We start from the raw sequence: 56,282 nt of genomic DNA, 5'->3' as shown, positions 1-56,282 counted from the left end.
CCCTGTTCGCTCAGGTGCTGATGTATCCGGGCGTCGACAAGGATCTCGACGTCCCGTCGATCCGGGCCATGCCCGAGGCGCCGATGCTCACCCTCGTCGACATCGAGTACATGCACGAGCTGGCCGACGGCCCCGACCATCCGTACACGGTTCCCGCACGCGCACAGGATCTATCGGGCCTGCCACAGGCCGTCGTCGTGACGGCCGAAGCCGATCCGATCCGCGACTGGGGCGAGCGGTATGCGCTTCGGCTGCGCGACGCCGGAGTCCAGACGACGCTGACCCGCTACCCCGGCATCTACCACGGGTTCCTGATGCGCTCGGAGGCGACGGCCCGCGGGCGCCTGGCGGTGGCCGAGATCGGCGCGCTGCTGCGCGCGAAGTTCGCCAATCCGCTGCCCTTCTGAACGAGCGGAAACAGATGTCCCGATGACCGGACAGGCACGCGGCCACTTGCGGGCCGCAGCACCAGAATTGGCCAAGCGACCGGCATGAGATGCCGACCTCGAGAGTAGGAGAGAACATGCTCACCCAAGAGCAGCGGATGGAGTTGTCCGACATCCTGCGGCCCGCCTCACCGCCCCGCGAGATCGACAACCTCTACACCGACGACCAGCGGGAGCGACTCCTCGACGTGGTGCGCACCCAGGGGCCGTGGAAGCTGATCATCGCCCAGCACTTCGCGTCGGCCGAAGAACTGATGGCCACCATGAGCGGGTTGTTCCCCGATGGCTTCACCCCCTCGCTGGATCTGTTCCTCACCGCGACGTTCCGCGGCTATCTAGCCAACTACGGCACGGTGCTCTACCCCGAGTTGCACGACTGCTTCTACAACCAGCGCTTCGTCGAGTACGCGAAGAGCTACTGGAACGCCGAGTACGCCAAGCCCGAGATGATGCTGTTCAACATCAACGGCCCCTGCGCCAACCGCGATCCCGGCCACCTGGACTCCCCCAGCTTCCGCGGCGTGCGCCACGAGAACGCTCCGACCTGGCTGACCAGCGTCATGGGCAAGTCCGGGCTCTTCCGCGACTACCTCATCAAGATGGCTCAGGTCATCACGTGGTTCTCGCTCGACGAGGGCAGCGGCTTCACCTACTGGCCCGACGGACCCCTCAAGCCGCCGAAACGCCTGCTGCCGCCGGTCTACAACCGCGGTGTGCTTGTGCAGAACGAGATGATGGTGCACCGCGGCGAGGCCAACGGGCCGCTCGATCAACAGACCCCGGCCGGGCTGGCGTTCGACACGGTGTTCACCGGAGATCCGTCGGACCGCGACTTCTGGCTGCTCAAGAACGGCGACGAGGTGATCGCCCGCCACCACACCGACGAACTGCGGTTCCTGGTGCACTGGTCGGCAGAGGTCTTCACCGACTTCGACGAGCTCAAGAAGAACATGGACGGCAGCGACGATCTGACCATCGACAAGGCGATTGACATGCTCGTCGACGATGTGCACTCCAAGGGCATCAAGCTCGACGTGCCGAGCGAGCCTCTGCACGATCCGGAGTTCATCGCGGCGCTGAACGCGGTTTACGACCTCGGCGGGCCGGCGGAGTACCCGAAGGAAGCTCCCCTGTCGGAATTCCAGCTGACCTAGTTGCGATTTCGGTGCGCTATCAGTCGCTAGTCGCTCGGCGATCGGTAGCGCACCGAAGTCACGCCGTTTCGTCGACGATCGGCAGCGCCCCGCGACGCGCCGCCTCCTCGATCGAATCCCGAAGCTCGAAGCAGACCAGAAACGGCCTGCCGTCGTGTGCGTGGATGGCTTCGGCGTCGCGGCGCTGGTGACACTTCCCGGCGGACTCGGCGTCCCATTGCACGCTGGTCTGCTGCCAGGTGCTCTTGCGCACCAGAACGGTTGCAGCGCAGAGCCGGCACGCCACCGAGGTCATCGGCGCGTCGGCGAGTCGGTTGTCCTGGCGGACGGTCATCCCGCGCTCGTGACGGCGTCCCGCGCGGCGATATTGGCCTCGACGACCTTCATCCACTCCTCGCGCGGCCGGGTGGTGTCGATCTCGTATTCGAAGCGGTCCACCATGTCCGGCGACACGTCGGCGACGTCGACGTAGAACTGCTCGTACCACCGACGCAGTTGGTAGACCGGCCCGTCCTCCTCGCACAGCAGCGGATTGTCGATACGGGCCTTGTTCTTCCAGATCGCGACGTCCTGCTCGAAACCCATCTTCACGAAGTCGCCGAGACCGATCGCCGTCTGCATCGCGAGGTCCTCAGGCAGGTTCTCGGACTTCTTGACGATGATCCCGTACTGCAGCACGAAGGAGTTCTGGTCGATCGGATAGTGGCAGTTGATCAACACCGTCTTGTGGTCGATGTCGGTGTAGTGGTATGTGAGGTCGTCGATCATGAACGATGGCCCGAAATACGATGCGACCGAGGTGGTTCCGAGCATCTGCGTCGGACCGGGCTCGCCGAGGTCGGCCCTCCCCGCGCTGTTCATGTACTGGGTCGCGACATGGCCTTCGAAGATGTTCTTGAAATGCGTTGGCAGCGAACCGTGAATGTAGAAGAAGTGCGCCATGTCGACGACGTTGTCGATGATCTCGCGGCAGTTGGTGTTGACCACAGTGGTGTACCAGTGCCAGTGGGTCCACTCATCGCTCGTCGCGCCCTCGATGCGCGGAATGGTGACCTCCGGCGGAGGGGCGTTGCCCTCCGGGTCGTTCCAGACGAACAGCATGCCGTCCTGTTCGAGCGTGGTCCACGTGGCGGTGCGGGCCAGCCGGGGCACGCGCTTGCTGTAGGGCACCTTCTTGCATCGCCCGTCGCCGCCCCAGCGCCAGTCGTGGAACGGGCACGCGATCTCGTCGCCCTTCACCTCGCCCTGGCTCAGGTCGCCGCCCATGTGCCGGCAGTACGCGTCCAGGACGTTGATGCGGCCGTCACCGCCGCGGAACACCACGAGCTTCTTGCCGAACGCGTGCACTTGGTGTGGTTTCCCGTCACCGAAATCTCTGACCAGGCCCAAGCAGTGCCATCCCCGAGCGAACCGCGACGGCGCGGCCTCCGCCTCGATCTGGCGGACCTCGATATCGGTGTCCATCGTCATACCGCTGTTCTAGCAGCGATCGCCGACCGTGTTCACGGTTCTGTTCCGCTCATCAGGACATGGGTTCCGGCCCGGCTCGAACCGCTCTAATTTGACCGGTTGTGAGTAGCGCATACGGGGCGACGATCCCCGACGGCTTGCCGATGACCGACATGAACGTCGATCTGGTGGTGGTCGGGTCCGGCACCGGCATGGCCGCCGCCCTCGCCGCTCACGAGCGCGGCCTGTCCGTGCTGATCGTCGAGAAGTCGGCCTATGTCGGAGGTTCGACCGCACGTTCCGGCGGCGCGCTGTGGCTCCCGGCCAGCACGGTCATCAAAGGCGACGGCGGCGCCGACACCGCGGAGCGGGCCAAGACGTACCTCGACGCGGTGGTGGACGGCACCGCGCCCGCGCAGCGGTCGGACGCGTTCCTGGCGAACGTCGGCGCGACGATCGAGCTGCTACGGCGGGCGACGCCGATGCGGCTCTTCTGGGCCAAGGAGTACTCGGACTACCACCCCGAAGCGCCCGGCGGCACCGCCGTGGGTCGAACGTGCGAATGTCGTCCGCTCGATTCGGCGATCCTCGGCCGGTACCGCACGCGCCTGCGGCCCGGCGTGATGGAGGCCAAGGTCCCGATACCGACCACCGGCGCGGACTACCGCTGGATGAACCTGATGTCGCGGGTGCCGCGCAAAGGGCTGCCGGTCATCGCCAAACGCCTCGGCCAGGGAATCGGCGGATTGGCCCTCAAGCGGCGGTATGTCGCCGGCGGTCAGGCGCTGGCTGCCGGGCTCTTCGCCGGTGTGCTGCGCGCGGGCATCCCCGTGTGGACCGGCACCACCTTGCGTCGGCTCGTCACCGACGGCGACCGCGTGAGCGGCGTGGTGCTCGAGCACAACGGCGCGGATATCACGGTGTCGGCGCGCCGCGGTGTCGTGCTCGCGGCGGGCGGTTTCGACCACGACATGGACATGCGCTGGAAGTTCCAGTCGGAAACCCTGGACGAGCATGCCAGCCTCGGCGCGGAGACGAACACCGGCGACGCAATACGCATCGCCCAAGACGCCGGCGCCGCAACCGATCTGATGGATCAGGCGTGGTGGTTCCCCGCCGTCGCGGCGCTGCCGGACGCGGACCCCAAGGTCATGCTGGCCGAACGGTCACTTCCCGGATCGCTCATCGTCGACCAGACCGGGAGCCGGTTCGTCAACGAGGCGACAGACTACATGACGTTCGGGCAGCGGCTGCTCGAACGTGAACGTGCGGGGAATCCGGTGGAATCGATGTGGATCGTGTTCGACCAGGGGTATCGCAACAACTACGTCTTCGCCGCCGAACTGTTCCCGCGCATGGCGATTCCCCAGAGGTGGTACGACGCCGGCATCGCGCACCGCGCCGACTCCATCGCCGGACTCGCCCCCAAGATCGGCGTCGACGAGTCGACGCTGACCGCGACCGTCGAGCGCTTCAACGAAAACGCTGCCGCCGGAGTCGATCCCGACTTCCTGCGCGGTGCCAGCGCGTACGACCGCTATTACGGCGATCCGACCGTCACGCCGAACCCGAACCTGCGCCCGTTGAACCGGGGGCCGTTCTACGCCGTGAAGATGGTGCTGAGCGATCTCGGCACGTGCGGCGGCCTGCGGGTCGACGACCACGCCCGCGTGCTGCGGGAGGACGGCCGCGCGATCGACGGGCTGTACGCGATCGGCAACACGGCCGCCAATGCGTTCGGCACCACCTATCCCGGGGCGGGCGCAACGATCGCGCAAGGTCTGGTGTACGGCTACATCGCCGCCTCGGACGCCGCAGACGGGTGACCGATCAGTCCTCGGCGTCGGCCTTCTTCTCGATCTCGTACCAGTATTCCGGTGCGGGCCAAGGGATTTGCGTACCGCGTTCGATGCCCGCATCGGCGAAGGTGGCCTCGGCCTCGTCGAGCTCCTTGAGCATCTTCATGGCGAGCTCGCGTTCGGACGCGTAATACCGCTCGGCCCACTGCAATGCGACCTTCGCGTAAGCCCACGACGGGTCCACTCCCGCCCACTTGGCGTCCTTGGCGGCCTGGCGCTGCATGTCGTCGGCGTAGGCGATGTGCTCCTGCAGGATTTCCTTGAGGCGCTCCGGATCGGTCAGATGCCCGAAGGTCACGCGCAGCAACGGGTTGTGCTTGAGCACCGGCGGATCGACGGGTGCCTCGTTGGCCCACCGCCGCACCGCGTCGAGACCCGCGGGGGTGATCTTGTAGAGCCGACGGTTGCGGGTGCCGCCGGTGTTCTCGACGCGTGACGACAGCAGCCCCAGCTTCTCCAGCTTCTTCAGCTCCGAGTAGATCTGGCTGTAGGCGGGGCTCCCGTAGAAGAACCGCATGCTCCATTCGATCCACTTACGAATGTCGTAGCCCGACAATTCGTGTTCGTAGGTCAGCATGCCGAGCAGCGCCCAACTGGTCGCGGCCAGATTCGGCTTCGCGTCGGACGTGCTTTTCGCCATTTGCCTAGCCTAACAACGGTTGAGCACACCGCACGTCCAACGCACCACTGGCCGGGAGGCCGCCTTGCGGAGCCGCCGAGGCGTGCGCACGCTGAAGCCATGGCCGGTTCCGAACTCGACGACCTGCGCGCGGTGTACGAACCGTTGACGCAGTCGGTGCGCCGACTCATCGACGTCACGATCCGCACCCATGCGGACGCAGCGACCGTCGCGGCCGTGAAGGACCGAATCGATTGCGCCAGTGACGAACTCAGTGAATCAATGCGCGACGGCTCGTTCGGACTGGAGCACACCCGCGGCGGCGAGCCCATGGTGTGGGGCAATGTCGTCATCGGTGTGCGCAACCCGGCCGCCCCACCGCTGGTGGTGCATCACGAGCCCGACGGCCGAGTCTGGGCGGAGTTCACGCTCGGCGCCGCGTTCGAGGGCCCACCAGGGCATGTCCACGGCGGAGTCTGCGCGATGCTGCTCGACCACGTGCTCGGCGCGACGGCGCACAAGCCGGGCAAGCCCGCCGTCACCGGAACGCTCACCACGCGGTACCGGCGCGGAACCCGGCTCAGCCGCCCGCTGCGCGCGGAGGCCTGGATCGACCGCATTGAGGGTGCCAAGACGTTCGCGGTCGGTCATATCGCGGACGCCGACGGCGTCACCGTCGAGGCCGACGGCGTATTCATCCACCCGCGTAACCCCTGAGCCGGGCGTCAGCCGCCGTCGAGTTTTGCGCCAAGGCTGTGATTTCGCCGCCGAAACCACGACCGTGGTGCAGAAATGGAGTCGCCCGTCAGGCGGCCCGGCGCCTTCGGTGACGCGTATCGGTCGACCACAGGTGCCCGCAGGTCGGGCACTGCAGGTAGATCACGGTGGCCTGGTTGCTCAGGAGGTACTGCCAGTGGTCGGCGCAGTTGCGCCGGCGTGAGCACTCGGCGCAGCCGGCGCCGTGAACACAACCGGGGCATTCGAGCCACGCCCGCCGGGAGCGGTCCGCGGTGGGATCAATCGGCAGCACGCGTCACCGTCCGATCCGGCAGGACACCCACGCGCACGAGCTCGTCGTAGATCCGCTGCTGATCGGCGTCCAGATCGCTGTACAGCATGTCGTAGGCCTGCCGCTCCTGCTCCAGCGCGGCGATCGGATCCCAGTCGTCGCCGATGGCCTCGAGGACGGCCGCGCGACGCCTCCCCTCATCGAGCGTCAGGTCGTACGCGAATTCGAAATCAGGCATGTTAGTGAGGCACCCTCGAGTAATCGGTCGATATGAAACGGCCAGAGTGCACGGCCGGCAGCCCGATGACAATGAATTAAGTCACATCGATGTGTTGAAATTCGTCACTGTCGTTCCGCGAGCCACCGGCGCTGCCGCCGGATGAACCCTGCATCGACGGCCACGCCGTGACCGGGCACGTAGATCGCGTCGTCGCCGCCGGCCGCCAGCACGCGATCGAGCGTCGAGGGCCATGCGTCGAGGTCGGAGCCGTCCTCGACAGACGGATCGCCGGACTCTTCGACGAGGTCACCGCAGAACACCACGCGCGTGTCGGCCCCGGACACCACCGCGATCAGATCGTGGTCGGTGTGGCCGCGGCCGGGATGGCTGACCGACACCGTCCGCCCTCCAAGGTGGAAATCGGCCTCCCATACCTGACGGTCCGGCTCGCGCAACGCGCCGATGGCCGCGTTCACTTCGTCGGGGTCGGCACCGTGGCGCACCGCGTCGTCGCGCAGGTGCCGCTTGCGGTGGATCACCGTCTCGGCCACCGGCGGCGCGCAGCACACCAGGGCCCCCTCGAAGACGGAGAAACCGAGAACGTGATCGAAGTGGTGGTGCGTCAGCAGCACGTGCCTCACGGGCGCCGCGACGAGCTCGGCGACGTCGGTGCCGATGGCGCGCGCCTCGGTCAACGTGCTCCCGGTGTCGATCAGCAGGCAGGCGCATCGCCGGCCACCAACCCCACGGTGACGTCACAGAATGGCAGCCGGGTGCGAAACACCCCGTCTGCCAACCGATCCCACTGGTAGTTCACTGTCCCAGCGTGAGCGGTTGCGCGGACCGATACTGCTCGAGCACCGATGGTGTGGGATCCGCGTGGTAGGTCGCCGTTTCGCCGAGCGTCCACGACGGCGGGGCGTCGGCGTTGGTCAGCGTCCAGGCGGCCTGCCTGGCGGCACCCAGCGCCACGTACTCGGCCGGTTCGGGCACCTGCACCGTCGTTCCCAGGACCGCCGGCGCGATTCGCCGAACCGCCTCCGAACGCGCCCCTCCACCCGTCAGCATGACCCGCCGCACGTCGACACCGTGCGCCCTGATCTTGTCGATGCAGTACGCCATCGAGCACAACAACCCCTCAACAGCAGCCCGGGCGACATTGGCGGGCAGGAGGTTTCGCGTGGTCACGCCGTGCAGGGCCCCGGCGGCGGCGGGCAGGTTCGGTGACCGCTCCCCCTCCAGGTACGGCACCAGCGTGAGCCCGTCGGCGCCGGCCCGCGCCGACAGCGCCAGGCCGTCGAGTTCGTCGAACTCTACGGCCAACATCCTGGCAACGGCCGCCAGCACGGGAGCACCGTTGAGGGTGCACACCAACGGCAACTGATTTCCGGTGGCGTCCGCGAAACCGGCGACGATGCCCTCCGGATCCCGAGGTGCGACCGTTCCGACGGCGCTGACCACCCCGGAGGTTCCCAACGACACGACGCAATCGCTTTGCCCGGCGCTCAGCCCGAGCGCCGCTGCCGCGTTGTCGCCCGCGCCCGGGCCCAACAGCGCGCCCGTCGTCGAGTACCCGGCCGGTGCGGACGGTCCGAGCACCGGCGGGACGAGTGGTCTCCTCCCGCGCATGGCCATCTCGAGTAGGTCGATGTCGTAGTGGCCGGTCGCCGACGAGAAGTACCCCGTACCACTGGCGTCACTGCGGTCCGTGCGGAGGTCGCCAAGGTCGGAAGACCCGCTGAGCCGCCAGGTGAGCCAATCGTGTGGAAGACACACCGCCGCGGTCGCCTCCGCGTGGGTGGGTTCATCATCGGCAAGCCAGCGCAGCTTCGTCGCGGTGATCGACGCGACCGGCACCACGCCCACACGCGCGGCCCACTCGTGCGGGCCGCCCAGCTCATCGACCAGGTCGACGGCGGCCGCGCTCGACCGAACGTCGTTCCACAGCAGCGCATCTCGCACTATCCGCCCGTCGTCGTCCAGGCAGATCATTCCGTGCTGCTGCGCCCCCACCGAGATCGCCGCCACGTCGTCCAACCCGCCCGCCGCCGAGACGGCGGCCTGCAAAGCCGACCACCACGACTGGGGATCGACCTCGGTGCCGTCCGGGTGCGGGGCCGAACCCGACCGGACCACCGACCCGGTCTCGGCATCACAGACGATCACCTTGCAGGACTGAGTGGATGAATCTATTCCCGCGACGAGCGCCACCTTCGCCAACCTACTCCGGCAGCGCCCGCCACAAACCGCGGTTCGATCGACCAACCGCGGCGCCGGCTGCCAGAATCAGGTGTGCACTCGGAGCGCCCCGACCTGGCAGGGCCTGACGGCTACCACCGCGACGAGACGGAAGCTCAACGGCTGGACCGTAATTGGTCCAGCTTGCTGCAGGAGCTACGGGTGGCTCAGACGGGTGTCCAGCTGCTCACGGGCTTCCTGCTGATCTTGCCGTTCACCGACCACTTCTCCGATCTCGACGGTGTCATGCGGACCGTCTACCTGGTGACGGTGGCCTGCTCGATAGGGGCGACGGTCCTGCTCATCGCTCCGGTGAGCATGCACCGGCTGTTGTTCCGTCGGCACCGCATGCGCACGTTGGTGTCGATGGCGCACTCCTTCGCCATCACCGGCACGCTGCTCCTCGGCGTCGCGCTCGCCGGCGTGGCGACGATCATCTTCGACGCCGTCGCCGACCGGGTGGCGGCATGGATTGCCGGGGGCGGCGTGCTGGGCGCGCTCACTGTGTTCTGGTATCTCGTGCCGCTGCGACACCGCACTGCCCGCGATGCCTCGTAACGACGTTTGCGTCCCCGTTCGCCTGGGAACACCTCGCGCATGTTGATTCGACGTATCGCGCGCCCGATGCTGTCAGCAGCCTTCATCGCCAGAGGCGTCGAGGCCCTACGCAGCCCGAAACCCGCGGCCGATGCCGCACGCCCGACGCTCGAGGGTCTGAGCAAACTGCCGGACCCGGTCGGTACCAACGTTCCCACCAACGCCGAGACCGTCGCCCGTGCCACCGCCGCCGTCCAGATCGGAGGTGGCCTGCTGCTGGCCACCGGCAAACTCCCCCGGCTCGCATCCGCCGCGCTCGCGCTGAGCGTGGTGCCGGGCAGCCTTGGCGGACATACGTTCTGGAGCGAGACAGACCCCGAGCGCAAGGCCGAAGAACGGCGTGCATTCTTCACCGACGTGAGCCTGATCGGTGGGCTGATCATCGCCGCGGTCGACACCGAGGGCAAACCCTCAATCGGTTGGCGCGGTCGACGCGCGGCGCACAAGGTGTCCGAAGCGGTCAGCACGGCGCTGCCTGTCGGGGCGGCGGCCGGTGGCACTCTCGCTGACAGCGCGTTGGCCGACAAGGTCGGTCACGGTCTGCAGGTCGGTGCCGAACGAGGCCGCGAGTTCGCCCACGTCGCCCGCGAGCGCGGCGCCGAACTGGCCGAGGTCGCCCGCGAACGCGGACCCGAACTCGCCGAACGGGCGCGCAAGCGTAGCGCCGAACTGGCCGACGTCGCCCGCGAACGCGGACCGGAGCTGGCCGAGGTGGCGCGCAAACGCGGTTCGGTGCTCGCCGACGTCGCGCGCGAGCGGGGCTCGGAGTGGGCCGACGTCGCCCGCGACCGTGCGCCCGAACTGGCCGAGACGGCGCGCGGGCGCGCGACGGAGCTTGCCGAGACGGCGCGCAAGCAAGCCGACACGGCACGCAAACAGGCCGAGACGGCCCGCAAGCAGGCACGCAAAGAGGCCAAACGCCAGCAACGAAAGCTTCGCTGAGCTCCTCACCCAGCGATCTAAAGCGCCCCTGATCCGTCGGGGTCGCCGGTACATTGACTCGGATGACTAGCGGAAATCCCGGACCCCAGCCTGAACAGTACGGCGGCTATCCCGTGGGCGGCGGTCAGCCGGGCGGCGTGCTTCTTCGTTGGCTCGCGCGGTTCATCGACGGCATCCTCGTCGGAATCGTGAGTTGGCTGTTGGCCTTCGCCACCGATTCCGCCTCCAACATCATGGTCACCGGTTTCTTCACCGGCGGCCTGATGTTCGTCTACTTCCTCGCGTTCGAAGCCGGTACGGGTTCGACACCGGGCAAGAAGTTGCTCGGCCTGACCGTTCGCGGCCCTGGCGGGGCAGCCAAGCCGACCGCCGCGCAGGCGGCCATTCGCAACTCGTGGACGCTGCTCCCGATCATCCCGTTCGTCGGCGGACTGCTCGGCGTCATCGCGATCATCGTCATCGCCGTGACCATCAGCGGCAGCCCCACCAAGCAGGGCAAGCACGACGAACTCGCGGGCGGTACGCAAGTCGTCAAAGGTTGATCGTCAGAGCGGTCGACGCCGTTGGCACAACTTGTTCGGGGTCAGATCACCAGCCACACAACGAGGCTGAAACCGAATGCGGTGAGGCCGAGCGCGGTCTCCATGACCGTCCAGGTCTTCAGCGTGGTCTTCACGTCCATCCCGAAGAAGCGGCTGACCAACCAGAAGCCCGAGTCGTTGACGTGTGAGAGCACGGTCGCTCCAGCGGCGATGGCGATGACCAGCAGGGTGAGGTGAACACTACTCAAGGACGCCTCGCCCGCCGCGGCGCTGAGCAGACCCGCCGTCGTCGTGATGGCGACCGTCGCCGAACCCTGGGCCACGCGCAACAGCGTCGCGATGATGAAGGCCTGAACGATCAGCGACATTCCGAGTCCCGACAGCGAGTCGCTCAAGGCGCTTCCGATGCCGCTCAACCGCAGCACCCCGCCGAACATGCCGCCGGCGCCGGTGATCAGGATGACCGAGCAGATGGGCCCGAGGGCCTTGTCGTAGAGGGCGCTGACGTCGTCCATCGACCGGCCCCGCCGCAGCCCAAGCACCACGGCCGCAACGATCACCGTGATCAGCAAAGCGACGCTGGTGTTGCCGAGCAACATGAGGTAGCGGGCCCAGGTGGCGTCCTCTTCCAGCACGCCGGCGGAGACCAAGGTGTCGAGAACGGTGTTGAACGAGATCAACACGAACGGCAGGAGCAGCACGCCGAGCACGGTGATGAACGACGGTGCGGTTCGGGCCGCGGTGGCGACCGCTGAATTGCCGGTGCCGGCGGTGGCCTCAGGCTCGGCATTAGTTGCTCCGCCGTTCACCTCGCCGAACAACGCCGTCGGGACGTCGACGTGGACGCGGCGCCCGATCACCCGGGAGACCAGCAGCACGCCGATGTACCAGGACAGAATGGCGACCGGGGCGCCGATCAGAAGCGTCACGCCGATGCTCGCGCCGAGCGCTTCGGCCGCTGCGACTGGACCGGGATGGGGTGGGACCAGGGCGTGCATCGCGGCGAAGGCTCCGGCGGCCGGCAGACCGTAGAGCAGCAGCGAACCCCCGAAGCGGCGGGCGACGGTCATGACAATCGGCAGGAAGACGACGAGGCCCGCGTCGAAGAAGATCGGGAAACCGAACAGCAGAGCGGCGACGCCGAGGGCGAGTGGGGCCCGTTTCTCACCGAAGCGGGCAATGAGCGTATCGGCGAGAACCTGGGCGCCGCCGGTGACTTCGAGCAGCCGGCCGAGCATGACGCCGAAGCCGACGAGCAGGGCCACCGAGCCGAGGGTGTTCGAGAAGCCGTAGCTGATGGCGTCGGGAACGTCGCCCACCGGGATGCCCGCGGCCAGCGCCGTGAGCACGCTGACGAGCACCAGCGCTACGAAGGCGTGCAGCTTGACCTTCATGATCAAAAACAGCAGCAGCGCCACCGCGCCCGCAGCGATCAACAGGAGCGTCGTGGCTCCGTAGGCGGGATCGATTGCTTCCATCAGGCCTCCGAACTGTCAGTGCCATGCGATTTCACTTATCGGTGAATAATCAAAGTGCTTTACTGGCAATGTCTTTGGCTCATCCGGTGTGTCGGTCACGCGCTTACCGGTCGGTCGAACCCGTTGTCGAAACGTAGCTGTCGATGATGGCATCGATGCTTTGGTCGACGTCGATGTCAACACCGTGCTCATCGGATCCCAGCGGTTCGAGAGTCTCGAATTGCGAAACCAGCAGCGATGCCGGCATGAAGTGACCGGGACGGCTGGCCTGCCGCCTGCCGATGACCTCGGGGGTTCCGACCAGATGCAGCAGTGCCATCTCAGGGCAGTGAAGCCGCAATTGATCGCGGTACTTGCGCTTGAGCGCAGAGCAGCTCATCACCCCGCCCGTTTCGCACCGTTCGGCCAACCACTCCCCGATCGCTTCGAGCCACGGATAGCGGTCGTCGTCGTTGAGCGCCTCACCGGCCGTCATCTTCGCGATGTTGGCAGGCGGATGAAAGTCGTCCGCGTCGGCGAACGGTACGCGCAGACGCTGCGCAAGCGCGGCACCCACCGTCGACTTGCCCGAGCCCGAGACGCCCATGACAACGATCGGAGATGCCATTCCCTCCACCTACCCAGTTGTGTTTGGCATCACACAGCATGCCGTAATAGGCATACGATTGCAATAGCGTCACTTATTGATATGTCTTTAATCGGGTTTGGTGATCTTATGAAAAGATGTATGCGTGGCGTCTCAACCAATCGTCGGCGCGCTGCATGGCAATCTTCTCAAGGCGCTGGGCACCGCGATCGTCTCCGGTGAGTATCCCCCCGGGCAGGTGTTGACCCTCGATGGGGTCAGCGCGCGTCACGGGGTGTCGCGCAGCGTGGCGCGCGAGGCGATCCGGGTGCTCGAATCGATGGGCATGGTGGAGTCGCGGCGACGGGTGGGCATCACGGTCCAGCCCGCAGAGAAGTGGAACGTCTTCGACCCCAGGCTGATTCGCTGGCGCGTGGAGGCCGGCGACCGGGCCGCCCAACTCCTCTCGCTTTCCGAGCTACGCCGCGGGTTCGAGCCGGCGGCGGCGGCGCTGGCCGCGCGGCGGGCCGGCCCCGATCAATGCCGCATCATGGCGGCCGCCGTTTCGGACATGGTCGTACACGGTCGCGCAGGTGATCTCGAGGCTTATTTGGAGGCCGACAAGCTGTTTCACCGGACCATGTTGGAAGCCAGCGGCAACGAGATGTTCCGCGCGCTCGACGGCGTGGTCGCCGAGGTGCTCGCCGGGCGGACGCACCACGGGATGATGCCCTCGACACCGAACCCGGCCGCGATCAACCTGCACGACGAGGTGGCACGCGCGATCAGGATGCGCGACGAAGTGGCGGCCGAACAGGCCATGCGCGCGATCATCGACGAAGCCAGTTCGGCGGTGTCCGGGGATGACTCAGGCCTTTGACCCGTCTTGATCGGGCCGCGGCTAACCGGGATCAAGCGCAGTGGTTAACTGCGGACGTGGACAGGCAACCATCGTTGGCACGCCGTTTCTTCGACCGACTCGAACCCGTGCACGCCGTCACCTACTTCGCCCCGGAAGCTCGCGCCGCCCTCGACGGCCTTGGCTACAAGGGATTTTGGATGGGCTACTTCGCGGCCAGATCGGCACCGCTGGGCGAGGTGGCGCCCGACGTGGTGACGGCGGCGTTCTACAACTTCGCCCCGCAGCGGGTGGCCAAGGCCCTTCCGGCGGCGTGGGAGGTCGCTGCCCCGGCCGACGCGCTGCGGGTGCGACTGGAGTCCGCGGTGGCCGCGCTCGAGCGCTACGGCGTCGGACAGGGCGACGAGCTGGCGACCGCGGCCGACTTGTTGGCGAAGGCCGCCCGCAACGCCCCGCTCGACGGCCGATGCCTGTTCGCCGCGAACGCGGCACTGCCATGGCCGGACGAACCCCTGAGCAAGCTCTGGCACGCCACGACATTGCTGCGGGAACAGCGCGGCGACGGTCACATCGCGCTGCTCATCAGTCACGGGATCTCCGGTCGCGAGAGCAACATCTTGCACGCCGCCGCGGGCCGTGTGCCCAAGGAGATGATCATGCGCAGCCGTGACTACGACGACGAACAGTGGGCCCTGTACCGGGACCGGCTCGCCGAGCGGGGGCTGATCGACGGTGACGAGCTCACCGACGCCGGCCGCGATCTCAAGCTACAGATCGAGGACGGCACCGACCGGTTGGCGTTGCCGGTGCTCGACGCGTTGAGTGACGACGAGGTCGAGACGCTGTTCCGCACGCTGACCCCGATCACCCGCAAAGTCGTCGCAGGCGGTGATGTCCCCGCCGCGACGCCGATGGGTCTGAACCGCGAGGACCTCGACGACGACAGCGCCCACCTCGCATAGCCCTCCCTCTGTGCCGCGAGCGTGCGAGTCTGCACACGACACGCCGCAGTGCGCCAGCATTTTGCGCACGCTCACGGCACGCTGAGTGTCGTGATGGTGCTGAAATCGGTGATGCTGTTCCTCCTCGCCGCGCTGCTCGAAATCGGCGGCGCGTGGCTGGTGTGGCAGGGCGTGCGCGAGCATCGCGGTTGGTGGTGGATCGGGGCGGGCGTGATGGCGCTCGGCGCTTACGGTTTCGTCGCCGCGTTTCAGCCCGACGCCCATTTCGGTCGAGTTCTGGCGGCGTACGGCGGAGTCTTCATCGCCGGTTCACTCGCGTGGGGCATGATCGCCGACGGTTTCCGGCCCGACCGGTGGGATGTCACCGGTGCGCTGATTTGCTTGGCCGGGGTCGGTTTGATCATGTACGCGCCGCGGTAGCGCACGCTCGCCGCGGTGCGAGCGTGCACGACACGCTGAATTTTCGCGGCGTGTCGTATGCAGACCCGCACGCTCGCGCAACAAAGGCGATTTGCTAGCCCTGGTTGCGGTTCCACTCCAGCCAGCCAACGCCCTTGCGGCCGTCGGCGGTCGTGACCGTCGCCCATGCGCGCGGGAAGTGGCTGATCCGGCCGTCGGGTGAGGTCAGCAGCACGGGAGCGTGGGCGCGCACCTCGGCCGTGACCGTGACATCACCGGGTCTGAGGGCCAGCGTCGTCTCCACCGGTAAAGCGTTGTCGGCGAACGTCTCTCGTGCGGTGACAGTTTGCAGCTCGATCAGCGGTTCACCGGGCGGTTGCACATAACCGATACCGAGCGGCGGGGCGCCGGGGATGCGGATGTCGACGCCGTGCAGGTGGGTGCCGTCGTCGAGGTGCAGTGCGCTCCACACCCAGTCCATCGCCCACCAGTCGCGCACACCCCAGGAGTGGTCACGCTGCCCCGGCACACCGGTGAACGTGAACTCGCGACCGTCGACGGACACCGTGCCCGACACCGAGCACGGGATCTCGTACCGCGGGGTCACCCGGTACATATACGGCGTGCCGGTGGTGGTCCACTCGAATTCCATCGACACGTCGACCGGGCGGCCGGATTCGTTGCGGAGCAGTCCCGCCGGATCGTCGTACGCCTGGCCGCGGCCACGCATCGTGACGCGGAAGGTCTTGAGCGGTTCGGTCGGGGTCAGCGTCAGTTCGATCGCATCGGTGCCCTCGAAGTCGAGCAGCGCGTAGGTCGGGATGTCCGGACCACACACCAGGCCGTTGATCCAGGACGTCTCGATGTTCGGGTACAACCCCAAACGCACCCACCCGCCGATCTCCTGCTGCGGGTCGACGAAGTCGAAGTACCAGCTCTCGTTCCACAGCGGCTCGTCACCGGGCGGGTGTTCGCCATCGTCCTCGGCGGTGGGCGTAAGCGGTTCTGGCACAGTCGGTTCTGGCAGCGCGCTCAGCGCGTCGACGTCGAGCACATGCTCGCAATGGCGCTGCAGCATCGTCATGAACATCTCGTCGCCGCGCTCGGTCCGCTCAACGAGCATCGAGGAAATGATCGCCATCATCACGCCGAAGAAAGTCTGCCTGCGCACCCCGTCGCGCACGTCGTGGAGGGTGATCGGAGGGTTCGGGCCGAGCGCGGAGTGGTATGCGGAAAGCAGCGCGTCGTAGTGCTCGCGGCGCACCTCGACAGGAAGCGCACAGCCCATGAAGTACGCGACGTCCGTCATCGCCGGCCCCCACGTGACCGTCTGCCAATCCACCACCGTCAAAGGACGATCCGCGCCCGGCTGTCCGAACAGCATGTTGTCGAGGCGGTAATCGCCGTGCACGAGCCCCATGACCTGATCGGGCGGGGATTCCGCGGCAATATAGGGGTCGAAGCTTGCGATCAGTCGCTCGCACACGTCACGGTGCGCGGGCGCGATCTGGTCGGCGTACCGCTCGGCGAAGCCTGCGTACAAGCCGGCGATCAGCGCCTGGTTGACCGGCGCCTCTCGGTTGAGCCACTCGGCGTTCGCGACAGCGGGGTCGCAGAGCAGCGGCCCGTGCAACCGGCCGAGCTCGGACAGCGCCAGCATGGCCTGTTCAGCTGAAGCACCGCGGATCTCGTCGCCGACGGTCGCGGGTCCCGCGTCGCCGAGCAGCAGATGGAAGGCGCCGGTTTCGGCGTTGAACGCCGAGGAGAAGCACGGCGCCACCGGCCCCCCGATCCGCGGCGCGATGTCGGTGTAGAACCGCACCTCGCGTTCGTACAGGCCTAGCGCCAAACCGGTCTGCCTGCTGACCGGGTCAGTGGCGGCCACCTTGAGCACCACGGTCGCGGGGCCGGTGTCCTCGCCCGCATACGTCAGCGCGACGCGGTAGCACTCGCTCATCTGGCCGGTCCCGATGCGCTCGTAGGAGAAGTCCGCGACCGGTGATCCGATCGCCGACGTCAGCCACTCGGCGTTCAATTCTGCGGGCCGCTCGACGATGTTGATGGTGGGCACGTGTCACCTCCGTGGGACATTCCGTGGTGGCTGGGGGCCACCGTCAACGCGAGACCAGCGAGAAGTTCTCCCATGCCTCCCTGCGGGCGGCGTGCGGGTCGAACTCGGTGCGCGGGCGCTGATCGAACACCCGCACAGCGCGGTTCGCGCTGGTGTAGGTGGGCCAGTCGGGGCCGGGCACACCGGTGCGGGCGAACTCGCGCCAGCGGCGTTGGACGTCATCGCTGACGCGCAACGCAGTTCGGCGGTCACCGACCGCGGTGAGCAGACGACCGAACCCGGTGCGGTACACGTCGAACACCGCCAACAGCTCGGTGGCGTGCGTTGCGCCGAGTCCCGACCAGCGCAACGGCCTCGGAGCGTAGTCGTAGCGGTACAGGTAGGTCGGCGCATGGCGGCTGTGCGCCTCGGCGATCTGCCAGGCGGCCGAACCGAACGCGAAATCGCTGCCGAACTGGACGCATGCCTTCTGGTTCGGATAGCCCGGATACGCGGCGGTGATGCGTTCGCGCTCTTCGGGTTCGGCCTCGGCGAGCAGCCGCTCGATCATCGGCTCGGACATGGGCAACAGCTTGAGGAAGCGACCGAAAAGGTTGGCCTCTTCGGCATTGGTCCCGACGATGAGCGGAAGCCGGTGGCCCTTACCGCTGCGCATCGCCTCCACCGGATCCTGTGGCAGATAATCGGTTCCGCTCGTGGGACCGGCCGCGAAGGCGCCGAGCATCTCGCGCTGGCCTTGTTTGATGAGCTCTTCGAACGCCTCCACCAGTTCGGCCGGCCGCGCCGCCATCACCGCGTCGGCGCCGTCGTCCTCCCCCGCCCCCAGCATCGCGGCGAACCGCGTCGCGTACTGCGCGGCCACCTCAGGGGTGCGCACCATCCCCGCCGCCGGGCTCTCCGAGATCGCCTTGGTGAAAAGGCCTTTCGACGCAGGCACTGCGAGCAATGTGGCGACGGCGTGCGCTCCGGCGCTCTCACCGAAGATCGTGACGTTGTCGGGATCGCCGCCGAACACCGCGATGTTCTCGCGTACCCAGCGCAGGGCCATCACCAGGTCACGCAGATACAGGTTGTCGTCGATCGTGACGTCCCGGTTCGACAGCGACGAGAGGTCCAGACACCCCAGCGCGCCCAGGCGGTAGTTGACCGACACGTACACACATCCCTTGCGGGCCAGCGCCGCACCGTCATAAATCGGCGTGGCCGACGACCCCATGAAATAGCCGCCGCCGTGGATGAAGACCATGACAGGCAGCGCGGAGTCCGACCGCTTCTTCGGGCTCACCACGTTCAGGGTCAGGCAGTCCTCGCTCATCGGTTGGTACTTGCCCGGCGCCAGCATCGTGTACATGCGCTGCTGGGGGGCGCAGTTGCCGTACCCGTGGCAGTAGCGGACGCCGCGCCACGGCTGCACCGGCTGGGGCGCGCGCAGGCGCAGCGGACCCACCGGCGGGCGCGCGTAGGGGATGCCGCGCCAACGGTGCACGCCGTCGCGGGTGAACCCCTCGATGGTGCCGGAGGCGATGGTCGCGCGGACGGTGTGTTCGTGCATCACCCGACGTTAGCAATGACCTTCCAGCATGGCCTCCCGCCGCGCCTGGCCAGGGATTGCGTGTCGGCCCGCTAGCCTGGCCGGTATGCGAATGGCTGTGCTGATCGCGTCTGTGCTGGTAGCGGGGTGTTCGACGACGACGGGCGGACAGGCTGAGCGGATCGAACCGATCCCGCCGGCGCCGTCGGCGAGTTCGCCCACCACGACCACGACCAAACCGAAGCCGACCGCTCCACCGGCCCCCGGCGCGCCGTTCGGCGATGTGGTGGCCTGGGTCGAAGCCGGTGAACCCGCTGACGCCGGCCAGTACCACGTGGCCATGCGTGAGGGCCAGACGACGGATCTCGGGGAGGACGTCGCGTTCACCACGCCGTCGGGCAAGACGAGCTGTATGACCGACAGCCAGTACGCCGACGGTGCGCTGGCCTGCTTGGTGGACCTGGTCGACCCGCCGCCGCGGCCGGATGACGCCTACGGCGAGTGGAAGGGCGGCTGGGTCGACTACGACGGCAACAGCGTGACCGTCGGCTCCGTGCACGGAGACCCCGGCCGGTTCACCGCCGGCGAGGGGCCCGAGCTTCCGTACGGCCTGGTGCTGTCGTTCGGGGACTACCGCTGCCGGACCGACACCGTCGGACTCTTCTGTGTCAACCACGCCTACCAATCCGCGGTCAAGTTCAGCGATGCAGGTATCGAACCGTTCGGCTGCCTGCAGTCGGTCGCTGCGCCCCCGCAGACCGGCGAGAAGTTCAGCTGCTGACCACCCGCGCTAGGAGACGCCCTTACGCTTCAGCAGCGGCAACACGCCTTCGGCGAACCAGTAGGCCTCTTCCAGGTGCGGGTAGCCCGACAGAATGAACTCGTCGAAGCCGAGCGAGTAATACTCGTAGATTAGATTGGCGACCTCCTCATGGCTGCCGACGAGCGCCGTGCCCGCGCCGCCGCGCACCAAGCCGACACCGGCCCACAGGTTCGGGTAGATCTCCAGCTGATCGGTCCGACCGCCGTGCAGTGCGGTCATCCGCCGCTGCCCTTCGGACTGCGACTCAGCTTGCAGCGCAGTGGCTTTGGCGATCTGGCTAGCGCTGAGGCCCGACAGCATCTCATTTGCGACCGCCCAGGCGGCCGCCGAGGTGTCGCGGCTGATCGTGTGCAGCCGGATGCCGAACCGCACGGTGCGACCGCGTTGTTCGGTGAGTTCACGGACTCGCGCGATCTTCGCGGCGGCGTCCTGCGGGGGCTCGCCCCACGTCAGGTACACGTCGACGTACTTCGCGGCGATCGGCAGCGCGGCCGGTGAGGATCCGCCGAAATAGATCCGCGGCAGCGGATCCGGCGGCTCCGACGCCCGGGCGTCGGCGACCCTGTAGTAATCGCCCTCGAAGTCCAGCGATTCCTGACGCCAGATGGCATCGACGATGTGGAGGAACTCCCCAGTCCGCGCGTAGCGCTGGTCGTGGTCGAGCCAATCGCCGAACCGGCGCTGTTCGACATCGTCACCCCCGCTGACGATGTTGAGCAGCACACGCCCCTCGGAGTACCGCTGCAGCGTCGCCGCCTGCTGCGCGGCGAGCGTGGGCGGCGTCAGCCCCGGCCGGAACGCGACGAGGAACTTCAACCGCTCGGTCTCCGCCAGAAGTGCCGATGCGCTCAACCACGCGTCCTCGCACCAGGTTCCGGTCGGGGTGAGCACCCCTTCGTAGCCCAGGCGGTCGGCGGCGCGGGCCACCTCGGCGAGGTAGCGCCGCGTCGGTGGGCGGTAGTTGGCGGGCACCGTCTGCTGTGACGACGCGTGCGACGTACCGACGATGGACCGGCCGTCACCGCTGGTGGGCAGGAACCAGAAGAACTTTGCCGTGGACATATCGCTCCTAATCGCGAGTCAGGTAGAGGGGTTTGAGCACGTCGGTATAGCGGCGGTCGACCCAACGCTCGAAATCCGGTGCCGCCGCGATCTGTTCGGACTCGGCGAACAGGTCGGCCATCTCCTGCTCAGACGCGATCAGTCCGTCGGACAGGTCAGTGGGCAACCGCAGGCTGCGCCCCTGTGCGAGTGCGGCGACCGCGGGATCGAGACCGACTTCCTCGCCGTAGCGTTTCGCCCACTGCTCGCGGTTGTCGTCGGCCCATCGCACAGCCTTGGCGTAGCGCTGCAGCAGATCGCTCAGCGCTGTGTTGCGTTTCGGGTCGGCCAATGCAGCGTCGGAGGCGACACCGAAGCCTGCGCCATTGGTGACACCGGTCGCGGTGGCGATGCTGCGCACCGCGAGATCGGTCTCGGCTTGGGCGGTGTAGGGGTCCCATACTGCCCAGACGTCGACGCGACGCTGGGTGAACGCCGACAGCGCGTCGGCGGGTTGCAGGAACACCAGTTTCACGTCGGCCACACCCAATCCGGCGCGGTCGAGTTGAACGAGTGTATGACCATGCGCCGAACTGCCTTTGGCGACTGCGATGCTCCTTCCCCGCAGGTCCGCGACGCGTTGGATCCGTGCGTCGGCGTGGACGAGGATCTGATCCCCGTATCCGCCGCCGTCGTATGCCGACACCACCTTGACCCTCGCGTTGGAGGCCGCGCCGAAGATAGGCGGTGTGTTACCGGTGATCGCGAAGTCGATCTTTCCGGCGGTGGCGGCCTCGATCTGGGGCGGACCGGATGTGAACGTGGAGAAGTTGATCGCGTACGGCAAGCCGTCGAGGGCGCCCGATGCGCGCAGCAGCGCCTCGGTGCCGCCCTTCTGGTCGCCGACGTTGAGTGTGAGTCCGGCAAGGTCGGACAACGCTACGGTGGCCGGTGCCTCCTGAGCACTCGGGCTGTTCTGCCGCGACACGCATCCGGTCGCCAACAGACCGATGAGCGCGAGCACAGCGACGACCCTGGACATAACGAACCCCTTCGGTTGCTTACGGTTTCAGCCCTGCACGCCGAGCTGGGCGAGTAATTCGGCGCGGTAATTCTCCGCGCCGATCGAGGTGCGCGGGTCGGCGATGTGGAGCGTGTGGGTGACGCGGCCGTCGTCGAGCACGAGCACGCGGTCGGCGAGCGCGACGGCCTCGTCGACGTCGTGCGTGACCAACAGCACGCCGAACCCGTGCTCGCGCCAGAGGTCGAGCAGCAGTTCGCGCATGCTCAGCCGCGTCAAGGCGTCCAACGCGCCGAACGGCTCGTCGAGCAGCAGCACATCGGGTTGGGCCACCAGAGCACGGGCGAGCGAAACCCGCTGTGCCTGACCGCCCGAGAGCGTCAGCGGCCATGCGTCGGCACAGTCGGCGAGCCCAACGTCGGCCAGCGCCCGCTCGGCGCGTATCCGGGCCTGATCCTTGCGCAACCCGCTGCGGGTGAGTCCGTACTCCACGTTCGTGCGCACGTCACGCCACGGAAACAGCCGCGGCTCCTGGAAAGCCAGTGCGGGCGGGCCCGACACGACACGCTGGCCGCTGTGTTCGGCCGACAGGCCGGCAAGCACCCGCAGCACGGTCGACTTACCGGATCCGCTGCGGCCGATCAGCGCGACGATCTCGCCGCTGCCGATCCTCATCGATACGTCGACGAGCACGTGGTGGTCGCCGTACCACTTGTCGACGTGCCGCAGCTCGGCCGCAGTGCGGAGTTCTCGTGCAGTGGCCAGTGTCATGAGCGATACCTCAATGCGCGTCGTTCCAGAACGCGGACGATGGCGTCGGTACCGATACCGAGCAACGCGTACACGATCAGGCCGAAGATGATGATGTCGATGCGCAGAAAATCGCGCGCGTTGTTGATCAGGAAGCCGATCCCGCTGTCGGCGTTGATCTGCTCGGCGACGATCAACGTCAGCCATGCGATCGCCAACGACTGCCGAAACCCGACGAGCACCTGGGGTGCCGCGCTCGGCACGATGATGCGCCAGAACCGGTGCCAGAACGAAAACCCGAGCACCTGAGCGGTTTCGAACAGCTTCCGGTCGACCTGCCGGATGGCCGAGAACGTGTTCAGGTACAGCGGAAAAGTGACACCCAACGCCACCAGCAGCACCTTGGGCAGTTCGCCGATGCCGAACCACAGGATGAACAGCGGGATCAGGCCGAGATGGGGCAGCGCCCTGACCATCTGCATGGGCGGATCGATGCCGGCCTCCACCCACCGCGACAGGCCGACGGCCGTCCCGAGCGCGATACCGAGAACACCGCCGAGGACCAGGCCCTCGACCACCCGGATTCCGGAAACGCTGAGCGCATCGGCGAGTTGGCCGTTGCGGACCAGCTCCACCCCCGCCTCGAAGATCAGCGACGGGGCGGGCAGCACGTCCTGGGAAATGACGCCGACCGCGCTGAGAAGCTGCCACAGCATCAGCAGGACCACCGGCGACGTCCACCGGATCACCGCCCACTTATGTTGCCGCCGAACGCGATTCGCGTGGGACCCGGCCGTGATCGGCGCGGTGGGCGCGGTGAGGTCCGGTGGGGCGGTCACGTGGTCTGACGCTACGGACGGCCGCTCGCCGCCTGAAGGTTTTGATTCTGGGTGAACGAAAGCCACAAGCGATAGCTGGGAGATCGGCACACCCGGGGGCTGTGTCAGGTCACGCGGAACGAACCATGACGACGGTCGGGGTCACGTCCCTGCCTCGGCGCCGAATTGGGCCTCAGACCACCCATTCCGCGCGCCGCCGTCGACGTCGGCGCCGTCGCACCCCGCCGGTCAGCGCCAGCCGTCGGCCGCCTTGGCCGACGTCATCAACGCGTCGCACAGTTGCCGCAATTCGGCCGCGTCGGCGCCTTCCTCAACCGCCGTCGCGACGTCCTCGGCCGCGCATCGAACCTGGTAGATGCGGTCGGAGAGCTCGGCGGCCTCGTCTGGGGTGAGGATGACGGCGTCGGGCGCCAGCGACGTGCCCTTGATCACGCTGCGCTGCTCGTACGCGCGTTGGCGGCACGACTGCCTGCAGTACTGCCGCCGCCTGCCCAGCCCCGCATCGCCGACCTCACGACCGCACCAGCGGCACGCCGCAGGGCGGAGGCGCCTTTTGATCCCGGTTGTCACAGGCCAGACTGTAAACCGACGGTCAGCGGTTTCCCGGTATCATGGTGGGTCGAGTCGGGAACTTCACAGCATGCTGCGGCGTTGATGATTCGGACAATAACGCGCTGATCTAGGAGTGTTTGACGATGGCTGATCGCGTCTTGAGGGGAAGTCGCCTCGGAGCCGTGAGCTACGAGACCGACCGCAACCACGACTTGGCGCCGCGTCAGGTGGCGCGGTACCGCACCGACAACGGTGAAGAGTTCGACGTCCCGTTCGCCGACGACGCCGAGATTCCACACACCTGGCTGTGCCGCAACGGCATGGAAGGCACCCTGATCGAGGGTGACGCACCCGAGCCGAAGAAGACCAAGCCGCCGCGCACGCACTGGGACATGCTGCTCGAGCGCCGGTCGGTCGAGGAGCTCGAGGAGTTGCTCAAGGAGCGGCTCGACATCATCAAGGCCCGCCGCCGCGGCTGACCCCGCCCTCGGCGAGTGACCGGTCCGTGCCACGAAAGCACGGCGTGTCGCGGTGCAAACGCGGCCGCTCGCGGGTTGCGAGGATCAGCGGGTTGAGGATCAGCGCGTGACGCGGGCTCCTCGGCCGCGGTCAATGCGGCCGCGCAGACCCCACTCCGCGACCTTGAACAGGGCCTCGCGGATGTTGGATCCACTCATCTTGGACTGACCGAACTCGCGTTCGGTGAAGGTGATGGGCACTTCCACGACGACGAAACCGTTGTTGATCGTGCGCCAGGTCAGGTCGATCTGGAAGCAATACCCCTTGGAGTCGACCGCGCTCAGGTCGATCTTCTCCAGCACTTCGCGTCGGTAGGCGCGGTAACCGGCGGTGATGTCATGGATATCGACGCCGAGCAGAATCCGCGAATAACCGTTGGCGGTACGCGACAGCAGCAGGCGCCGCCGCGGCCAGTTGCGGACCTCTCCGCCGGGCACGTAGCGCGAGCCTATGACCAGGTCGGCACCGCCGTCGATGGCGTCGAGCAACCGGTATAACTGCTCGGGTGGGTGACTGCCGTCGGCGTCCATCTCGACCAGCACGGAGTACTCGCGGCTCAGCCCCCAGGCGAAACCGGCCAGGTACGCCGCGCCGAGCCCACCCTTGGCATTGCGGTGCATGACGTGGATGCGGTCGGGCTCCGCGAGGGCGAGTTCGTCGGCGAGCCTGCCGGTGCCGTCGGGGCTGCCGTCGTCGACGATCAGGAGGTGGATGTCGGGCAGCGCCTTCTGGACGCGCTCGACGATCAGCGGCAGGTTCTCCCGCTCGTTATAGGTGGGAATGATGACCAGCGCGCGTTGGCTGGGTCGCTCCCCCGGGTCCCGGCCCGTCGTCATGTGGCTCCTCTGTCTGTGGTGCGGCCGCCCACGCGGCGACGCACAAAGCCTTCATTGTGCAGCATCGCGACGATCAGGCTGCCCACGCCGAGGGCGATGAGTAGCCCCTCCACCAGCGGCCCGAACCGCGTCGCGGCTGTGAGCTGGGTTTTCAGCCGCACGGCGGAGTCGAGGTAGGCGGGTTCGTAGAACGCGGTGCGAGCCAGCTCACGGCCGTCCGGCGAGATGATCGCGCTGATCCCCGTCGTTCCCGCCACGACCACATAGCGGTCGTGTTCGACCGCACGCAGCCGGGCGAACGCGAGTTGCTGTTCGCTCATGGACTCGGTGAACGTCGCGTTGTTGGACGGCACGACCAGCAGTTGCGCGCCGTTGCGCACCGACTCGCGCGGCGCACGGTCGAAGATCACCTCCCAGCAGGTGGTCACCCCCACCGGCACGCCGGCGGGGTGCACGACCCCGGTTCCGTCACCCGGCACGAAGTATCCGGCGCGGTCGGCGTACTCGGAGAAGTTGCGGAAGAACCCGCGCCACGGCAGGTACTCGCCGAAGGGCTGCACGATCTGCTTGTCGTGGCGCTCGCCGGGTCCGCTCTCCGGGTTCCACACGATCACCGAGTTCGTCGTGGTCGGCTCCTCGGCCGTGGCGCCGGGAGCCTCGACCACCGCGCCGACGAGAATCGGTGCGTCGATGGCCGCGGCGGCCGAGGAGATCAGCTCGTGGGCGTCGGGGTTGGCCAGTGGATCGATGTCGGAGGAGTTCTCGGGCCAGACGACGAACATCGGCCGCGCCGCCCGCCCCGCCCTCACGTCCTCGGCCAGGCGCAACGTCTCGCGGACGTGGTTGTCGAGCACGGCACGACGCTGGGCGTTGAAGTCCAATCCGAGCCGGGGCACATTGCCCTGGACGACGGCGACGGTGACCGAGTGCTCGTCACCGGCGCCGAGGCCGGACTGGCGCACGTGCGGCCATGTCAGGGCGGTGGCGAGCAGCACGGCGCTGATACACAGGCCGGGCACCACCACGGCCGGTGGTGTGGCCTGCGCGTCGTTGCGGCGCCACCACTGGATCACCTCAAAAACCATTGCCGCCAAGCTGAACCCGACGAGTACGACCCCGAAAGACAGCAGCGGCGCCCCGCCGAGTTGGGCGATCGAGCGCAGCGGGCTCTCCGTCTGGCCGTACGCGACGACGCCCCAGGGGAATCCACCGAACGGCACCGTCGACTTGAGCCACTCCTGCGCCGCCCACAACCCGGCGAACCACAGCGGCCAGCCCGGTAGCCGCCGAACCACCACCGCGGACGCGCCGAACAGCGCCGGGAACACCGCCTCGGCGAGTGACAGTCCGATCCATGGGAAGGGCCCGACGAACGCCCCGACCCACGGCAGCAGCGGCAGGTAGAACGCCGCCCCGAACAGGAAGCCGTAGCCGAATCCGCCTCGCACCGTGGTGGTCTCGCGTGTCAGCACCCACGCCAGCAGTGCGAACGCTAGGAAGCCCAGATACCACCATCCGAAGGGCGGAAAGCTCAGACACAGAAGTACCCCGGCGACGATCGCCACGCCCAGTTGCGGCAACCGGTCCACCAGGGCTTGGCCGAATCGCCCTGTTCTCGAGGAACTCTCAACCATGGATGACGACACCTCGATGGACCGTCTGCCGACAGCGGGGTGACGGGGCGTCGAGTCGCGGCAGCGGCGGTACCCGTGACCGCCGGTCTGTGGACCACCGTTGCACCGCGTCGGCGGGCGCGCTCACCTCGAGTTCGTCGGCCTGCCAGATCGCGTACGATGCCGGTGCACCGGGAACGAGGGTGCCCGCCAATCCGTCTCGTACGCCTGCGGCGCGCCACGCACCTCGGGTGAGTGCTGCGAACGCCGCGCGCGCCGAGAGTGCACTGCCCGGCGTCTGGTGTCGCGTCGCCGCGCGCAGGGTCGCCCAGGGGTCTATCCCGGTGACGGGGCTGTCCGAGCCGAAGGCGAGAGGCACGCCTTGGGATGCTAACAGCGCGAACGGGTTCAGCGATCTGGCTCGCTGCGCCCCGAGACGCTGGGCGTACATGCCGGTGTCGCCGCCCCAGAGCGCATCGAAATTCGGTTGCATGCTGGCGAGGACGCCCCAGGCGCCGAGCTTGTGCGCCTGTTCTGAGGTGACCATCTCCAGATGTTCGAGTCGGTGGCCGCACCGGGCGACCGCGGGGGCGCCCGAGGATGCGACGACGGACTCGAACGCGTCGACGACTGCGGTGACGGCGGCGTCGCCGATCACGTGGAAGCCGGCCGTGATGCCCGCCTCGGTGCACGCCTGCAGGTGGGCCGCGATGGCGTCGGGGTCGAGGTAGGTGTTTCCGACACAGCCGGGCGCGTCGGTGTAGGGCTGCTGCAGCCAGGCGGTGCGAGAGCCCACCGCCCCGTCGACGAAGAGGTCGCCCGCCAGGCCGCGGGCGCCGGTGCGTTCGATCAGTGCGCGCGCCTGGTCAGCCGTGGTGACCGCCTCACCCCAATAGCCGACGACCTCGACGCCGTGGTCGAGGGCGCGGATCTCATCCCAGTCGTCCAGGCCGCCGATGTCGGGGCCTGCGCATTCGTGCACTGCGACGATGCCGTGCGCTGCGACTGCGTTGAGCGCGGCGGTACGGGCTTTGTCGCGCTGTCGGGCGGTCACTCCAATCCGGGCGGCGGCGCGGGCCAGGTGGTGAGCGTCGCTGGTCAGCGGTCGCTGCGGGTCGTATCCGGTCGCGTCGACCAGGCCCGGACACAGCGCGCGTAGCGCGGTGGAGGCGGCGGCCGAGTGCACGTCGACCCTGGCGAGGTAGGCCGGTCGGTCCCCCACGACGGCGTCGATGTCATCGGTACTGGGCGGGGTTCGGTCGGACCAGTCCGATTCGTCCCAGCCGTGCGCCCAGATCGGGCCGTCGGGGTGGCTGCGGGCGTGGTCTGCGAGCAGTTTCAAGCAGTGCTGGAGCGAGGCGGCCGGCCGCAGGTCGAGCCCGGAGAACGTAAGCCCGGTGGCCGTGAGATGGATGTGACAGTCGACGAAGGCGGGTGCGACGAAGGCACCCTCGAGCTCGATGACCTGCGCCTCGGGAAACTGGCTACGACCGACGTCGTCACTGCCCAACCATGCGATCACACCGTCGCGCACGGCCAGCGCCGTGGCGTCGGGCATGGCGGGGCTGTGCACCCGCCCGTTTACCAGAAGGGTCGTCACCTAGGGGAGGTTCTCACAGCCCGTCGGTGGCGGGGCGCGGGCGCTCCACGGCGGGCGGTTCGACGTCGACCACGTCGACGACCTCGCCGTCGATGTAGTCATCCCGCTTGGTGGCCGCTCCCCACCCGGCCATTCCCGCGGTGATCAGCGGCGCCCGGCGGGCGGCGAGCGCGGTGAGCAACGGGCGCCCCGCGGCCCGCGTCGGTGGCAGCAGGAGCAGCGCCCCGGCCACCGAACTGGCCAGCCCCGGTATCACGACGAGCACCGTTCCGAGCGCGACGAGGACGCTGTCGGCGGCGGTACCGTGCAGGCTCGCCGGGGTCAGGCCCGAGCGCAACCGGCCGATGTGACGCCTGATCTGCGATCCGGCCAGCGCGAAACCCAGCACGAACGTCGTGAGCAGCAGCAGTAGCGTCCAGCCGATGCCGATCGTCGACACCAGCGCTACCACGACCGCGGTTTCGATGACCACATAGAGGACAAACAGCCGCATCGCCATACGTGGTAAACGTCCGGACGGCCGCGAGGGTTCCGTAGATTGGCGGGTGTGGCCACGATCAAGATCGATACGCCGGGCGGTCCCATCGACGCGTTGCTCTCGACGCCGGCCGGCGAGGGCCCGTGGCCGGCGATCGTGGTCGTGCACGACGCGATCGGCTACGGGCCGGACAACGAGGCGATATCGGCGCGCATCGCCGAGGCGGGCTACATCGCGATCACTCCCGACCTGTACTCGCGCGGTGGTCGGGCCCGATGTATCACCCGGGTGTTCCGTGAACTGCTCAGCAAGCGGGGTCGCGCGCTCGACGACATCCTCGCCGCCCGCGACCATGTCCTGGGCCTTTCCGAGTGCACGGGTGCCGTCGGTATCGCCGGGTTCTGCATGGGTGGGCAGTTCGCGCTGGTGATGTCGCCGCAGGGTTTCGGCGCGTCGGCGCCGTTCTACGGCACCCCGCTGCCCCGCCGTCTCGACGAGACGCTGACCGGAGCGTGCCCGATCGTCGCCAGCTTCGGCCGCCGCGACCCGATCGGCATCGGTGCGGCAGATCGGCTGCGAAAAGTCGTCGCGGACAAGCAGATTCCGGCAGACATCAAGGTGTATCCGGATGCCGGGCACAGCTTCGCGAACAAGCTGCCAGGGCAGCCGCTGTTGCGGATCACCGGTTTCGGCTACGACGAGGCGGCGGCAGGCGACGCCTGGGCGCGGGTGTTCGCGTTCTTCGGCGAACACCTGGCGGCTACCCCGCGGGGCTGACAGCGGGCCTGATCTCGATGCCGATGTGGATCTTGTCGATGCCGCCACGGATGAGCGCCTGCGGGATCCACCACCACGCATGCCACCAGTAGCGCCGGGTGACCTTGTCGAAGACGCGGCGGGTCTCTTCTTTGGGCAGCACCCGGGCGACCGCTTCGACCGGGTTGCCTTTCGGCTTGCCGAGCGCCGTCGACTTCTGGATCGTCACCCGCGGGGTGTTGTTGATGCGCTTGGTCTTCCACGATCCGTCGTCGGTGATGACGAGCAGTTTGTCATCCTCGGGGGCTCCCCAGATCGGGGTGGGCTTGGGCCTGCCGTCCTTGGTGAACGTGGTCAGCAGGATGTACTTCGAGCGGGCGACGTCGTCGAAGGTGTCGGCCATGGTCAGCCCGGCTTGATCTCGATGGTCACGTTGTTCTTCATCCCCCCGCGCAGCTTGGAGAAAACGTTGAAGGTCTTGCCCAGCAGGCCGTAGCGCTTGCCGATCGCGTCGTAGGTCGCGCCGTTGGCGGACTTGTCGAGAACCGCGGCGACGGCTTCGACCGCCTCCCCCTTGGGGTTGCCGCGCATGTCGCACGGCGCGATGGTCACCCGCGGGGTGTTGCGGATCCGCTTGACCTTCCACGAGGACTCCTGCGTGATGGCGATCAGCCCGTCGCCCTCGGGAACCGCCCAGATCGGTGTCGGCTTGGGTCTGCCGTCCTTGGTGAACGTGGTCAGCAGGATGTACTCGGACTTGGCGACATCGGCGAAGGTGGCAGTCACCTCCCCAACCTAGCCCTCCAGGTCGCCTTCGGTCTCGAGCAGCACCTTGCGCAAACCGTCGAGCGTCGCCTGCTCCGGGGCCGCCCACATTCCGCGGTCGGCGGCCTCCAGCAGCCGTTCGGCCATACCGTGCAAAGCCCACGGATTGGACTCGGTCATGAATTTGCGGTTCTCGTCGTCGAGCACGTATTCCGCCGACAGCCGCTCGTACATCCAGTCGGCCATCACGCCTGCTGTGGCGTCGTAGCCGAACAGGTAGTCGACCGTGGCGGCCATCTCGAACGCACCCTTGTAACCGTGCCTGCGCATCGCGTTGATCCAGCGCGGGTTGACCACGCGGGCGCGGAACACCCGGGTGGTCTCTTCGGACAGGGTGCGGGTTCGCACGGCATCGGGGCGGGTGTTGTCGCCGATGTATGCGGCGGGGTCCTTACCGGTCAGCGCACGAACGGTGGCGATCATGCCGCCGTGGTACTGGAAGTAGTCGTCGGAGTCGGCGATGTCGTGTTCGCGGGTGTCGGTGTTCTTGGCCGCCACCGCGATTCGGCGGTACTGCCGGCTCATGTCGTCGGCGGCCGGCGCGCCGTCCAGACCGCGGCCGTAGGCGAATCCGCCCCACGCCGTGTACACCTCGGCGAGGTCGGCGTCGTCGCGCCAGTTGCGGCTGTCGATCAGCTGCAGCAGCCCGGCACCGTATGTGCCCGGCTTCGAACCGAAAATCCTTGTGGTGGAGCGACGCTCGTCACCGTGCTCGGTCAGGTCGGCCTGGGCGTGCGCGCGGACGTAGTTGTCCTCGGCCGGTTCGTCGAGACCGGCGACGAGCGCCACGGCGTCGTCGAGCATCGTGACGACGTGCGGGAAGGCGTCCCGGAAGAACCCGGAGATGCGCACGGTGACGTCGATGCGAGGCCGTCCGAGGTCGGCCAGCGCGATCGGTTCGAGATCGACCACTCGCCGCGACGCCTCGTCCCACACGGGGCGCACACCCAGGAGGGCGAGCACCTCCGCGATGTCGTCACCGGAGGTGCGCATGGCCGATGTGCCCCACACCGACAGGCCAACGGAGCGCGGCCAGTCGCCGTAGTCCTCGCGGTACCGCTCGAGCAACGAATTGGCCATCGCCACACCGGTTTCCCACGCCAGCCGAGACGGCACCGCCTTGGGGTCGACCGAATAGAAGTTCCGCCCGGTGGGCAGCACGTTGACCAGCCCCCGCAGCGGCGATCCCGACGGACCGGCGGCGATGAAGCACCCGTCGAGGGCCCGAAGGATCTGGGTGATCTCCTCCGCCGTGCCCGCGAGCCGCGGCACCACTTCGGTGGCGGCGAACCGGAGCACCGCGGCGACGTCCGCGTTGTCGGTCAGCGTGTCGACCAACTCGGGGTTCCACCCCGAATCCTGCAACGCAGCCACCAGTCTCCGGGCTTGTCCTTCGGCTTCGTCGACGGCGGCGCGTTCGTCGTTGCCGTCCTCGGCGAGGCCAAGCGCCTGGCGAAGGCCCGGCACCGTCTGCTCCCCGCCGAACAGCTGACGCGCCCGCAGCACCGCGAGCACCAGGTCCAGTTCGTCTTCGCCGCTTGGCGTTTGGCCGAGGATGTGCAGGCCGTCGCGGATCTGCACGTCCTTGATCTCGCAGAGCCAGCCGTCGACGTGCAGCAGCATGTCGTCAAACGAGTCCTCTTCGGGCCTTTCCTCGAGACCGAGGTCGTGGTCCATCTTCGCGGCGCGCATCAGCGTCCAGATCTGCTGGCGGATCGCCGGCAGTTTGCCGGGGTCGAGCGCCGACACGTTCGCGTGCTCATCGAGCAGCTGCTCCAAACGCGCGATGTCACCGTAGGTTTCGGCGCGCGCCATGGGCGGGATCAGGTGGTCGACGAGCGTGGCGTGGGCGCGACGCTTGGCCTGGGTGCCCTCGCCGGGATCGTTGACCAGGAACGGGTAGATCAGTGGCAGGTTGCCCAGCGCCGCATCGGATCCGCAGGCCGCCGACATACCCAGCGTCTTACCCGGCAGCCACTCCAGGTTGCCGTGCTTGCCGAGGTGCACGACCGCATCGGCGCCGAACACCGACTCGATCCACCGGTACGCGGCCAGATAGTGGTGGCTCGGCGGCAGATCCGGATCGTGATAGATCGCGACCGGATTCTCACCGAAACCGCGCGGCGGCTGCACCATCAGCACGACGTTGCCCGCCTTCAGGGCCGCGATGACGATCTCACCGTCGGGATCGCCGCTGCGGTCGACGAACATCTCCCCCGGCGGCGGGCCCCAGTGCTCGACGATCGCGTCGGTGAGCTCGGCTGGCAGCGTGGCGAACCAGTCGCGATACTCCTTGGCCGACACCCGGATCGGGTTCCCCTCGACCTGGCCTTCGGTCAGCCAGTCGGGGTCCTGGCCGCCGCGTTCGATCAGGGTGTGGATGAGTGCGTCACCGTCACCGGAGGCGATGATGGTGTCGAGGGCCCCGTCACCGTCGCCGATCCGGTAACCGTGCTCGCGCATCGCGCGCAGTAGCGCGATCGCACTGGCCGGCGTGTCGAGCCCGACGGCGTTGCCGATGCGGGCGTGCTTGGTCGGGTAGGCCGAGAACACCACCGCGATCCGCTTGTCCTGCACCGGGATTGCGCGTAGCCGCGCGTGCCGGACCGCCAGCCCGGCGACCCGGGCGCACCGTTCACGATCGGGCACATAGGTGGTCAGGCCCTCGTCGTCGATCTCCTTGAACGAGAACGGCACCGTGATGATGCGCCCGTCGAACTCCGGCACGGCGACCTGGGTAGCGACGTCCAGCGGTGAGAGCCCGTCGTCGTTGTTCTGCCACTGCGCCCGCGGACTCGTCAGGCACAACCCTTGCAGGATCGGAACGTCCAGCGCCGCGAGGTGCGCGACGTTCCACGCGTCATCCGTACCGCCGGCCGACACGCTCGACGGGGTGGCGCCGCCAGCCGCGAGCACCGTCGTGATCAGCGCGTCGGCCGTCCCGAGTAGTTCGAGCAGGTCCGCGTCGGCCGTGCGCAGCGACGCGCAGAACACGGGCAGCGCACGGCCACCGGCATCTTCGATCGCATCGCACAGCGCCTCGACGTAGGTGGTGTTGCCCGCGAGATGTTGCGCGCGGTAGTACAGCACCGCGACCGTCGGGCCGTCGCCGCCACCGTCGCGGGGCACGACGCCCCACAGCGGTGTGCTCTCCGGCGGCGAGAACCCGAAGCCGGTCATCAGCAGGGTGTCGCACAGGAAAGCGTGCAGGTGACGCAGGTTCGTCACGCCGCCCTGAGCGAGATAGACGTGCGCCTGCAGCGCGACACCCGCGGGCGTGGTCGAGTGGCCCATCAACTCCGCGTCGGGTGACTGTTCGCCGCTGACGACGACGGTGGACACGCCGCTGGCCACCACCTCATCGATGCCGTCCTGCCAGGCGCGGTAACCGCCGAGAATCCGCACCACCACGACGTCCGCGCCGCTCAGCAGTTCACCGAGCTCACCGTCGACCAGCCGGGACGGGTTGGCCCACCGGTAATTGGCGCCGCTGGAGCGGGCGGTGATGAGATCGGTGTCAGAGGTGGACAGCAGCAGGACGGTCGGGTCGAAAGAGGGGTGAGCCACCCACCATTCCTACCCCACGCGCTCAGCACCGCTTTCCGCGAGCGTGTGAGTCTGTCGACGACACGCCGCGAAATAGCCGCACTTAAGGCACGGTCGGCGAGCGCGAGCGTGCACGAATGCCGGGATTTCGCGGCGTGGCGCGCAGCAGACACGCGCGCTCGCGCAAATGAGGTGAGACAAGGTGGGATGGCTAGCGGCGGTTCCAGCGACCGTAGGTGCTCTGCGGGTAGGGCAACCCGAGGGCGGCGATGAGTACGACCAGAAGAGCACCGAACACGATTAGTTCGAACATCATCGTTCCTTCCTGACGCTTACTGCACACGCGTGCAGTAACCCGGAACTTACGACGTCGGCGGGTATTTGAGACCGACTTGTGTGGCACGGATCACTAGAGGTTCTAGTGTGACGGCCATCACCTTTCGGCGGTGTGGACTTCGAAATGGGCGAGCTCGGGTCCGCTCAGCAATTCACGATGCCGGCCCGGACGCCATGGGAACAGTTCGGGCAGCCCGTCCTTGCCGAGATACCAGCTGTTGCATCCGGTCACCCAAACTGTTTGCGGTAGAGCGGCTTTGATGTCTTCGTTGTACTCCTTGGTCGCGCTGTCCGTTGGCTCCACCGCGACGACCTGACCGCTGCGAAGGTGGTCGAGCCATCTCAGGACGTACTCGGCCTGAGTTTCGGCGATGATCACCAGCGACTGGTTTCCGATCGGCGAGTGCGGTCCGATCAGCATGAACATGTTCGGGAACCCCGGTACCGCGACCGACCGATATGCGTGCGGCCCCTCGGCCCAGGCTTCCTCGAGTGTCAACCCGCGCTCGCCGACCACCGTCATCGGGTGTACGTAGGCATGGGCGTCGAACCCGGTCGCCAGGACGAGTACATCCAATTCGTGGTGCACACCGTCCGCGGTTACGACACCGGTGGCATCGACGTTGTCAATCGCCTCCGTCACCACCTGCACACCGGGCTTCTGCAGCGCTCGGTAGTAATGTCCGGCGAATACCTGACGCTTACACATCGGGTGGTAGCCGGGCGTGAGCTTGCGGCGCAGTTCGAGATCTCGCACCGACAGCCGCAGATTCACCCGACACAGCGTCACCATGATGCGGCGCTGCCAGCCGGGTTCGACGACCGCGCGCGCCGGAATCCCCTCGAATACGTTCTGCCAGAAGCGATACCCGATCCTGCAGAGCGCGGGCCAGCGGCGCAACAGCACCGTGGTGAGCCGCGAGTAGCGAGGGTTCGGAGTCGGAAAAACCCACTGCGGAGTGCGCTGAAAGACCGTCAGCCCGCGCACTTTGCCGCCGAGTTCGGCTGCGATCTGTACCCCCGTAGAGCCTGTTCCGATCAACCCGATCCGTTTGCCCGCCAAGGAAACCGAATGGTCCCAGCGGGCCGAGTGGAAACACGGGCCGGCAAAGGTCTGCAATCCCGGGATGGCGGGATAGCGCGGTACTCGCAACACACCGGTGGCGGTTATGAGCACGTCGAACCGCTCATCTCCGTCAGCGGTGGTGACCATCCACCGCCCCTGCTCGTAGCGAGCCGACTCGACCGGGGTGCCGAACCTGATGCGCGACAGGATGCCCCGTTCGGTCGCGACCTGCCGAAAGTAGGACTGGATTTCACTGCCCGGCGAGTACACGTGTGACCACTCGGGATTGGGCCGGAATGAATACGAGTAGAAGCGTGACGGTACGTCGCAGGTCAACCCTGGGTAAGTGTTGTCTCGCCAGGTTCCGCCGACCTCGTCGGCGGCCTCGTAGATGAGGAAGTCGTCGAGACCAGCGTCCTGCAATTTCACGCCCATACATATGCCGGACATTCCGGCGCCGACGATCGCGATTCTCAGTGCACGTTGCTCTGCCATCGAGCCCCCTTCGGCTACCGGAAGAGTACGCCCGGCCGGCAGCGTTATTGACGGAATCGCAACTAGGGCATGGTGACGAAGCCTTCGGCCACCATCCAGTCCCGCGCGGCCTGGCTCGGGTCACGGCCCTCCACGTCGACCTGTTTGTTCATCTCCATGATCGCCTCGTTGGTCAGTGCGGCCGTCACCGGTGCCGTGACCTCGGCGATCTGCGGATGTGCTTCGTAGAACGCGCGTTTCATGGTCACCGACGGGTTGTAGTGGGCGAAGAACTGCTTGTCGTCGACGAGTACCACGAGGTCGAGCGCTGAGATGCGGCCGTCGGTGGTGAACACCTCACCGAAGTCGCACTGCGTCCCGTCCGCGGTTGCCTGGTAGATGATCCCGACCTGCAGTACCGGCGTCTGCGCCCGCGCCGGATCGAACCCGTAGGCCGCAGCCATTCCGGGAAAGCCGTCCTGGCGGGCCCGGAACTCGGTGTCGACGCACGTGCGTGCCGCTGCCGGATCGCGTTTGACCAGCTCGGCGTACTGCGAAAGTGTGCGCACACCGGTCCGCTCGACGACCGCCCTGCTGGCCGCCAGCGCGTAGGTGTCGTCCATCGGTGCGGGCGGCAACCACACCATGTCGTTGCGAGCCAGGTCTTCGTCGCGGACGGCTTCGAACTGTCTGCGGCTGTCGGGGATCGGCTTCTCGTGGCCCAGGTAGTTGATCCACGCGTTGCCGGTGAACTCGTAGGCGACGTCGACCTGACCCGACAGCTGGGCTTCCCGGGTGCTGCGTGAACCCACGATGCCGGTGAGGTCACGGACGTCGGCACCGGCGGCGGTCAACGTGAACTCCAGGATGTATCCGAGGATCACCTGTTCGGTGTATTCCTTGGAGCCCACCGTGATTGGCACTCCTTCGAGTGCGGCGACCGGCTGGATGGAACCCGGACCCACCTTGAGCGGCACCGTGCTGCCCGCGCCCAGCCCGCACCCGGCGAGCAGCAGGCAGGCCAGCGCGGCGACCGAGCGGCGGATCATCGAAGACCCTTGGGGTTGAGGTAGAACTCGGCCAATCCGCCCATCCAGTCGACCAGCAGGGCGAGGCAGACCGCGAGCACGCTGCCCAGGGTCAGGGTCACGTTGTCCTGCAACTTGTATCCGGTGTCGATCAGAATGCCCAGTCCGCCGGCGTTGACGAGAAACGACAGTGTCGCGGTTCCCACGGCGAGCACCAGCGACGTGCGCAGTCCGGCCAAAATGTACGGGATCGCCAGCGGCATCTCGACCCGCGTCAACACCGAGCGTCGCGACATACCCTGTCCCAGGCCCGCATCCACCAGCGACCTGTCCACCTGGTTGATGCCGAGGATGGTGCTGGCCAGCACCGGCAGCAGTGAGTACAGCGCGATCGGAAGGACGCCGATCCAGAACCCTGTCCTACCCGACCACAGGAACAACAGCACCAGCAGCCCGATGGCCGGCGCCGCCTGGCCGATGTTGGCGACGCCCATGAACAACGGGCGCAACAGCTTCGCACCGGGACGGGTGACCAGCACACCCAGCGGAACACCGATGGCGAGCACGATCGCGGTGACAGCCACCGTGATCAACAGGTGCTGCCAGATCAGCGTGGCGATGTTGCCGGGGTTGATGTTCTCCTGCTGGGTGGCGGTCAGGTCGCGGTTGAACGCCCAGAAGATCACGGCGGCAGCGATGATCAGCACCAGGACCGGCTGGATGAGCAGTCGTGTGCGTTCGCCCGAATTGGCACCCGACGACTGAGCGGAATCCGCGACCACGGTCATGGCTGTCCGTCCGTGTCGGCCTCCGCCGATGCCCGCAGCCAGGTGATCGTGTCGATCAGCGTATCCAGGGTGACGACACCCTCGTAGCGGCTGCCGGCACCGACCACCACCGCCGACGCGTGCTGGTCGGCGAGGATCGCCTCGAGCGCGTCCTCGAGCGTGGAATGTGTGCTGACGACATCGAGCGGTTCGACGACATCGGCCAACGTCGTGGCGCGCGCGAGCTTGGCGCCCCGGACCCAGCTGACCGGCCGGTCGCGGTCGTCGAGCACAACGACCCAGTCGAAGTCGCTGCCCGCCAACGCCTCCCGCGCATCGTCGATCGAATCCGTTTGGCGCACCGAGGGATGCGGCCGCAGCTCGACGTCCTTGATCCGCGTCAGCCCAAGCTGGCGCAACGAGGCACCGGAGCCGACGAAGCCGGCCACCGTGTCGTCGGCGGGGTTGGCCAGGATGTTCTGCGGAGTGTCGTACTGCAGCACCTTGGACTGGTTGCCCAGCACGGTGATCCGGTCGCCGAGCTTGACCGCCTCACCGAAGTCATGGGTGACGAAGACGATGGTCTTGCGCAGTTCGCCCTGCAACCGCAGCAGTTCGTCCTGCAGCGTGCTGCGGGTGATCGGGTCGACCGCGCCGAAGGGTTCGTCCATCAGCAACACCGGAGGGTCGGCGGCCAAGGCGCGCGCGACGCCCACACGTTGCTGCTGCCCGCCGGACAGTTGGCGTGGGTACCTGTCGGCGTACTGGCTCGGCTCCAGTCCTACCATGTCGAGCAGTTCGTCGACCCGCTCGGCGATGCGTTTGCGGTCCCAGCGCAGCAACCCGGGCACCAGGCCCACGTTCTGCCGGATCGTCATGTGCGGGAACAGCCCCGCCTGCTGGATGGAGTAGCCGATCGAGCGGCGAAGTTCGGTCGGGCGGATCGACATCGCGTCGCTGTCGCCGATCATGATCGTGCCCGACGTCGGCTCCGACAACCTGTTGATCATCCGCATCATCGTGGTCTTCCCGCAGCCGGACGGGCCGACGAACACGACGATCTCGCCTGCGGGGATCTCGAGCGACACGTCGTCCACCGCGGGGCGGTCGGACCCGGGATAGACCTTTGAGACGTGGTCCAGCACGATGCGCACCCCGGTGCTGCCGTTCGAGGTCGTGTCGTCCGGTATGAGTTGCCCTGTCATCGAAGACCTTTCGACGTGGTGAGGCGGCCGATCAGTACGAGCACCGCATCGAGCGCGAGCGCGAGGATGACGATGAGCAGCGTCCCGGCCAGCGCCATCGGGACGGCCGTCGGGCTGCCCACCCGCGCCAACCCGGTGAAGATCAGGTTCCCCAGCCCCGGTCCTTTGACGTATGCGGCGATCGCCAGCACGCCCATCGACATCTGCGTGCTGATCCGCATGGCCGACAGAATCGACGGCCACACCAGCCGCAGTTCCACTCGGGCCAGGGTGTCGAGCCTGCTCATCCCGATGCCCCGCGCCGCGTCGGTGAGCGCGGGGTCCACCGCGGTGAGCCCGACAATCGTGTTGCGGACGATCGGCAGCAGTGAGTACAGCACCAGCGCGGTGATGCTGGGAACCACGCCGAGCCCGAACAACGGGATCAGCAGGCCGAGCAGCGCGAACGCCGGGACGGTCATGATCACACTGGATGTGGAGGTGGCGAGGTTGGCGGCAACCGGGTTGCGGTAGGTCAGCACGCCGATCACCACACCGACGATCGTCGCGATGAGCACACTCTGGACGACCGCGCTGACGTGCTGGTAGGAGTCGAACGTCAATTGCGCTTGGTGGGCCCAGATGTAGTCCCACAGTGCCCTCACGGCGGTGAGCTACCCGATCTTGATCGAGCCGAAACACCCTGTTCTGTTCGATTCGCGCTGAGTCGAACGGTTGTCGTCAGACGGTCCTGAGGCCAACCTGATCACCACGTTCACGGATCGTCTGGAGGTTCCCACGTGCCGTTTCCTTTGCGGGTGGTCAAGCTCGGCGCCCACATCGGCGCCCGGATCGAAGGCGTCGACCTCAGCGCCGGGGTCGACGCGAGAACCGCATCGACGATCAATGCGGCGCTGCTCGAACACAAGGTGATCTTCTTCCGCGACCAGCACGGTTTGGACGACGACGGTCAGCTCGCCTTCGCGCAGGCGTTGGGCACCCCGACCGCCGCGCACCCCACGGTGACCTCGCTCGGAGAGCGCTTCCTGCCCATCGATTCCCGCTACGACAAGGCAAACAGCTGGCACACCGACGTGACGTTCGTCGACCGGATCCCGAAAGCGTCCATCCTGCGCGCCATCACCCTGCCTCCGTACGGCGGCACGACGACATGGGCATCCACGGAGGCCGCCTACGACCGTCTTCCGGCGCCGTTGCGTGCGCTGGCCGAGAACCTGTGGGCCGTGCACACAAACCAGTACGACTACGCCTCGCTGCACGACGAGCCGGGCGCGGCGATCACCGCCGAACAGCGGTCATACCGCGATGAATTCGTTTCCGACTACTATGCGACTGAACATCCCGTGGTCCGTGTACACCCGGAGACCGGTCGGCGGGTGCTGCTGCTCGGCCACTTCGTCAAGAACTTCGTCGGGCTCGGATCGACCGAATCGGCAACCCTGTTCAATCTCTTCCAGCACGAATCACGAAGCTGGAGCATACGATTCGGTGGAACTGGCAACTCGGCGACGTCGCACTGTGGGATAACCGCGCCACCCAGCACTACGCCGTCGCCGACTACGACAATCAGTACCGCCGGCTCAACCGCATCACCTTGGCTGGCGACGTCCCGGTCGACATCTGGGGCCGGCAAAGCCGCGCCATCGGCGGTGACGCTTCGGCATATTCGGCCGTAGTCGCAGTCTCCGGCGGGCAGACCGCGGCCCTGGCCAGCTGATCACAGCCGGTTCGGTCATGGCGGTCTCTGCCACCGAAGCTAGGAGCACCCGGTACGCCACGGTCGCGTCAGGCACTAGCTGTGTTTGCGGGCCGCATCCACGGACTACCGTGAACTCGTGGCCAGGACCCGCGACCAGGACGCCTGCCCCGGTGCGCTGCAGGTGCATCGGGCGGCGGACGGCGCGTTGGCGCGGATGCGGCTGCCGGGCGGGGTGATCGCCGCAGCGCAGTTGCAGGCGCTGGCGCGTGCGGCCACCGACTGGGGTGCGGGCACGCTGGAGCTCACGTCGAGGGGCAACCTCCAGATCCGCGGCGTCACCGACACCGGGTCGGTCGCCGAGGCCGTGGCCGCGGCCGGACTGCTCCCCTCGCCGACGCACGAGCGCGTGCGCAACATCGTCGCCTCACCGCTGTCGGGACGGGTGGGAGTAACTGCCGACATCCGTGCGATGGTCACCGAACTCGACGACGCCATCCAGGCCGACCCGGAACTGGCCACGCTGCCCGGCCGGTTCCTGTTCGGCATCGACGACGGGCGCGGCGACATATCCGGCCTCGCCCCCGACGTCGGCGTGCACGTCGCGGTCGCCGACGCCGCGCTGCTGTTGGCCGGGCGCGACACCGGTGTGCGGGTGCCGATGCAGACTGCGGTGTCGACGATGGTCGACGTCGCCCGACGCTTTGCTACCGTGCGCGGGAATGCGTGGCGCGTCAAGGAACTCAGCGACACCGATGGGCTACTGGGCGGCCTGGTGCCGTCCGTAGACCCGGGTACGACGTGGCCGGCGGTCACCCGGCCGCCCGTCGGTTGGCTCGAACAGCACGACGGCCGCATCGCGCTGGGTGCGGCGGTACCGCTGGGCGTGCTGCCCGCCCGGACGGCGGAGTTTCTGGCCGCGATCGAGGCGCCGATGGTGATCACGCCGTGGCGCTCGGTGCTGGTCTTGGACCTCGCCGAGGACGCCGCCGACGTCGCATTGCGCGTGCTCGCCCCGTTAGGCCTGGTGTTCGATGAGAACTCGCCCTGGCTGTCGGTCAGCGCGTGCACGGGGCGCCCCGGCTGCGAGCACTCGCTGGCCGACGTCCGCGCCGACGCCGCCGCCGCGGTGGCGCAACCGGCCGCGGGCCACCGCCACTTCGTCGGATGCGACCGGGCCTGCGGAAGCCCGCCCACCGGTGAGGTGCTGGTGGCGACCGGAGACGGATACCGGACGCGCGACGCTCACCCGTAGGGTGATCGCGTGCTCGACTACATCCGCGACGCCGGGGAGATCTACCGGCAGTCGTTTGCGACGATCCGCGACGAGGCGGATCTGTCGCGGTTTCCTGAGGATGTCGCCCGGGTGGTCGTGCGGTTGATCCATACCTGTGGTCAGGTCGACGTCGCCGACCACGTCGCGTACCGCGATGACGTCGTCGCCAGGACCCACGCCGCGCTGGCCGCCGGTGCCCCGGTGCTGTGTGACTCGTCGATGGTCGCCGCGGGGATCACCAGGTCGCGGCTGCCCGCCGACAACGAGGTGGTCTCGCTGGTGGCCGACCCGCGCGCCGCCGACCTCGCCGCGCGCCTCGGTACCACCAGGTCCGCGGCGGCCGTCGACCTGTGGGCCGACCGGCTCGATGGCGCGGTGCTGGCGATCGGCAACGCACCGACCGCGTTATTCCGGCTGCTCGAGCTTCTCGACGGGGGCGCCCCGACTCCCGCGGCGGTGCTTGGAGGCCCGGTCGGCTTCGTCGGCTCGGCGCAATCGAAGCAGGAACTCATCGACCGCCCGCGCGGGATGAGCTTTCTGGTGGTGACGGGCCGTCGCGGTGGCAGCGCGATGGCCGCCGCGGCCGTGAACGCGATTGCGACGGAACGGGAATGAGGGGCACGCTCTGGGGTGTCGGGCTGGGCCCCGGTGATCCGGAACTGGTGACAGTGAAGGCGGCACGGGTGATCGGCGAGGCCGACGTCGTGGCGTACCACAGCGCGCGGCACGGCAAGAGCATCGCGCGCGGTATCGCCGAGCCGTATCTGCGGCCGGGTCAGATCGAGGAGCACCTGGTCTATCCGGTCACCACCGAGACCACCGACCACCCCGGCGGCTACGCCGGTGCGATGGAGGACTTCTACCGCGAGGCCGCCGACCGCATCGCCACCCACCTGGAGGCCGGCCGCAACGTGGCGCTGCTCGCCGAGGGCGACCCGCTGTTCTACAGCTCCTACATGCACATGCACACCCGGCTTACCGAACGGTTCGACGCGGTCATCGTGCCGGGGGTGACGTCGGTCAGCGCTGCGTCGGCGGCTGTCGCCACTCCCCTCGTTCAGGGCGACGAGGTGTTGACGATCCTGCCGGGCACGCTGCCCGCCGACGAGCTTCGACGCAGGCTCGCCGACACCGACGCGGCGGTGATGCTCAAACTCGGGCGGTCCTATCCGGCTGTGCGCGAAGCACTCTCGTCAACGGGTCGGTTGGACGACGCGTTCTACGTCGAACGGGCCAGCACGCCGCAGCAGCGGGTATTGGGCGCCGGCGAGGTCGACGACGCGACTGTGCCGTACTTCTCGCTGGCCATGCTGCCGGGCCGACGCGATCGGGAGGCACCGACTGGAAGCGTCGCGGTGGTCGGACTGGGTCCGGGCAGCACCGACTGGATGACCCCGCAATGCCGTCGTGAACTCTCCGCGGCCACCGACCTCATCGGCTACGGCCCCTACCTCGACCGGGTGGGCAACCGCGCCGGCCAACGCAAGCATCCCAGCGACAACACCGACGAACCCACCCGCGCCCGACTCGCGTGCACGTTGGCCGAGCAGGGCCGCACCGTCGCGGTCGTGTCCTCCGGCGACCCCGGGGTTTTCGCGATGGCCACCGCGGTGCTCGAGGAGGCCAAGCAGTGGCCGGGTGTGTCGGTACGGGTGATCCCGGCGATGACCGCGGCGCAGGCCGTCGCCAGCCGGGTCGGCGCGCCGCTGGGCCACGACTATGCGGTGATCTCGCTGTCGGACCGGCTCAAGCCGTGGGACGTGATCGAAGCCCGACTGACCGCGGCCGCTGCGGCCGACCTGGTGCTGGCGATCTACAACCCGGCGTCCAAGACCCGCACCTGGCAGGTTGGTGCCATGCGCGACCTGCTGCTCGCCCACCGCGATCCCGGCACCCCGGTGGTCATCGGCCGCGACGTGTCCGGCCCCCGCGAGGAGGTCAAAGTGGTGCGCCTGGCAGACCTGGACCCCCGCGACGTCGACATGCGCTGTCTGCTGATCATCGGCTCCTCGCAGACCCAGTGGTACACCGGTGACGGCGACCGGGTGTTCACCCCGCGCCGCTATCCGGACTGAGACCTCCGCCCGCGAGCGGTCACCGTTGTACGGTTCAGGGCTCCTAGCCTCAAGAGGTGCTTGCACCAGTTCCTGGTTAGGAGCCGATAGGCCATGAGTGGTGGTCGGGTGTCGCCGCAGTGCGTGCGGCGGCGTTCGCGGCACACAGCCCTCCGATCGAAAGGTTCCCCGATGTCGAACATCTCTACCCGGCAACAGGTTTGGCGCCCGCTTCGTATCAGTCGGCCACGTTGCACCGACGTGGACGCCTCTCGCGCCAGGGCTGAGCCGAATATCGTGATGCCTTGATGGGCATCGCGTGGGGATTGTCGCAGTTTTCACGGTCCTTCATCGAGCGCAACGCTGACCTCCGCGCCCGAGGCATGGCCCGATCCAGGCTCGCGTCGTCCTCGCGCGCCACGCATGCCGTCTGGCGTATCGGCTCCTTCGAACCCAACACCCTGCGATGAACAGCGCTATCGTCGAGGAAGGCTGCCCACCTACCCCACCGACTCCCGGCGCGAAGGTTAGCCGGCAGTGACCTCGATGATCCCGTGAGCGCCGCGTTCGGCGTCGACCATCGCGTGCGTGACGAACGGATAGCGCCCGGGCTGATCGAAGCTCAGCTCGACGAAACCGCCTTGGGCCGCCGTCAATCCGAGGGCCTGCGCGCCGCCGGGGCCCGGCCGCAGCCGATAGTCACCCTCGGACCACACGGTGTCGAACTGGCCGCCGACGACGTGGAAGGAACTGCCCCGGTTCGGCCCGGCCGCGAGTACCCAGATCCGCACTCGCTCCCCGATCCGCGCCGTCAGCGGCGCGTGGTCGTACTGGTTGGCGTAGCCGTTGAACACCACCATGTCGGGCTGGTCGACGGCGACCTTGGCGGCATCGACCTCGCCGCCCTGCGGGCCGAGGTAGTACTCCGATTGCACGAGAAGGTATTCGCGGTCGACGGGCGCCAGGTCCGGCGGGTCGATGACCACCGCGCCGAACATGCCATTGGCGATGTGCACCGACATCGGCATCGTCGAGCAGTGATACATCCACACACCGGCACGGCTCGCGGTGAACCGGTAGACCAGGCGTTCGCCGGGTTGGATGGTGCGCATCGGCACGGCCGGGGCGAGCGCCCCGGCATGGAAGTCGATCGAGTGCCCGATGGTGCCGTCGTTGACGAGGGTGACCTCGAAAACGTCGCCGACCTTGCCCCGCAGTGTCGGCCCGGGCGCCGAGCCCCCGAATGTCCACTGGCGCTGCGTGATTCCCGGCGACACCTCCCGCGTCGTCTCGGTCACCGCCAAGGTGATGCGGTGGTCGGGCGTCGGGGCGGCCAAGGCCGCGTCCCGCGCCGTGAAATCCGGGCCGGGTGTCGCCCCGAGACTGCGCGAGACGTCGTCACCGGCGATCGACGCCGCGCTCACCTGGTCGTGGTGGCCGGCGCGCGCCTCGGCGCCGGTCGCGCGCACCGACATGGTCATGCCCATCTGCCGGTGCCCGGCCACCGAACACCAGCCGTCCATATCGGCGCCGATCACCCCGGCGTCGAGGACGGCGGTTTCCCCTACCGCGAGGCGCCCGGTGCTGGTCCCGTTCGCCAGCACCAGATCATGACGGTCCGAACCGCTGTTCACGAGGGTGACCACAAGCCGGTTGCCCACGGGCACGTCGATGGTGTCGGGCACGTAGCGCATCCCCTCGACGTGCACCTCGACCTCGGTGGTCTGTCCGGTGGCGGTCACCGATACCTGCGGCGCGTCGGCGATACCGACCGCGGCAGGGTCGGCGGCCACCGCGGCCACGGCCGTCAACACCACCACGGCCAACCCGGCGGCCGCCACGCCGAGCCGCTGTCGCACCGGCGGCCCCGACGGCGGCGGTCCCGGCGTCGACGGCGTATCGCGGAGCTTGCGTGCCCGCCACACCGCCCGCACCAGCAGCGGCAGGAACGCGGCGTAGGCGGTCAGCACCAACACCGACGCCGCCACCCACAGCAGGCGCGGGGTCGGCAGTACATACAGCAGCAGCGCGAAGTTGGCGACGGCCAGCCGCCACGGTGCGCCGCGTTCCAGTTCGGTTGTCGCTGCGATGGAGGCGGCGCGCCCGCCGACGACGATGGTGGTCAGATACGACAGCGCACCGAGCAGAACCTGCACCAGGAAACCTGCGAGCACCGCCGCGGTGAGCGGACCGGCCCGCTCCAGCAGTACGGACCATGTCGGTGCGGTGGCAAAGGCGACCGCGGCGTAGGTCAGCGCGCCCAGCAGCCACACCACGCCGCACAGCACCGACAGTGTGGCGAAGTTGCCCGGTCGCCTGCGGCGGATTTCGTCGAGGTGGGGCCACAGCACGTAGCCGGCCGCAGCGAGGTAGGCCAGCGCGCCCGCGGCGGTCACCATCGGCGAACCGGCCACCGCCCCCGACACCGCAACTGTCAAACCACCGACCAGCAGGGGCAGACCACGCCGGGCGGCGACCTCGACCCCGTCTGCCATCCGGGTACGCAACATCGTCGGCCACAGGGTCACCAATGTGCCCAGCACCGTCAGCCCGATGAACCCGAACAGGTTGACCGCGGCGTGGGCGACGACGAACCGTTCGTGCAGGGTGCCGGGCAGCGTCGAGTTGGCCATCGCGATGCCGAGGCCGGCTCCGATCGAAAGCAGCGCTGCCGCAGCGACGTAATAACGCACGGTGTCGCCGAAGCGTGAGGGCAGCGCGCTGCGCAATTGCCGCACCAATGTGACGGCGTGGGTCAACGCGACGGCGGCGACCGCGACACCACCGGCCAGCACCACCGGCCAGAAGGAGACGGCCATGCCTGCGACCACCGCCACCGCGCCGACGTTGAAAACCGCGAGGGTCCAGGCCTGCCCGGACCTCGACGGGTCTTGTGGACGGCGCAGAAGCGCATCGGTGAAGTGTCGGCTCCAGATGAGGATCGCGTTGCCTGCCGCCCCCAGTCCGAGCAGGTGGATCAGCAGCCAGGTCGATATCGGCGCCGACCTGTGAACCAGTGCAATAGCGACAAGTGCTGCGAGCCAGGCGAATACGATCGCCCCAACCCGCAGATGCCACTGGGAGCGGTTCATGTCGGCACCCCGGTCATCTGCCGCGCGGACGCGTATAGCGCGACGCCGACGAACGCGAGCACCGCCACGATGTTGAGCACGCCCCCCGCCTGCACCGCCCACTCGACGCCCCGCACGTCACCGATGGCTATGCGTAGCAACAGCGATGCGTGCAGCAAGACGACAGGCCCGTACATCGCCGAGGTGTAGGGCAAGGGACGTCGCAGCACAGCGGGCAGGATGACCGGTGCGTGGGCCATGATCATCGACAGCACGAACCCGAGCATTACCGCGTGCACGATCGCGTCGTAACCGCCGCCCGAGCTCACCGCGCCGACGAGTAGCCACACCAGGCCGGGAACCATCAGCCACGCGTAGCCGGCCACCAAGCACACCGCCATATAGCGCGTGAGGCCTGTCGCATGGATCGTTCGCCTGGCCACGTCGAATCGGAAGAGCCAGCATGTGACCGCGAGCACTCCCCCGCCGAGAAGCGCGAATCCGACGGTCGGCCAGACCAATTGCGTCACCGCACCGATGACAAGTGTGACCGTTGCTGCGCCGAGCAGTATTTCGGCGCGGGTATCCGACAGCGCCACTCGCGCCAGTTCCAAGCGCTCCCCCGCGATGGTCAGGATGAGGAACCCGGCCAACCAGCCGAGCAGGTCCGGCGCGAGAAGCCCGGCCGCCCACAGCAGCGCCGCTCCGGTCGCCAATACCGCACCCGCGGCTTGAACCAGCACCGCCGCGTCCCAACTGCGCTGCCACAGCGGCACATACACCGCGACCAGTAGCGCGGTGCCCGCCACAAGGGCGGTGTCGGCGAGCGGTCGCGGAGCGGGGCTGACGAGGAGGATAGCCCCCAATCCGGACAACGCCGGAGCCAGATAGCACCACCGCCGGCCGGATGCGACAGCGCGTTCCAGCGCGATCACGGTGCCGACGAACCCAAGCACGAGCACGATGCCGTGAACTTCGGCCAGCCGGACCGTCTCCACGGGGGCGGGTAGCCCGAGACGCAACAGCGCGCCGTCCAATCCGGCCAACAGCGCGAAGCCTCCCGGTATCAACAGCAACGCCCGGCGCGGAAATCGGTTCTCAGTCATGGGCTTTCACCACCGAATCGGGCAGGAACAACCGACAAGCGCCGGGTTCGGCGAACGGGATCAAGTCCAGGCCCGGCCCGGTGGGCGCATTGACGCTGTGCAGCAACCCCTCGACGATGCCGAGGTGGACCTGGCAGACCACGCTCGGGTAGCGGCGGGCCGCGTCGAGCAGCGGACAGCGGCGCAGCGCCACGCCACGCTCGGCGCCCTGGTCGTCGGGAGCGAAGCCCAGCCGGGTCAGCGCGTCGAGCACCGCTTGGCGCGGAGCACTGTCGGTGCGGCCGATCTCCTCCGCCACCTCGCGGCCCCACTCGACGCCGGCGGCGCGGGCATCGCGCTCGGGCTCGGCGCTGGTCCGGGCGATGTGCCCGGCCAGCGCAGTCGCCAGGCTGGCGTAGTCGCGGGCCGCCACGGCCGGATCGGTGGCGGCTGCCCAGTACACTGCCGCCGGCCGCCCCCGGCCCGCGGCGGGCTCGGTGCCGCGCTCGGCGAGACCCAGGTCGACCAGCGCGTCGAGATGTTCGCGCACGGTATTTCGATGCAGGCCGAGATCGGACGCCGCGTCAACGGTGCGAACCGGCGCGTGCTCACGCAGGTATCCGAGCACGCGCAGCCGCTGGCCCGACAACGGCACGTGGCCGGTCGCAGGGTGCGCCGGCCGAGGCCCCATCGAAGGGATACTATTTAACACGGAAATTATTGTAGTAAATTGTGTGGCGCCGGGCCAGACAACCGAAGGGAGCCGACATGACCGTGAACGAGGTGACCCTCGCGTCCACCGCCGCCGACGCGGAGGCCGTAGAGGCGATCAAGGGCCATCACGCCGAGCTCGCAGGACGCGTTCAGGTGCTGACCGAGGCGATGCTCTCGGCAGCCGAGCGCACCGCGGACTTCGAACCGACACGGGCGGCTGCGGTCGACTTCCTGACCGGCGAGTTGTTGCCGCACGCCGCAGCCGAGGAGGCCCGCCTGTATCCGGCCGCCGCCGACACCGGAAAGGCCAGACCACTGATCGAGTCGATGGTCGCGGCACATCGTGCGATCGCGGGTCTGGTGGACCGGATTCGGACCGAGGAGTCCCCGGTGCGCGCGGCGGCGGCGGGTCACGCGTTGCGGGTGCTGTTCGAGGCACACCTGATTGACGAAAATGACCGGATACTGCCCATTGTCGCCGCGAATCCGGAGGCCTCCCTGGCAGAGATCACCGGCGGGATGCACGAACTGCTCGGCGGTCATCACTGCGCCGAACCCGGCCATGACCGTTGTGGCTGCGGTGAGTCCGACGCCGACGAACCGGTGCTCGACGTGCGCGAGGTGCCGCACTCGATACGGCACGCCACCGTGTTCGGCGCGTTCGACGCGGTCCCGGTCGGCGGCGCACTGGTACTCGTGGCTCCCCACGACCCGGTGCCGCTACTGCGCCAACTGCACGACCGCACGTCAGGCCGGATCTCGGTGGACTACCTTGAACGCGGGCCGGAGGCCTGGAAGCTGCGCCTCACCCGGCACTGACGCGGGCGCCCAGGTTCGTTGACGACTGTCGCCCTTGCCGATACGGTTTCGGCTCACACCCACAACCACTGAGGGAGGCGCCGTGGGGCAGCAGACCCCATCGACCGAAGAGGGCAGCGCGCTCACCATCCCCCGCGGTCCGGCCGATGTGACGCCCGGTTGGCTCGCCTCGGTGCTCGGCGTGGACATCGACGCCGTCGACGTGCTCGCGATAGGGACCGGACAGACCGGCGCCACTTACCGTGCGGCGGTGACGTACGCCGGGGATACCGACCTGCCCGCGTCCTTCGCAGTCAAGCTGTCCGCCCAAGACGATGCGGTGCGCGAGCGGGTGGCCCTCGGTTATCGCTCCGAGGTCGAGTTTTACTCGCTGATCGCCGATCAGGTGGCCATCCCCAGTCCTAATTGCTTCCACAGCGATATCTCCGCCGACGGAACAGATTTCGTCCTGGTCCTTGCCGACATGGCCCCGGCCGTGCAGGGTGACCAGATCGCCGGGTGCAGCGTTGTCGAGGCGCGGCTCGCCGTCGAGGCGCTCGCGGGCCTACACGGCCCGAGTTGGCGTGACGACCGGTGGATGCAGCTGGCCGGAATCGTGATGCCGAAACCCGGTGACGCCGATGCGGCCAACGGCATGGGCGATGTCTGCAAGATGGCCGCCGACATCGTCCTCGACCGCCTCGGGTCGTCGATCAGCGCCGAGGACCAGGAAACTCTATCCGCGGCAATGGCTTCGGTCACCGACTGGCTGATGGCCGAACCGGACCGCTACGCACTGATGCACGGCGACTACCGGCTCGACAACATGTTGTTCGATCCCGACCACACCCGCATCACGGTGGTCGACTGGCAGACCATCGGCATTGGACTACCCACGCGCGACCTCGCGTACTTTACCGCGACCAGCCTCGAACCGACGCTGCGCGCGGAGACCGAGCGTGACCTCGTCGAGCGCTACCACCGTGCGCTGATCGGTTACGGCGTCGGTGATTACGATCTTGCCACCTGCTGGAACGACTACCGTCTCGGCGTCGTGCAGGCGCCGCTGCTCGTGGCGCTGGGCACGGCTTTCGCGTCGACCACCGAGCGCGGCGATGACATGATGCTGGCGATGTTGAGCCGCGGTTGCCGGGCGATCCGCGAACTGGAGACCCTGGAGCTGATCAAGTCCTACCGCTGACCCAGTCGACCGCCTCCTCCACCGTGGCGACGCTGGTTACCCCGGCGGGCAGCGGCGGCCGGTCCACCATCACCACCGCGACCCCGAGTGCGGCGGCGGCGTCGAGCTTGGGTCGCGTCATCGACCCGCCGCTGTTCTTGGTGACCAGCGCGTCGATGCGGTGCTCACGCAGCAGGGCCAACTCTCCGTCGTAGCGGTACGGTCCACGCGACAGCAGAACCTGATGCCGCGACGGCAGGTCCCCGACATCGGGTGCGGTGACGGCGCGGATCAGAAACCACGCGTCAATATCCCGAAACGCCGCGGCGCCGGATCGCCCGGTGGTCAGAAAGACCCGCTGAAACCCTTCGGCGGCAACGACCTTCGCGGCCTCACGATCGTCACCGACGACAATCCCGTCGCCCGTCGGCCAGGCTGGGCGCGCCACCACCAGGTGCGGCAACCGTAGCTCGGCGCACACGGCCGCGGCGTGGGCGGTCATCGTCGCGGCGTACGGATGCGTGGCGTCGACGACGGCGTCGACCTGTTCGTCGCGCACCCACCTCCGCAGGCCGTCGATGCCGCCGAACCCGCCGACGCGCACCTCTCCGACCGGCAGCGCGGGGTCGGGCACCCGCCCGGCCAGTGAGCTGATCACCTCGATGTCGGGGTGCAGCCGTGCGGCGAGTGCGCGGGCCTCCGATGTGCCGCCCAGCAACAGGATTCGCATTAGTGCCGCCCCCGCCGCACCCGCCCCGACGAGTACAGGTAGCTGTCGGCGAACCGCTCAGCCGCCAGCACGTCGCCGACGACGATGACCGCGGTGCGCGTGATCCCCGCCGCCTTGGTCTGCGCCGCGAGATCCTCGAGCGTGCAGCGCACCACCTGTTGTTGGGGCCACGACGCGAACGCGACCACCGCGCAGGCTGTTTCGGGCCGGTAGCCGCCGGCCAGCAGCTCCGCGGCGATCGTGTCGATCTGCGCTGCCGCCAGGTGCAGCACCAGGGTGGCGCCGGGCGCCGACAGTGTCCGCAGGTCCTCCCCCGGCGGCATCGCGGTCGACAGGGTGGCCACCCGGGTCAGCGTGACCGTCTGCGCGACGCCGGGGACCGTGAGTTCGCGGCCCAGTGCGGCGGCGGCCGCGGCGAATGCCGGGACGCCGGGAACGATTTCGTAGTCGATACCGAGATCGTCGAGGCGGCGGCACTGCTCGGCAAGAGCGCTGTAGATCGACGGATCACCGGAATGCAACCGCGCCACATCGAGGTTCGCGGCGTGGGCGTCGGCGAGTTCGGTGATGATCTGGTCGAGTGTCAACGGACCGGTGTCGACGACGCGGGCGTCCGGCGGGCACAGCGCGAGCAGGTCCTCGGGCATGATCGAACCGGCGTAGAGGCACACCGGGCAGCGCTGCAGGAGGCGCTGCCCCCGCACGGTGATCAGGTCGGCGGCACCGGGGCCGGCGCCGATGAAGTAGACGGTCATCGCTTGGCCACCGCCCACTGCGTCACGGGCATGGCCGGGCGCCAGCCGGTGAAACCGCCCAGCGGCTCGCCGCGGTGGTGCTCGAAACGTCGAAGCTCACCGCCTAATCGTGAATACCATTGCGCGACAAGTGCTTCTGACTCCACCGTGACGGCGTTCGCGACGAGCCTGCCACCGGACGGCAACCGGTCGAAGCACGCTTGCAGCAGTCCGGGTTGGGTGATGCCGCCGCCGATGAAGACGGCGTCGGGTGCCGGTAGCGAGTTGAACGACGCGGGCGCATCGGCCTGCACCTCGACGCGTGCGCCGAATGCGACGGTGTTTTCGGCGATGCGTTTGCGGCGACGCTCGTCGCGTTCGAATGCCACTGCGCGGCAACCCGGCCCGCTGCGACACCATTCGATCGCGATGCTGCCCGAGCCCGCCCCGACGTCCCAGAGAAGCTGTCCGGGGCGCGGCGCCAGGGCGGCCAGCGTCACCGCGCGCACCGGTTGTTTGGTGATCTGCCCGTCGTTGGCGAACAGCTCGTCGGGCAGCACTCCGAGCCGCCGCTCGTCGGGCAGGTAGTGCACCGCAACCACATTGAGATCGTCGACGTCACCGGGAGGCCGCGCCGCCCATTCCCGCGCGGTGGCGGTTCGGCGCCGCTCGGCGGGGCCGCCGAGTTGCTCGAGGACGGTGACCTCGGAGTCGCCGCGGCCGGTGTCGGTCAGCAAGCGCGCCAGCGCCGCGGGAGTCGAATGATCGCGCGACATGACGACGGCCTGCCCGCCGCGGCGCACCGCGGTGTGCGGTTCGCTCGCTACCAGGCTGATGACCTCGGTGTCCTGCACCGACCAGCCCACCCGCGAGCAGGCCAGGGTCACCGACGACACGTGCGGCAGCACCGCGACCCGGTCCGCGCCGTACAGCCGGATCAGCGAGTTGCCGACACCGTGCAGCAGTGGGTCCCCGCTGGCCACCACGTGCACGTCACCCTCGGCCCCGTCGAGCAGCGTCCGCAGCGCGGGCAGCATCGGTGACGGCCACTCCCGGCGCGCAGCGGTGACGGTGTCGTCGAGCAGCGCCAATTGGCGCCCAGACCCGTAAATCACGGTGGCCCTTGTGAGTTCGGCCTTGGCGACCGGCGACAGTCCGGGCATTCCGTCGGCGCCGATGCCCACCACAATGATCGTCATCGCCACCCTCTGCTCTTCGCGCAAGCGCTCATCGCCGCCCTCTGCTCTTCGCGCAAGCGCTCATCGCCGCAACCTCCGCCACACGAACCGCGGCGTCATCCGGAACGCCAGCGCCAACACGGCCAGCGACGCGGGCACCCACACCGTGCCGCGGCCCTTACGCAGCGCGCGGACGGTGGCGTCGGCGACCTGGCCCGGTGTGCTGGACAGCGGCGCTGGCGTCATGCCTTCGGTCATCCGCCCGATCACGAACCCCGGCCGAACCACCAGCAGCTGCACCCCCGAGCCGTGCAGCGCGTCGGCGAGCCCGCTGCAGAACCCGTCCAGCCCGGCCTTCGCGGACCCGTAGACGTAGTTGGCGCGTCGCACCCGGACACCGGCCACCGACGAGAACGCGACGATGGCCCCGGCGCCCGCAGCGCGCATCGTGTCCGCCAGCACGGTCAACAGGCTGACCTGGGCGACGAAGTCGGTGTGCACGATCGCCGCGGCGTGCGCGGGATCCTTCTCCGCCAGGGTCTGATCGCCGAGGATGCCGAACGCCAGCACCGCGGTGTCGATCGGGCCGTGCTCGGCGACGATGGACTCCACGAGCGGTCCGTGCGCGTCCAAGTCGTCGGCGTCGAACTCGCGCACGTACACGGCGACGGCGCCGGCAGCGCGGACAGCGGACACCTCCGTGGCCAGCTCGTTGGAGCGGCGCGCCGCCAGCAACACCACCGCTCCGGGCGCCAGGCGCGTGGCCACCTCGAGGCCGATCTCGCTGCGCCCGCCGAAGACCACGACCAAGGGCGAACGAGAGTCAGCCGTGTCTGTCATGGCTGCGATTATGTCCTGCGCTACGGTGAAGCCCGATGGCCCAGTCCAGCCGCCGGGCGACCACCCGGCTCACCACCGACGCGCTCGCGTTCCTGTCCGAGCGTCATCTCGCCATGCTGACGACACTGCGTTCGGACAACTCGCCGCACGTCGTCGCCGTAGGTTTCACCTTCGACCCGGCGACCCACATCGCCCGCGTCATCACCAGCGGCGGGTCCCAGAAGGCCGTGAACGCCGAGCGCCAAGGCGTCGCGGTGCTGAGCCAGGTCGACGGTGCGCGGTGGTTGTCGCTCGAGGGCAAGGCCAAGGTCAACACCGATCCCGATGCCGTCCGTGACGCCGAACTACGCTATGCGCAGCGCTACCGAACGCCGCGGGTCAACCCGAAACGCGTCGTGATCGAGGTCCGTGTCGAGCGGGTGCTGGGCTCCTCGGACCTGCTCGACCGGGTCGAGGACTGACGCGCAGCGACTAGGTGACCGGCACTACCACCAGTTCGTGTGGCCGGTTGTTCACCGGCTCGGCGCCGTCGGCGGTGACGATCACGATGTCCTCGATGCGCGCGCCCCACTCGCCGGGAAAGTAGATGCCCGGCTCGACGGAGAACGCCATGCCTTCCTCGAGGGTGAGCGTGTTGCCGGCGACGATGTAGGGCTCCTCGTGCACCGACAGTCCGATGCCGTGGCCGGTGCGGTGCACGAACGCGTCGGCCAAACCCTCGGCGGCCAGCACGTCGCGGGCGGCGGCGTCGACCTGTTCGGCGGTGACCCCGGGCCGGACCGCATCGACCGCGGCCCGCTGGGCACGCTGCAGCACCGCGTAACGTCGGGTGATGTCGGCATCCGGTTCGCCGATGCTGTAGGTCCGGGTGGAATCGGAGTTGTAGCCGGGCTCGTACGGTCCGCCGATGTCGACGACCACGATGTCACCGGCGCGCAGTTCGCGGTCCGAACACTCGTGATGCGGGTCGGCACCGTGCGGTCCTGAACCGACGATGATGAATGCGACTTCCGAATGCCCCTCGGCGACAATGGCTTCGGCGATATCGGCGGCGACGTCGGCCTCGCTGCGGCCGGGCGCCAGGAAGTCGGGCACCCTGGCATGGACCCGGTCGATCGCCGCCCCCGCCTTGCGCAGCGCCTCGATCTCGGCCGGGTCCTTGATCATCCGCAGCCGGCGCAGCACGTCGGTGGCCAGCACCGGCACCGCGCCGAGGACCTCGGCGAGCGGAAGCAGGTGCAGGGCGGGCATGGAGTCGGTCACGGCGCTCTTCACCGTCCCCCCACCGAGCGCCTCACCCACGAGCGCGTAGGGGTCGTCGCCGTCGACCCAGTCGCGCACCGTCAAGCCGAGTTCGGGCACCGCCGACTCCTTGAGCGCTGCCAACTCCAGCCTGGGCACCACAATGGTCGCCTCGCCGTCGGCAGGTAGCACCAATGCGGTGAGCCGCTCGAAGGTCTGCGCGCGTGAACCGACCAGATAGCGCAGGTCGTAACCCGGCGTGATGACCAGGCCCGCGAGACCGGCATCGGCGGCGGCCGACGCGGCGGCACGAAGCCGGGAGGCGTAGACATCGGTGCTGAATCGGTTGGCCGTCATGGGATTCAGGCTAATCCGCGCCCGTATAGGTGGCGACCGCGCTCGTCGGTCGCGCTACTGTCAGAGACCGTGGCCGCTCCCCTCGTCCTGCTCGACGGCGCCAGCATGTGGTTTCGGTCCTATTTCGGGGTGCCCAACTCGATCACCGCGCCCGACGGCCGCCCCGTGAACGCGCTGCGCGGCTTCCTGGACGCCATGGCCACGGTGATCACCCGGGAGCGCCCCGGTCGGCTGGTGGTCTGCCGCGACGACGACTGGCGACCGCAGTGGCGCGTCGACCGCATTCCGTCCTACAAGGCGCACCGCGTGCTC

At 68.1% G+C, this 56,282-nt stretch carries 55 protein-coding genes and 2 pseudogenes (2 of these 57 only partly in view); 22 read left to right on the top strand and 35 right to left on the bottom strand.

Annotated features, from left to right (window positions below):
- A protein-coding gene (locus AAHH99_RS23785; protein ID WP_418770920.1) for an alpha/beta hydrolase crosses the window boundary here: on the top strand, positions 1–407 show its 3' end. It extends 538 nt beyond the left edge of the window; the window shows 407 of its 945 coding nt (coding positions 539–945); its start codon lies off the left edge, out of view; the stop codon is at positions 405–407.
- 116 nt (positions 408–523) lie between these two features.
- The gene (locus tag AAHH99_RS23780) at positions 524–1,600 is read left to right on the top strand and encodes a hypothetical protein (protein ID WP_418770919.1); all 1,077 of its coding nucleotides are present in this window, start codon (positions 524–526) and stop codon (positions 1,598–1,600) included.
- A 58-nt stretch (positions 1,601–1,658) separates the two neighbouring features.
- Here the strand turns inward: AAHH99_RS23780 and AAHH99_RS23775 are convergent, their stop codons facing one another.
- The gene (locus tag AAHH99_RS23775) at positions 1,659–1,934 is read right to left on the bottom strand and encodes a ferredoxin (RefSeq protein ID WP_418770918.1); all 276 of its coding nucleotides are present in this window, start codon (positions 1,932–1,934) and stop codon (positions 1,659–1,661) included.
- Positions 1,931–3,070, bottom strand: coding sequence for a Rieske 2Fe-2S domain-containing protein (locus tag AAHH99_RS23770; RefSeq protein WP_418770917.1), 1,140 nt, complete (start codon positions 3,068–3,070; stop codon positions 1,931–1,933). Before AAHH99_RS23770 ends, AAHH99_RS23775 begins: the two co-directional genes overlap by 4 nt.
- A 101-nt stretch (positions 3,071–3,171) precedes the next feature.
- On the opposite strand from AAHH99_RS23770, the gene AAHH99_RS23765 reads away from it, so the two are divergent.
- The gene (locus AAHH99_RS23765; protein ID WP_418770916.1) at positions 3,172–4,875 is read left to right on the top strand and encodes a 3-ketosteroid-delta-1-dehydrogenase; all 1,704 of its coding nucleotides are present in this window, start codon (positions 3,172–3,174) and stop codon (positions 4,873–4,875) included.
- Positions 4,876–4,879: 4 nt separating this feature from the next.
- Here AAHH99_RS23765 and AAHH99_RS23760 read toward each other — a convergent pair whose 3' ends face one another.
- Positions 4,880–5,548, bottom strand: coding sequence for a PadR family transcriptional regulator (locus AAHH99_RS23760; protein ID WP_418770915.1), 669 nt, complete (start codon positions 5,546–5,548; stop codon positions 4,880–4,882).
- A gap of 99 nt (positions 5,549–5,647) precedes the next feature.
- On the opposite strand from AAHH99_RS23760, the gene AAHH99_RS23755 reads away from it, so the two are divergent.
- Complete coding sequence (locus tag AAHH99_RS23755) at positions 5,648–6,244, top strand: PaaI family thioesterase (RefSeq protein ID WP_418770914.1); 597 nt, start codon at positions 5,648–5,650, stop codon at positions 6,242–6,244.
- Between the two features lie 299 nt (positions 6,245–6,543).
- Here the strand turns inward: AAHH99_RS23755 and AAHH99_RS23750 are convergent, their stop codons facing one another.
- The 3 genes and pseudogenes from AAHH99_RS23750 to AAHH99_RS23740 all read right to left on the bottom strand — a co-directional run bounded on the left by AAHH99_RS23750 (position 6,544) and on the right by AAHH99_RS23740 (position 8,967).
- Positions 6,544–6,774, bottom strand: a complete 231-nt coding sequence (locus AAHH99_RS23750; protein ID WP_418770913.1) for a DUF6400 family protein — start codon at positions 6,772–6,774, stop codon at positions 6,544–6,546.
- Positions 6,775–6,878: 104 nt separating this feature from the next.
- Positions 6,879–7,573 (bottom strand): annotated as a pseudogene (locus tag AAHH99_RS23745) (MBL fold metallo-hydrolase).
- Positions 7,570–8,967 carry a xylulokinase gene (locus AAHH99_RS23740; RefSeq protein WP_418770912.1) on the bottom strand — a complete coding sequence of 466 codons (1,398 nt, stop codon included), beginning with the start codon at positions 8,965–8,967 and terminating at the stop codon, positions 7,570–7,572. The pseudogene AAHH99_RS23745 and the gene AAHH99_RS23740 overlap by 4 nt, the downstream one beginning before the upstream one ends.
- An 81-nt stretch (positions 8,968–9,048) precedes the next feature.
- Between AAHH99_RS23740 and AAHH99_RS23735 the strand changes: the two genes are divergently transcribed.
- From AAHH99_RS23735 to AAHH99_RS23725, 3 genes are all read left to right on the top strand, one after another.
- Positions 9,049–9,552: a DUF6328 family protein gene (locus AAHH99_RS23735; protein WP_418770911.1), complete on the top strand. Its 504-nt coding sequence runs from the start codon at positions 9,049–9,051 to the stop codon at positions 9,550–9,552.
- Between the two features lie 39 nt (positions 9,553–9,591).
- Entirely contained in the window at positions 9,592–10,533 is a 942-nt protein-coding gene (locus AAHH99_RS23730; protein ID WP_418770910.1) for a DoxX family membrane protein, read from the top strand.
- A 62-nt stretch (positions 10,534–10,595) separates the two neighbouring features.
- Positions 10,596–11,075 (top strand): RDD family protein, encoded by a 480-nt coding sequence (locus AAHH99_RS23725; protein WP_418770909.1) that lies wholly within the window; start codon positions 10,596–10,598, stop codon positions 11,073–11,075.
- Between the two features lie 41 nt (positions 11,076–11,116).
- Here AAHH99_RS23725 and AAHH99_RS23720 read toward each other — a convergent pair whose 3' ends face one another.
- The gene (locus AAHH99_RS23720; protein WP_418770908.1) at positions 11,117–12,553 is read right to left on the bottom strand and encodes a GntP family permease; all 1,437 of its coding nucleotides are present in this window, start codon (positions 12,551–12,553) and stop codon (positions 11,117–11,119) included.
- 103 nt (positions 12,554–12,656) lie between these two features.
- On the bottom strand, positions 12,657–13,160 hold the full coding sequence (locus AAHH99_RS23715) for a gluconokinase (RefSeq protein WP_418770907.1): 504 nt from the start codon (positions 13,158–13,160) through the stop codon (positions 12,657–12,659).
- Between the two features lie 124 nt (positions 13,161–13,284).
- On the opposite strand from AAHH99_RS23715, the gene AAHH99_RS23710 reads away from it, so the two are divergent.
- The 3 genes from AAHH99_RS23710 (at position 13,285) to AAHH99_RS23700 (ending at position 15,359) form a co-directional block, all read left to right on the top strand.
- A complete protein-coding gene (locus AAHH99_RS23710; RefSeq protein ID WP_418770906.1) occupies positions 13,285–13,998 on the top strand; it encodes a FadR/GntR family transcriptional regulator in 714 nt (237 codons plus the stop codon).
- Between the two features lie 56 nt (positions 13,999–14,054).
- Positions 14,055–14,939 carry an SCO6745 family protein gene (locus AAHH99_RS23705; protein WP_418770905.1) on the top strand — a complete coding sequence of 295 codons (885 nt, stop codon included), beginning with the start codon at positions 14,055–14,057 and terminating at the stop codon, positions 14,937–14,939.
- Between the two features lie 93 nt (positions 14,940–15,032).
- On the top strand, positions 15,033–15,359 hold the full coding sequence (locus tag AAHH99_RS23700; RefSeq protein WP_418771114.1) for a YnfA family protein: 327 nt from the start codon (positions 15,033–15,035) through the stop codon (positions 15,357–15,359).
- A 94-nt stretch (positions 15,360–15,453) separates the two neighbouring features.
- Here the strand turns inward: AAHH99_RS23700 and AAHH99_RS23695 are convergent, their stop codons facing one another.
- Together AAHH99_RS23695 and AAHH99_RS23690 are read right to left on the bottom strand one after the other, a co-directional pair.
- The gene (locus AAHH99_RS23695) at positions 15,454–17,409 is read right to left on the bottom strand and encodes a phosphotransferase (protein WP_418770904.1); all 1,956 of its coding nucleotides are present in this window, start codon (positions 17,407–17,409) and stop codon (positions 15,454–15,456) included.
- A gap of 43 nt (positions 17,410–17,452) precedes the next feature.
- Positions 17,453–18,961 carry a carboxylesterase/lipase family protein gene (locus tag AAHH99_RS23690; protein ID WP_418770903.1) on the bottom strand — a complete coding sequence of 503 codons (1,509 nt, stop codon included), beginning with the start codon at positions 18,959–18,961 and terminating at the stop codon, positions 17,453–17,455.
- Between the two features lie 85 nt (positions 18,962–19,046).
- Here AAHH99_RS23690 and AAHH99_RS23685 point away from each other — a divergent pair, with 85 nt between their 5' ends.
- Positions 19,047–19,721, top strand: coding sequence for a hypothetical protein (locus tag AAHH99_RS23685; protein ID WP_418770902.1), 675 nt, complete (start codon positions 19,047–19,049; stop codon positions 19,719–19,721).
- A gap of 9 nt (positions 19,722–19,730) precedes the next feature.
- Here the strand turns inward: AAHH99_RS23685 and AAHH99_RS23680 are convergent, their stop codons facing one another.
- From AAHH99_RS23680 to AAHH99_RS23660, 5 genes are all read right to left on the bottom strand, one after another.
- Positions 19,731–20,825: an LLM class flavin-dependent oxidoreductase gene (locus AAHH99_RS23680; protein ID WP_418770901.1), complete on the bottom strand. Its 1,095-nt coding sequence runs from the start codon at positions 20,823–20,825 to the stop codon at positions 19,731–19,733.
- A 7-nt stretch (positions 20,826–20,832) separates the two neighbouring features.
- Positions 20,833–21,846 carry an ABC transporter substrate-binding protein gene (locus tag AAHH99_RS23675; RefSeq protein ID WP_418770900.1) on the bottom strand — a complete coding sequence of 338 codons (1,014 nt, stop codon included), beginning with the start codon at positions 21,844–21,846 and terminating at the stop codon, positions 20,833–20,835.
- 27 nt (positions 21,847–21,873) lie between these two features.
- Entirely contained in the window at positions 21,874–22,596 is a 723-nt protein-coding gene (locus AAHH99_RS23670) for an ABC transporter ATP-binding protein (protein WP_418770899.1), read from the bottom strand.
- Complete coding sequence (locus AAHH99_RS23665) at positions 22,593–23,291, bottom strand: ABC transporter permease (protein WP_418771113.1); 699 nt, start codon at positions 23,289–23,291, stop codon at positions 22,593–22,595. Before AAHH99_RS23665 ends, AAHH99_RS23670 begins: the two co-directional genes overlap by 4 nt.
- A gap of 351 nt (positions 23,292–23,642) precedes the next feature.
- Positions 23,643–23,984: a hypothetical protein gene (locus AAHH99_RS23660; RefSeq protein ID WP_418770898.1), complete on the bottom strand. Its 342-nt coding sequence runs from the start codon at positions 23,982–23,984 to the stop codon at positions 23,643–23,645.
- A gap of 125 nt (positions 23,985–24,109) precedes the next feature.
- On the opposite strand from AAHH99_RS23660, the gene rbpA reads away from it, so the two are divergent.
- Positions 24,110–24,445 (top strand): RNA polymerase-binding protein RbpA, encoded by a 336-nt coding sequence (gene rbpA / locus AAHH99_RS23655; RefSeq protein ID WP_059102195.1) that lies wholly within the window; start codon positions 24,110–24,112, stop codon positions 24,443–24,445.
- Between the two features lie 99 nt (positions 24,446–24,544).
- On the opposite strand, the gene AAHH99_RS23650 is transcribed toward rbpA, so the two are convergent.
- The 4 genes from AAHH99_RS23650 to AAHH99_RS23635 are packed head-to-tail and all read right to left on the bottom strand — an operon-like array spanning position 24,545 to position 29,033.
- The gene (locus AAHH99_RS23650; RefSeq protein ID WP_418770897.1) at positions 24,545–25,321 is read right to left on the bottom strand and encodes a polyprenol monophosphomannose synthase; all 777 of its coding nucleotides are present in this window, start codon (positions 25,319–25,321) and stop codon (positions 24,545–24,547) included.
- The gene (gene lnt / locus AAHH99_RS23645) at positions 25,318–26,955 is read right to left on the bottom strand and encodes an apolipoprotein N-acyltransferase (protein WP_418770896.1); all 1,638 of its coding nucleotides are present in this window, start codon (positions 26,953–26,955) and stop codon (positions 25,318–25,320) included. The genes AAHH99_RS23650 and lnt overlap by 4 nt, the downstream gene beginning before the upstream one ends.
- Positions 26,948–28,534 carry an amidohydrolase gene (locus AAHH99_RS23640; RefSeq protein WP_418770895.1) on the bottom strand — a complete coding sequence of 529 codons (1,587 nt, stop codon included), beginning with the start codon at positions 28,532–28,534 and terminating at the stop codon, positions 26,948–26,950. The genes lnt and AAHH99_RS23640 overlap by 8 nt, the downstream gene beginning before the upstream one ends.
- Before the next feature lie 13 nt (positions 28,535–28,547).
- Positions 28,548–29,033: an FxsA family protein gene (locus AAHH99_RS23635; RefSeq protein ID WP_418770894.1), complete on the bottom strand. Its 486-nt coding sequence runs from the start codon at positions 29,031–29,033 to the stop codon at positions 28,548–28,550.
- A 48-nt stretch (positions 29,034–29,081) separates the two neighbouring features.
- Here AAHH99_RS23635 and AAHH99_RS23630 point away from each other — a divergent pair, with 48 nt between their 5' ends.
- Entirely contained in the window at positions 29,082–29,789 is a 708-nt protein-coding gene (locus AAHH99_RS23630) for a dienelactone hydrolase family protein (protein ID WP_418770893.1), read from the top strand.
- Here the strand turns inward: AAHH99_RS23630 and AAHH99_RS23625 are convergent.
- The 8 genes from AAHH99_RS23625 to AAHH99_RS23590 form a co-directional block, all read right to left on the bottom strand.
- Positions 29,773–30,171, bottom strand: a complete 399-nt coding sequence (locus AAHH99_RS23625; protein WP_418770892.1) for a PPOX class F420-dependent oxidoreductase — start codon at positions 30,169–30,171, stop codon at positions 29,773–29,775. The genes AAHH99_RS23630 and AAHH99_RS23625 overlap by 17 nt on opposite strands.
- Before the next feature lie 2 nt (positions 30,172–30,173).
- Positions 30,174–30,554, bottom strand: coding sequence for a PPOX class F420-dependent oxidoreductase (locus AAHH99_RS23620; RefSeq protein ID WP_418770891.1), 381 nt, complete (start codon positions 30,552–30,554; stop codon positions 30,174–30,176).
- Positions 30,555–30,563: 9 nt separating this feature from the next.
- Positions 30,564–34,160 (bottom strand): cobaltochelatase subunit CobN, encoded by a 3,597-nt coding sequence (gene cobN, locus AAHH99_RS23615; protein ID WP_418770890.1) that lies wholly within the window; start codon positions 34,158–34,160, stop codon positions 30,564–30,566.
- A gap of 412 nt (positions 34,161–34,572) precedes the next feature.
- Complete coding sequence (locus tag AAHH99_RS23610) at positions 34,573–36,036, bottom strand: flavin-containing monooxygenase (RefSeq protein ID WP_418770889.1); 1,464 nt, start codon at positions 36,034–36,036, stop codon at positions 34,573–34,575.
- A 62-nt stretch (positions 36,037–36,098) separates the two neighbouring features.
- Positions 36,099–37,064 carry a glycine betaine ABC transporter substrate-binding protein gene (locus AAHH99_RS23605; RefSeq protein WP_418770888.1) on the bottom strand — a complete coding sequence of 322 codons (966 nt, stop codon included), beginning with the start codon at positions 37,062–37,064 and terminating at the stop codon, positions 36,099–36,101.
- Positions 37,061–37,831: an ABC transporter permease gene (locus AAHH99_RS23600; protein WP_418770887.1), complete on the bottom strand. Its 771-nt coding sequence runs from the start codon at positions 37,829–37,831 to the stop codon at positions 37,061–37,063. The genes AAHH99_RS23605 and AAHH99_RS23600 overlap by 4 nt, the downstream gene beginning before the upstream one ends.
- Positions 37,828–39,015, bottom strand: a complete 1,188-nt coding sequence (locus tag AAHH99_RS23595; protein ID WP_418770886.1) for an ABC transporter ATP-binding protein — start codon at positions 39,013–39,015, stop codon at positions 37,828–37,830. Before AAHH99_RS23595 ends, AAHH99_RS23600 begins: the two co-directional genes overlap by 4 nt.
- A complete protein-coding gene (locus tag AAHH99_RS23590) occupies positions 39,012–39,659 on the bottom strand; it encodes an ABC transporter permease (RefSeq protein ID WP_418770885.1) in 648 nt (215 codons plus the stop codon). Before AAHH99_RS23590 ends, AAHH99_RS23595 begins: the two co-directional genes overlap by 4 nt.
- 153 nt (positions 39,660–39,812) lie before the next feature.
- On the opposite strand from AAHH99_RS23590, the pseudogene AAHH99_RS23585 reads away from it, so the two are divergent.
- The 5 genes and pseudogenes from AAHH99_RS23585 (at position 39,813) to AAHH99_RS23565 (ending at position 44,328) form a co-directional block, all read left to right on the top strand.
- Positions 39,813–40,732: pseudogene (locus tag AAHH99_RS23585) on the top strand (TauD/TfdA dioxygenase family protein).
- Positions 40,733–40,850: 118 nt separating this feature from the next.
- The gene (gene cobG, locus AAHH99_RS23580) at positions 40,851–41,966 is read left to right on the top strand and encodes a precorrin-3B synthase (RefSeq protein WP_418770884.1); all 1,116 of its coding nucleotides are present in this window, start codon (positions 40,851–40,853) and stop codon (positions 41,964–41,966) included.
- Between the two features lie 9 nt (positions 41,967–41,975).
- On the top strand, positions 41,976–42,602 hold the full coding sequence (locus AAHH99_RS23575; protein ID WP_418770883.1) for a precorrin-8X methylmutase: 627 nt from the start codon (positions 41,976–41,978) through the stop codon (positions 42,600–42,602).
- A complete protein-coding gene (locus AAHH99_RS23570; RefSeq protein WP_418770882.1) occupies positions 42,599–44,062 on the top strand; it encodes a precorrin-2 C(20)-methyltransferase in 1,464 nt (487 codons plus the stop codon). Before AAHH99_RS23575 ends, AAHH99_RS23570 begins: the two co-directional genes overlap by 4 nt.
- Before the next feature lie 119 nt (positions 44,063–44,181).
- A complete protein-coding gene (locus AAHH99_RS23565; protein ID WP_418770881.1) occupies positions 44,182–44,328 on the top strand; it encodes a transposase in 147 nt (48 codons plus the stop codon).
- A gap of 240 nt (positions 44,329–44,568) precedes the next feature.
- On the opposite strand, the gene AAHH99_RS23560 is transcribed toward AAHH99_RS23565, so the two are convergent.
- Genes AAHH99_RS23560 through AAHH99_RS23550 form a run of 3 tightly spaced genes read right to left on the bottom strand, consistent with a single transcriptional unit; the run spans position 44,569 to position 48,888 of the window.
- Positions 44,569–47,133 (bottom strand): multicopper oxidase domain-containing protein, encoded by a 2,565-nt coding sequence (locus AAHH99_RS23560; RefSeq protein ID WP_418770880.1) that lies wholly within the window; start codon positions 47,131–47,133, stop codon positions 44,569–44,571.
- Positions 47,130–48,218, bottom strand: coding sequence for a hypothetical protein (locus tag AAHH99_RS23555; RefSeq protein ID WP_418770879.1), 1,089 nt, complete (start codon positions 48,216–48,218; stop codon positions 47,130–47,132). Before AAHH99_RS23555 ends, AAHH99_RS23560 begins: the two co-directional genes overlap by 4 nt.
- Positions 48,211–48,888, bottom strand: a complete 678-nt coding sequence (locus AAHH99_RS23550) for a helix-turn-helix transcriptional regulator (protein ID WP_418770878.1) — start codon at positions 48,886–48,888, stop codon at positions 48,211–48,213. The genes AAHH99_RS23555 and AAHH99_RS23550 overlap by 8 nt, the downstream gene beginning before the upstream one ends.
- A 77-nt stretch (positions 48,889–48,965) precedes the next feature.
- Between AAHH99_RS23550 and AAHH99_RS23545 the strand changes: the two genes are divergently transcribed.
- Both AAHH99_RS23545 and AAHH99_RS23540 read left to right on the top strand, forming a co-directional pair.
- Positions 48,966–49,730 carry a DUF2249 domain-containing protein gene (locus AAHH99_RS23545; RefSeq protein ID WP_418770877.1) on the top strand — a complete coding sequence of 255 codons (765 nt, stop codon included), beginning with the start codon at positions 48,966–48,968 and terminating at the stop codon, positions 49,728–49,730.
- Between the two features lie 82 nt (positions 49,731–49,812).
- Positions 49,813–50,910 carry a phosphotransferase family protein gene (locus AAHH99_RS23540; protein ID WP_418770876.1) on the top strand — a complete coding sequence of 366 codons (1,098 nt, stop codon included), beginning with the start codon at positions 49,813–49,815 and terminating at the stop codon, positions 50,908–50,910.
- Here AAHH99_RS23540 and AAHH99_RS23535 read toward each other — a convergent pair.
- Genes AAHH99_RS23535 through AAHH99_RS23520 form a run of 4 tightly spaced genes read right to left on the bottom strand, consistent with a single transcriptional unit; the run spans position 50,894 to position 54,371 of the window.
- Positions 50,894–51,619 carry a cobalt-precorrin-6A reductase gene (locus tag AAHH99_RS23535; RefSeq protein ID WP_418770875.1) on the bottom strand — a complete coding sequence of 242 codons (726 nt, stop codon included), beginning with the start codon at positions 51,617–51,619 and terminating at the stop codon, positions 50,894–50,896. The two genes, AAHH99_RS23540 and AAHH99_RS23535, sit on opposite strands and share 17 nt — an antisense overlap.
- Positions 51,619–52,374 (bottom strand): precorrin-4 C(11)-methyltransferase, encoded by a 756-nt coding sequence (gene cobM, locus AAHH99_RS23530; protein WP_418770874.1) that lies wholly within the window; start codon positions 52,372–52,374, stop codon positions 51,619–51,621. The genes AAHH99_RS23535 and cobM overlap by 1 nt, the downstream gene beginning before the upstream one ends.
- Positions 52,371–53,552, bottom strand: a complete 1,182-nt coding sequence (cbiE, locus tag AAHH99_RS23525; RefSeq protein ID WP_418770873.1) for a precorrin-6y C5,15-methyltransferase (decarboxylating) subunit CbiE — start codon at positions 53,550–53,552, stop codon at positions 52,371–52,373. The genes cobM and cbiE overlap by 4 nt, the downstream gene beginning before the upstream one ends.
- A gap of 60 nt (positions 53,553–53,612) precedes the next feature.
- Positions 53,613–54,371 (bottom strand): SDR family NAD(P)-dependent oxidoreductase, encoded by a 759-nt coding sequence (locus AAHH99_RS23520; protein ID WP_418770872.1) that lies wholly within the window; start codon positions 54,369–54,371, stop codon positions 53,613–53,615.
- Positions 54,372–54,406: 35 nt separating this feature from the next.
- On the opposite strand from AAHH99_RS23520, the gene AAHH99_RS23515 reads away from it, so the two are divergent.
- Entirely contained in the window at positions 54,407–54,832 is a 426-nt protein-coding gene (locus tag AAHH99_RS23515; RefSeq protein ID WP_418770871.1) for a F420-dependent biliverdin reductase, read from the top strand.
- A gap of 10 nt (positions 54,833–54,842) precedes the next feature.
- On the opposite strand, the gene AAHH99_RS23510 is transcribed toward AAHH99_RS23515, so the two are convergent.
- The gene (locus AAHH99_RS23510) at positions 54,843–55,970 is read right to left on the bottom strand and encodes a M24 family metallopeptidase (RefSeq protein ID WP_418770870.1); all 1,128 of its coding nucleotides are present in this window, start codon (positions 55,968–55,970) and stop codon (positions 54,843–54,845) included.
- Positions 55,971–56,039: 69 nt separating this feature from the next.
- Here AAHH99_RS23510 and AAHH99_RS23505 point away from each other — a divergent pair, with 69 nt between their 5' ends.
- Positions 56,040–56,282 carry the 5' portion of a 5'-3' exonuclease gene (locus tag AAHH99_RS23505; RefSeq protein WP_418770869.1) on the top strand. Its footprint extends 714 nt past the window's final position, so 243 of the gene's 957 nt are visible here — the first part of the coding sequence; it begins with the start codon at positions 56,040–56,042; its stop codon lies off the right edge, out of view.

Origin of the sequence: Mycobacterium neumannii, assembly GCF_048452905.1 — a bacterium.
Lineage (GTDB): Bacteria > Actinomycetota > Actinomycetes > Mycobacteriales > Mycobacteriaceae > Mycobacterium > Mycobacterium neumannii_B.
Note: the sequence above shows the minus strand (reverse complement) of the source record. Positions and strands in the feature narration are given on the sequence as shown.

Coding starts and splice junctions, on each gene's coding strand:
- AAHH99_RS23510 (WP_418770870.1), bottom strand. CDS start 55,970: ATGACGGCCAACCGATTCAGCACCGATGTCTACGCCTCCCGGCTTCGT.
- AAHH99_RS23520 (WP_418770872.1), bottom strand. CDS start 54,371: ATGACAGACACGGCTGACTCTCGTTCGCCCTTGGTCGTGGTCTTCGGC.
- AAHH99_RS23650 (WP_418770897.1), bottom strand. CDS start 25,321: ATGACGACGGGCCGGGACCCGGGGGAGCGACCCAGCCAACGCGCGCTG.
- AAHH99_RS23595 (WP_418770886.1), bottom strand. CDS start 39,015: ATGACAGGGCAACTCATACCGGACGACACGACCTCGAACGGCAGCACC.
- AAHH99_RS23550 (WP_418770878.1), bottom strand. CDS start 48,888: ATGGGGCCTCGGCCGGCGCACCCTGCGACCGGCCACGTGCCGTTGTCG.
- AAHH99_RS23570 (WP_418770882.1), top strand. CDS start 42,599: ATGAGGGGCACGCTCTGGGGTGTCGGGCTGGGCCCCGGTGATCCGGAA.
- AAHH99_RS23715 (WP_418770907.1), bottom strand. CDS start 13,160: ATGGCATCTCCGATCGTTGTCATGGGCGTCTCGGGCTCGGGCAAGTCG.
- AAHH99_RS23700 (WP_418771114.1), top strand. CDS start 15,033: ATGGTGCTGAAATCGGTGATGCTGTTCCTCCTCGCCGCGCTGCTCGAA.
- AAHH99_RS23770 (WP_418770917.1), bottom strand. CDS start 3,070: ATGACGATGGACACCGATATCGAGGTCCGCCAGATCGAGGCGGAGGCC.
- AAHH99_RS23665 (WP_418771113.1), bottom strand. CDS start 23,291: ATGCTGTGGCAGCTTCTCAGCGCGGTCGGCGTCATTTCCCAGGACGTG.
- AAHH99_RS23720 (WP_418770908.1), bottom strand. CDS start 12,553: ATGGAAGCAATCGATCCCGCCTACGGAGCCACGACGCTCCTGTTGATC.
- AAHH99_RS23760 (WP_418770915.1), bottom strand. CDS start 5,548: ATGGCGAAAAGCACGTCCGACGCGAAGCCGAATCTGGCCGCGACCAGT.
- cbiE (WP_418770873.1), bottom strand. CDS start 53,552: ATGACGATCATTGTGGTGGGCATCGGCGCCGACGGAATGCCCGGACTG.
- AAHH99_RS23515 (WP_418770871.1), top strand. CDS start 54,407: ATGGCCCAGTCCAGCCGCCGGGCGACCACCCGGCTCACCACCGACGCG.
- rbpA (WP_059102195.1), top strand. CDS start 24,110: ATGGCTGATCGCGTCTTGAGGGGAAGTCGCCTCGGAGCCGTGAGCTAC.
- AAHH99_RS23750 (WP_418770913.1), bottom strand. CDS start 6,774: ATGCCTGATTTCGAATTCGCGTACGACCTGACGCTCGATGAGGGGAGG.
- AAHH99_RS23755 (WP_418770914.1), top strand. CDS start 5,648: ATGGCCGGTTCCGAACTCGACGACCTGCGCGCGGTGTACGAACCGTTG.
- lnt (WP_418770896.1), bottom strand. CDS start 26,955: ATGGTTGAGAGTTCCTCGAGAACAGGGCGATTCGGCCAAGCCCTGGTG.
- AAHH99_RS23685 (WP_418770902.1), top strand. CDS start 19,047: ATGCGAATGGCTGTGCTGATCGCGTCTGTGCTGGTAGCGGGGTGTTCG.
- AAHH99_RS23690 (WP_418770903.1), bottom strand. CDS start 18,961: ATGCACGAACACACCGTCCGCGCGACCATCGCCTCCGGCACCATCGAG.
- AAHH99_RS23535 (WP_418770875.1), bottom strand. CDS start 51,619: ATGCGAATCCTGTTGCTGGGCGGCACATCGGAGGCCCGCGCACTCGCC.
- AAHH99_RS23635 (WP_418770894.1), bottom strand. CDS start 29,033: ATGGCGATGCGGCTGTTTGTCCTCTATGTGGTCATCGAAACCGCGGTC.
- AAHH99_RS23680 (WP_418770901.1), bottom strand. CDS start 20,825: ATGTCCACGGCAAAGTTCTTCTGGTTCCTGCCCACCAGCGGTGACGGC.
- AAHH99_RS23545 (WP_418770877.1), top strand. CDS start 48,966: ATGACCGTGAACGAGGTGACCCTCGCGTCCACCGCCGCCGACGCGGAG.
- AAHH99_RS23600 (WP_418770887.1), bottom strand. CDS start 37,831: ATGACCGTGGTCGCGGATTCCGCTCAGTCGTCGGGTGCCAATTCGGGC.
- AAHH99_RS23730 (WP_418770910.1), top strand. CDS start 9,592: ATGTTGATTCGACGTATCGCGCGCCCGATGCTGTCAGCAGCCTTCATC.
- AAHH99_RS23605 (WP_418770888.1), bottom strand. CDS start 37,064: ATGATCCGCCGCTCGGTCGCCGCGCTGGCCTGCCTGCTGCTCGCCGGG.
- AAHH99_RS23555 (WP_418770879.1), bottom strand. CDS start 48,218: ATGACTGAGAACCGATTTCCGCGCCGGGCGTTGCTGTTGATACCGGGA.
- AAHH99_RS23610 (WP_418770889.1), bottom strand. CDS start 36,036: ATGGCAGAGCAACGTGCACTGAGAATCGCGATCGTCGGCGCCGGAATG.
- cobM (WP_418770874.1), bottom strand. CDS start 52,374: ATGACCGTCTACTTCATCGGCGCCGGCCCCGGTGCCGCCGACCTGATC.
- AAHH99_RS23675 (WP_418770900.1), bottom strand. CDS start 21,846: ATGTCCAGGGTCGTCGCTGTGCTCGCGCTCATCGGTCTGTTGGCGACC.
- AAHH99_RS23725 (WP_418770909.1), top strand. CDS start 10,596: ATGACTAGCGGAAATCCCGGACCCCAGCCTGAACAGTACGGCGGCTAT.
- AAHH99_RS23670 (WP_418770899.1), bottom strand. CDS start 22,596: ATGACACTGGCCACTGCACGAGAACTCCGCACTGCGGCCGAGCTGCGG.
- AAHH99_RS23775 (WP_418770918.1), bottom strand. CDS start 1,934: ATGACCGTCCGCCAGGACAACCGACTCGCCGACGCGCCGATGACCTCG.
- AAHH99_RS23625 (WP_418770892.1), bottom strand. CDS start 30,171: ATGGCCGACACCTTCGACGACGTCGCCCGCTCGAAGTACATCCTGCTG.
- AAHH99_RS23780 (WP_418770919.1), top strand. CDS start 524: ATGCTCACCCAAGAGCAGCGGATGGAGTTGTCCGACATCCTGCGGCCC.
- AAHH99_RS23560 (WP_418770880.1), bottom strand. CDS start 47,133: ATGAACCGCTCCCAGTGGCATCTGCGGGTTGGGGCGATCGTATTCGCC.